The 56,307-nt window shown below is 71.6% G+C and carries 50 protein-coding genes, 1 tRNA gene and 1 pseudogene; 26 read left to right on the top strand and 26 right to left on the bottom strand.

The annotated features are described in order from the left end of the window. Positions 1 to 242: 242 nt before the first annotated feature. The 3 genes from ACT2CW_RS23510 to ACT2CW_RS23500 all read left to right on the top strand — a co-directional run bounded on the left by ACT2CW_RS23510 (position 243) and on the right by ACT2CW_RS23500 (position 5,143). Entirely contained in the window at positions 243 to 2,063 is a 1,821-nt protein-coding gene (locus ACT2CW_RS23510) for an ABC-F family ATP-binding cassette domain-containing protein (protein ID WP_445518163.1), read from the top strand. A 285-nt stretch (positions 2,064 to 2,348) separates the two neighbouring features. Next, the gene (locus tag ACT2CW_RS23505) at positions 2,349 to 4,133 is read left to right on the top strand and encodes a hypothetical protein (RefSeq protein ID WP_445518162.1); all 1,785 of its coding nucleotides are present in this window, start codon (positions 2,349 to 2,351) and stop codon (positions 4,131 to 4,133) included. A 281-nt stretch (positions 4,134 to 4,414) separates the two neighbouring features. Further along, entirely contained in the window at positions 4,415 to 5,143 is a 729-nt protein-coding gene (locus ACT2CW_RS23500) for a helix-turn-helix transcriptional regulator (RefSeq protein WP_445518161.1), read from the top strand. Between the two features lie 287 nt (positions 5,144 to 5,430). Here ACT2CW_RS23500 and ACT2CW_RS23495 read toward each other — a convergent pair. Together ACT2CW_RS23495 and ACT2CW_RS23490 are read right to left on the bottom strand one after the other, a co-directional pair. Continuing rightward, a pseudogene (locus ACT2CW_RS23495) lies at positions 5,431 to 5,745 on the bottom strand (hypothetical protein); the annotation flags it as partial. A gap of 27 nt (positions 5,746 to 5,772) precedes the next feature. Continuing rightward, complete coding sequence (locus ACT2CW_RS23490) at positions 5,773 to 7,443, bottom strand: sodium:solute symporter family protein (protein WP_182471666.1); 1,671 nt, start codon at positions 7,441 to 7,443, stop codon at positions 5,773 to 5,775. Between the two features lie 162 nt (positions 7,444 to 7,605). On the opposite strand from ACT2CW_RS23490, the gene galT reads away from it, so the two are divergent. From galT to ACT2CW_RS23470, 4 genes are all read left to right on the top strand, one after another. Beyond that, positions 7,606 to 8,649 carry a galactose-1-phosphate uridylyltransferase gene (gene galT, locus ACT2CW_RS23485; RefSeq protein ID WP_164436692.1) on the top strand — a complete coding sequence of 348 codons (1,044 nt, stop codon included), beginning with the start codon at positions 7,606 to 7,608 and terminating at the stop codon, positions 8,647 to 8,649. Beyond that, positions 8,646 to 9,623: a UDP-glucose 4-epimerase GalE gene (galE, locus tag ACT2CW_RS23480; RefSeq protein ID WP_445518160.1), complete on the top strand. Its 978-nt coding sequence runs from the start codon at positions 8,646 to 8,648 to the stop codon at positions 9,621 to 9,623. The genes galT and galE overlap by 4 nt, the downstream gene beginning before the upstream one ends. Continuing rightward, on the top strand, positions 9,620 to 10,846 hold the full coding sequence (gene galK / locus ACT2CW_RS23475; protein WP_445518159.1) for a galactokinase: 1,227 nt from the start codon (positions 9,620 to 9,622) through the stop codon (positions 10,844 to 10,846). The genes galE and galK overlap by 4 nt, the downstream gene beginning before the upstream one ends. A 319-nt stretch (positions 10,847 to 11,165) precedes the next feature. After that, positions 11,166 to 12,068 carry a response regulator transcription factor gene (locus ACT2CW_RS23470; RefSeq protein ID WP_138914147.1) on the top strand — a complete coding sequence of 301 codons (903 nt, stop codon included), beginning with the start codon at positions 11,166 to 11,168 and terminating at the stop codon, positions 12,066 to 12,068. Here the strand turns inward: ACT2CW_RS23470 and ACT2CW_RS23465 are convergent. Beyond that, positions 12,027 to 12,524, bottom strand: a complete 498-nt coding sequence (locus ACT2CW_RS23465; protein ID WP_014054422.1) for a MarR family winged helix-turn-helix transcriptional regulator — start codon at positions 12,522 to 12,524, stop codon at positions 12,027 to 12,029. The genes ACT2CW_RS23470 and ACT2CW_RS23465 overlap by 42 nt on opposite strands. 134 nt (positions 12,525 to 12,658) lie before the next feature. On the opposite strand from ACT2CW_RS23465, the gene ACT2CW_RS23460 reads away from it, so the two are divergent. Both ACT2CW_RS23460 and ACT2CW_RS23455 read left to right on the top strand, forming a co-directional pair. After that, the gene (locus ACT2CW_RS23460; RefSeq protein ID WP_445518158.1) at positions 12,659 to 13,483 is read left to right on the top strand and encodes a trans-aconitate 2-methyltransferase; all 825 of its coding nucleotides are present in this window, start codon (positions 12,659 to 12,661) and stop codon (positions 13,481 to 13,483) included. Next, positions 13,480 to 13,860 carry a VOC family protein gene (locus ACT2CW_RS23455; protein ID WP_445518157.1) on the top strand — a complete coding sequence of 127 codons (381 nt, stop codon included), beginning with the start codon at positions 13,480 to 13,482 and terminating at the stop codon, positions 13,858 to 13,860. The genes ACT2CW_RS23460 and ACT2CW_RS23455 overlap by 4 nt, the downstream gene beginning before the upstream one ends. A gap of 72 nt (positions 13,861 to 13,932) precedes the next feature. Here the strand turns inward: ACT2CW_RS23455 and ACT2CW_RS23450 are convergent, their stop codons facing one another. Continuing rightward, positions 13,933 to 14,643 carry a TetR/AcrR family transcriptional regulator gene (locus ACT2CW_RS23450; protein WP_166484450.1) on the bottom strand — a complete coding sequence of 237 codons (711 nt, stop codon included), beginning with the start codon at positions 14,641 to 14,643 and terminating at the stop codon, positions 13,933 to 13,935. Further along, positions 14,640 to 15,620: an acyl-CoA desaturase gene (locus ACT2CW_RS23445; protein ID WP_445518156.1), complete on the bottom strand. Its 981-nt coding sequence runs from the start codon at positions 15,618 to 15,620 to the stop codon at positions 14,640 to 14,642. Before ACT2CW_RS23445 ends, ACT2CW_RS23450 begins: the two co-directional genes overlap by 4 nt. Before the next feature lie 247 nt (positions 15,621 to 15,867). Between ACT2CW_RS23445 and ppc the strand changes: the two genes are divergently transcribed. Both ppc and ACT2CW_RS23435 read left to right on the top strand, forming a co-directional pair. Continuing rightward, a complete protein-coding gene (gene ppc / locus ACT2CW_RS23440) occupies positions 15,868 to 18,588 on the top strand; it encodes a phosphoenolpyruvate carboxylase (RefSeq protein ID WP_445518155.1) in 2,721 nt (906 codons plus the stop codon). A gap of 187 nt (positions 18,589 to 18,775) precedes the next feature. Continuing rightward, positions 18,776 to 19,609, top strand: coding sequence for a PIG-L family deacetylase (locus tag ACT2CW_RS23435; protein WP_445518154.1), 834 nt, complete (start codon positions 18,776 to 18,778; stop codon positions 19,607 to 19,609). A gap of 39 nt (positions 19,610 to 19,648) precedes the next feature. Here ACT2CW_RS23435 and ACT2CW_RS23430 read toward each other — a convergent pair whose 3' ends face one another. The 6 genes from ACT2CW_RS23430 to ACT2CW_RS23405 all read right to left on the bottom strand — a co-directional run bounded on the left by ACT2CW_RS23430 (position 19,649) and on the right by ACT2CW_RS23405 (position 24,434). Then, on the bottom strand, positions 19,649 to 20,167 hold the full coding sequence (locus ACT2CW_RS23430; RefSeq protein WP_164436676.1) for a hypothetical protein: 519 nt from the start codon (positions 20,165 to 20,167) through the stop codon (positions 19,649 to 19,651). Between the two features lie 69 nt (positions 20,168 to 20,236). Further along, positions 20,237 to 20,827: an aminoacyl-tRNA hydrolase gene (pth, locus tag ACT2CW_RS23425; protein ID WP_037950921.1), complete on the bottom strand. Its 591-nt coding sequence runs from the start codon at positions 20,825 to 20,827 to the stop codon at positions 20,237 to 20,239. 88 nt (positions 20,828 to 20,915) lie between these two features. Then, positions 20,916 to 21,515, bottom strand: coding sequence for a 50S ribosomal protein L25/general stress protein Ctc (locus ACT2CW_RS23420; protein ID WP_445518153.1), 600 nt, complete (start codon positions 21,513 to 21,515; stop codon positions 20,916 to 20,918). 199 nt (positions 21,516 to 21,714) lie between these two features. After that, the gene (locus ACT2CW_RS23415) at positions 21,715 to 22,692 is read right to left on the bottom strand and encodes a ribose-phosphate diphosphokinase (protein ID WP_164436674.1); all 978 of its coding nucleotides are present in this window, start codon (positions 22,690 to 22,692) and stop codon (positions 21,715 to 21,717) included. A gap of 71 nt (positions 22,693 to 22,763) precedes the next feature. Then, the gene (gene glmU, locus ACT2CW_RS23410; RefSeq protein ID WP_445518152.1) at positions 22,764 to 24,221 is read right to left on the bottom strand and encodes a bifunctional UDP-N-acetylglucosamine diphosphorylase/glucosamine-1-phosphate N-acetyltransferase GlmU; all 1,458 of its coding nucleotides are present in this window, start codon (positions 24,219 to 24,221) and stop codon (positions 22,764 to 22,766) included. Positions 24,222 to 24,362: 141 nt separating this feature from the next. Further along, positions 24,363 to 24,434, bottom strand: a tRNA-Gln gene (locus ACT2CW_RS23405). Positions 24,435 to 24,668: 234 nt separating this feature from the next. Here ACT2CW_RS23405 and ACT2CW_RS23400 point away from each other — a divergent pair. After that, a complete protein-coding gene (locus ACT2CW_RS23400; RefSeq protein WP_445518151.1) occupies positions 24,669 to 26,288 on the top strand; it encodes a sensor histidine kinase in 1,620 nt (539 codons plus the stop codon). A gap of 291 nt (positions 26,289 to 26,579) precedes the next feature. On the opposite strand, the gene ACT2CW_RS23395 is transcribed toward ACT2CW_RS23400, so the two are convergent. Both ACT2CW_RS23395 and ACT2CW_RS23390 read right to left on the bottom strand, forming a co-directional pair. Then, positions 26,580 to 27,068 carry an SUKH-3 domain-containing protein gene (locus ACT2CW_RS23395; protein WP_164436696.1) on the bottom strand — a complete coding sequence of 163 codons (489 nt, stop codon included), beginning with the start codon at positions 27,066 to 27,068 and terminating at the stop codon, positions 26,580 to 26,582. A gap of 92 nt (positions 27,069 to 27,160) precedes the next feature. After that, entirely contained in the window at positions 27,161 to 27,682 is a 522-nt protein-coding gene (locus ACT2CW_RS23390) for a YwqJ-related putative deaminase (RefSeq protein ID WP_164436668.1), read from the bottom strand. A gap of 196 nt (positions 27,683 to 27,878) precedes the next feature. Here ACT2CW_RS23390 and ACT2CW_RS23385 point away from each other — a divergent pair, with 196 nt between their 5' ends. From ACT2CW_RS23385 to ACT2CW_RS23375, 3 genes are all read left to right on the top strand, one after another. Next, on the top strand, positions 27,879 to 28,856 hold the full coding sequence (locus tag ACT2CW_RS23385) for an HNH endonuclease (protein ID WP_037950910.1): 978 nt from the start codon (positions 27,879 to 27,881) through the stop codon (positions 28,854 to 28,856). 5 nt (positions 28,857 to 28,861) lie between these two features. Next, a complete protein-coding gene (locus tag ACT2CW_RS23380; protein WP_445518150.1) occupies positions 28,862 to 32,101 on the top strand; it encodes an SUKH-4 family immunity protein in 3,240 nt (1,079 codons plus the stop codon). 264 nt (positions 32,102 to 32,365) lie between these two features. Then, complete coding sequence (locus ACT2CW_RS23375) at positions 32,366 to 33,286, top strand: hypothetical protein (protein ID WP_051572952.1); 921 nt, start codon at positions 32,366 to 32,368, stop codon at positions 33,284 to 33,286. 34 nt (positions 33,287 to 33,320) lie between these two features. Here the strand turns inward: ACT2CW_RS23375 and ACT2CW_RS23370 are convergent, their stop codons facing one another. Further along, the gene (locus ACT2CW_RS23370) at positions 33,321 to 34,895 is read right to left on the bottom strand and encodes an MFS transporter (protein WP_445518407.1); all 1,575 of its coding nucleotides are present in this window, start codon (positions 34,893 to 34,895) and stop codon (positions 33,321 to 33,323) included. A gap of 470 nt (positions 34,896 to 35,365) precedes the next feature. Between ACT2CW_RS23370 and ACT2CW_RS23365 the strand changes: the two genes are divergently transcribed. The 4 genes from ACT2CW_RS23365 (at position 35,366) to ACT2CW_RS23350 (ending at position 40,882) form a co-directional block, all read left to right on the top strand. Beyond that, complete coding sequence (locus tag ACT2CW_RS23365; protein ID WP_182471651.1) at positions 35,366 to 36,154, top strand: ABC transporter ATP-binding protein; 789 nt, start codon at positions 35,366 to 35,368, stop codon at positions 36,152 to 36,154. Further along, entirely contained in the window at positions 36,151 to 38,721 is a 2,571-nt protein-coding gene (locus tag ACT2CW_RS23360) for an ABC transporter permease (RefSeq protein ID WP_445518149.1), read from the top strand. Before ACT2CW_RS23365 ends, ACT2CW_RS23360 begins: the two co-directional genes overlap by 4 nt. Before the next feature lie 703 nt (positions 38,722 to 39,424). Beyond that, positions 39,425 to 40,411, top strand: a complete 987-nt coding sequence (locus ACT2CW_RS23355; protein WP_445518148.1) for an aldo/keto reductase — start codon at positions 39,425 to 39,427, stop codon at positions 40,409 to 40,411. Positions 40,412 to 40,483: 72 nt separating this feature from the next. Then, a complete protein-coding gene (locus ACT2CW_RS23350) occupies positions 40,484 to 40,882 on the top strand; it encodes a VOC family protein (RefSeq protein WP_164428499.1) in 399 nt (132 codons plus the stop codon). A gap of 76 nt (positions 40,883 to 40,958) precedes the next feature. On the opposite strand, the gene ACT2CW_RS23345 is transcribed toward ACT2CW_RS23350, so the two are convergent. Further along, a complete protein-coding gene (locus ACT2CW_RS23345) occupies positions 40,959 to 41,330 on the bottom strand; it encodes a VOC family protein (protein WP_445518147.1) in 372 nt (123 codons plus the stop codon). 95 nt (positions 41,331 to 41,425) lie between these two features. On the opposite strand from ACT2CW_RS23345, the gene ACT2CW_RS23340 reads away from it, so the two are divergent. After that, positions 41,426 to 41,887: a MarR family winged helix-turn-helix transcriptional regulator gene (locus ACT2CW_RS23340; RefSeq protein WP_445518146.1), complete on the top strand. Its 462-nt coding sequence runs from the start codon at positions 41,426 to 41,428 to the stop codon at positions 41,885 to 41,887. A gap of 12 nt (positions 41,888 to 41,899) precedes the next feature. Here the strand turns inward: ACT2CW_RS23340 and ACT2CW_RS23335 are convergent, their stop codons facing one another. From ACT2CW_RS23335 to ACT2CW_RS23300, 8 genes are all read right to left on the bottom strand, one after another. Further along, entirely contained in the window at positions 41,900 to 42,196 is a 297-nt protein-coding gene (locus ACT2CW_RS23335) for a gas vesicle protein K (protein WP_445518145.1), read from the bottom strand. Beyond that, positions 42,193 to 42,378 carry a gas vesicle protein gene (locus ACT2CW_RS23330; protein WP_044581510.1) on the bottom strand — a complete coding sequence of 62 codons (186 nt, stop codon included), beginning with the start codon at positions 42,376 to 42,378 and terminating at the stop codon, positions 42,193 to 42,195. Before ACT2CW_RS23330 ends, ACT2CW_RS23335 begins: the two co-directional genes overlap by 4 nt. A gap of 125 nt (positions 42,379 to 42,503) precedes the next feature. After that, positions 42,504 to 43,322, bottom strand: a complete 819-nt coding sequence (locus ACT2CW_RS23325) for a GvpL/GvpF family gas vesicle protein (RefSeq protein WP_445518144.1) — start codon at positions 43,320 to 43,322, stop codon at positions 42,504 to 42,506. Next, positions 43,319 to 43,699 (bottom strand): gas vesicle protein, encoded by a 381-nt coding sequence (locus ACT2CW_RS23320; protein WP_445518143.1) that lies wholly within the window; start codon positions 43,697 to 43,699, stop codon positions 43,319 to 43,321. The genes ACT2CW_RS23325 and ACT2CW_RS23320 overlap by 4 nt, the downstream gene beginning before the upstream one ends. Continuing rightward, a complete protein-coding gene (locus ACT2CW_RS23315; RefSeq protein ID WP_445518142.1) occupies positions 43,696 to 44,001 on the bottom strand; it encodes a gas vesicle protein GvpG in 306 nt (101 codons plus the stop codon). The genes ACT2CW_RS23320 and ACT2CW_RS23315 overlap by 4 nt, the downstream gene beginning before the upstream one ends. Position 44,002: 1 nt before the next feature. After that, on the bottom strand, positions 44,003 to 44,761 hold the full coding sequence (locus tag ACT2CW_RS23310) for a GvpL/GvpF family gas vesicle protein (protein ID WP_445518141.1): 759 nt from the start codon (positions 44,759 to 44,761) through the stop codon (positions 44,003 to 44,005). A 3-nt stretch (positions 44,762 to 44,764) separates the two neighbouring features. Continuing rightward, positions 44,765 to 45,256, bottom strand: coding sequence for a gas vesicle protein GvpJ (gene gvpJ, locus ACT2CW_RS23305; RefSeq protein WP_445518140.1), 492 nt, complete (start codon positions 45,254 to 45,256; stop codon positions 44,765 to 44,767). A gap of 26 nt (positions 45,257 to 45,282) precedes the next feature. After that, a complete protein-coding gene (locus ACT2CW_RS23300) occupies positions 45,283 to 45,594 on the bottom strand; it encodes a gas vesicle protein GvpO (RefSeq protein ID WP_445518139.1) in 312 nt (103 codons plus the stop codon). 373 nt (positions 45,595 to 45,967) lie between these two features. Here ACT2CW_RS23300 and ACT2CW_RS23295 point away from each other — a divergent pair, with 373 nt between their 5' ends. From ACT2CW_RS23295 to ACT2CW_RS23280, 4 genes are all read left to right on the top strand, one after another. Then, the gene (locus ACT2CW_RS23295) at positions 45,968 to 46,369 is read left to right on the top strand and encodes a hypothetical protein (protein WP_164428515.1); all 402 of its coding nucleotides are present in this window, start codon (positions 45,968 to 45,970) and stop codon (positions 46,367 to 46,369) included. Positions 46,370 to 46,529: 160 nt separating this feature from the next. Beyond that, on the top strand, positions 46,530 to 50,066 hold the full coding sequence (gene mfd / locus ACT2CW_RS23290) for a transcription-repair coupling factor (protein ID WP_445518138.1): 3,537 nt from the start codon (positions 46,530 to 46,532) through the stop codon (positions 50,064 to 50,066). A 91-nt stretch (positions 50,067 to 50,157) separates the two neighbouring features. After that, positions 50,158 to 50,436, top strand: coding sequence for a hypothetical protein (locus tag ACT2CW_RS23285; RefSeq protein WP_445518137.1), 279 nt, complete (start codon positions 50,158 to 50,160; stop codon positions 50,434 to 50,436). Further along, a complete protein-coding gene (locus ACT2CW_RS23280) occupies positions 50,433 to 50,825 on the top strand; it encodes a type II toxin-antitoxin system VapC family toxin (protein ID WP_445518136.1) in 393 nt (130 codons plus the stop codon). Before ACT2CW_RS23285 ends, ACT2CW_RS23280 begins: the two co-directional genes overlap by 4 nt. Positions 50,826 to 51,162: 337 nt before the next feature. Here ACT2CW_RS23280 and ACT2CW_RS23275 read toward each other — a convergent pair whose 3' ends face one another. After that, positions 51,163 to 52,707, bottom strand: a complete 1,545-nt coding sequence (locus ACT2CW_RS23275) for a PucR family transcriptional regulator (protein WP_445518135.1) — start codon at positions 52,705 to 52,707, stop codon at positions 51,163 to 51,165. A gap of 117 nt (positions 52,708 to 52,824) precedes the next feature. Next, complete coding sequence (locus tag ACT2CW_RS23270) at positions 52,825 to 54,495, bottom strand: hypothetical protein (protein ID WP_445518134.1); 1,671 nt, start codon at positions 54,493 to 54,495, stop codon at positions 52,825 to 52,827. Positions 54,496 to 54,663: 168 nt separating this feature from the next. On the opposite strand from ACT2CW_RS23270, the gene ACT2CW_RS23265 reads away from it, so the two are divergent. Further along, a complete protein-coding gene (locus ACT2CW_RS23265) occupies positions 54,664 to 55,026 on the top strand; it encodes a DUF1330 domain-containing protein (protein ID WP_164428526.1) in 363 nt (120 codons plus the stop codon). Positions 55,027 to 55,079: 53 nt separating this feature from the next. Next, positions 55,080 to 55,310: an e9imm peptide gene (locus ACT2CW_RS23260; RefSeq protein WP_445516656.1), complete on the top strand. Its 231-nt coding sequence runs from the start codon at positions 55,080 to 55,082 to the stop codon at positions 55,308 to 55,310. Positions 55,311 to 55,319: 9 nt separating this feature from the next. On the opposite strand, the gene ACT2CW_RS23255 is transcribed toward ACT2CW_RS23260, so the two are convergent. Then, positions 55,320 to 56,251 (bottom strand): IS5 family transposase gene (locus tag ACT2CW_RS23255; RefSeq protein ID WP_445516655.1). Its coding sequence is split into 2 segments (ribosomal slippage): positions 55,320 to 55,871 and positions 55,874 to 56,251, totalling 930 coding nucleotides; the frame shifts between segments, so codons are not numbered across the junction. Positions 56,252 to 56,307: the final 56 nt, after the last annotated feature.

Raw genomic sequence — 56,307 nt, 5'->3', positions numbered from 1 at the left:
TTCGGGCAGCGCCCCGAAGGGGCGCGGGGCTGTGTCGATGTGCGGCTCCGCCGCGGCTGTGTCGATATGCGGCTCCGCCGCGTGGGCGACCAGCCACGATGCGGCCGCAGACGCACGACGGCATCTCGTGGCACTTCCCGCGGAGCGCTTAGCGGCCGGCCGACGCCTGACTGAGCGCCTGAGCGAGGCGCCCCGCGTGGCGACTACCCTGGGATGCCGATCGATCCGCGTAATGGAGTGTGATGGCGACCAACCTGGTCAACGTTGAATCCGTCGGCAAGGTGTACGGCACCCGTGCCCTGCTGGACGGCGTCTCCCTCGGAGTGAACGAGGGCGACCGCATCGGTGTCGTCGGCCGCAACGGCGACGGCAAGACCACGCTCATCCGGATCCTCGCCAAGCTGGAGCCCGCCGACGACGGCCGCGTCACCCACGCCGGTGATCTGCGGCTCGGCGTGCTCACCCAGCACGACTCGCTCGACCCCGCGGCCACCATCCGCCATGAGGTGATCGGCGACCTCGCCGACCACGAGTGGGCCGGTGACGCCAAGATCCGGGACGTGCTCACCGGGCTGTTCGGCGGGCTGGACCTGCCCGGCTTCCCGCAGGGCCTCGACACGGTCATCGGCCCGCTGTCCGGCGGTGAGCGCCGCCGTATCGCGCTCGCCCAGCTGCTGATCGCCGAGCAGGACCTGATCGTCCTCGACGAGCCCACCAACCACCTCGACGTCGAGGGCATCTCCTGGCTGGCCGGGCATCTGCGCGCGCGCCGCTCGGGCCTGGTGGTGGTCACCCACGACCGCTGGTTCCTCGACCAGGTCTGCACCCGGATGTGGGACGTCCAGCGCGGCGCCGTCCACGAGTACGAGGGCGGCTACAGCGACTACGTCTTCGCCCGCGCCGAGCGCGAGCGCATCGCCGCCAGCGAGGAGGCCAAGCGGCAGAACATGATGCGCAAGGAGCTCGCCTGGCTGCGCCGCGGCGCCCCCGCCCGCACCAGCAAGCCCCGCTTCCGCATCGAGGCGGCCAACGCGCTGATCGCCGACGTTCCGCCGCCCCGCGACAGCGCCGAGCTGATGAAGTTCGCCAACTCCCGGCTCGGCAAGACCGTCTTCGACCTGGAGGACGTGACCGTCACCGCCGGGCCCAAGGTGCTGCTCAAGCATCTGACCTGGCAGCTGGGGCCCGGTGACCGGATCGGTCTGGTGGGGGTGAACGGCGCGGGCAAGACCTCGCTGCTGCGCGCCCTTACCGAGGCCGCCCGCAGCGAGGGCGAACAGCAGCCCGCCGGGGGCCGGATCGTGGTCGGCAAGACCGTGAAGCTCGCGTATCTGTCCCAGGAGGTCGCCGAACTCGACCGGAACCTGCGGGTCCTGGAGGCCGTCGAGCAGATCCGGCAGCGCGTCGACCTCGGCAAGGGCCGGGAGATGACCGCCTCCCAGCTGTGCGAGAAGTTCGGCTTCACCAAGGAGAAGCAGTGGACCCCGGTCGGCGATCTCTCCGGCGGTGAGCGGCGCCGGCTCCAGATCCTGCGGCTGCTGATGGACGAGCCCAATGTGCTCTTCCTGGACGAGCCCACCAACGACCTGGACATCGAGACCCTGACCCAGCTGGAGGACCTGCTCGACGGCTGGCCCGGCTCGCTCGTGGTCATCAGCCACGACCGCTACTTCATCGAGCGCACCACCGACCGGGTGCTCGCCCTGCTGGGCGACGCCACCCTGCGGATGCTGCCGCGCGGCGTGGACGAGTACCTGGAGCGGCGGCAGCGCGCCCTGGCCGCGGCCACCCCGGCCGCCGCCTCGCCCGCCAAGCAGAAGACCGGCGAACAGGCCGCCCGGCAGCGGTCGGCGGCCGATCAGCGCGCCGCCAAGAAGGAGCTTCAGCGCATCGAGCGGCGGCTGGACCGGATCAGCGAGCAGGAGTCCGGGCTGCACGCGCAGATCGCCGAGCATGCCACGGACTTCGCCAAGGTCGCCGAGCTCGATACGAAGCTGCGCGAGCTGACGGGGGAGCGGGACGAGCTGGAGACCCGCTGGCTGGAGCTGGCCGACGACGCGTGAGTCGACGGCGCATGATGTGAGTGGCCTGAAAGCATCGTGTGAAGAGGTTGTGCGGCGATGGCGCGCGCCCTGGCAACGGTCGCGTCACAGGCCGGTCTCAGCTGATCGATGACCTGGACACTGGTCCCTATTGCGCCCCTTACGGGTGATACAAAGAACTCCCGCCTGCCTTCCGCTCAATGGCGGGGTGCCCTGTCCGATTCGCTCCTTCCCGGGGGTCTTCGACCCACCGGGATCGCGGGGGAGGCCGGTCGGACGACGGGTCCCGCATCTGAAGGAATTCGCATGTCACAGCCGCCTCCGCCGCCGAACCAGCCGCCGCAGGGCGGTTTCGGCGCGCCGCAGGAACCTGGTTACGGCTACCCACAGCAGCCGCCCACGCCGCCGCCTCCGCCGCCGTCGGCACCGCCGGCGCCGCCGCAGACGCCCCCGCAGGGCGCCGGCGGCTACGGCTACCCGGATCAGCCGGTGCACGGCCAGCCGACCCAGGGCGGCCCGTCGCCGTACGGATCCGGCCAACAGCCTTACGGCCAGCCGCAGTACGGCCAGCAGCCTTACGGACAGCCGCAATTCGGTCAGCCGCAGTACGGCCAGCCGCCGCAGGCCCAGTACCCCGGCGGCCCCGGTCCGGGCGGCCCCGGTGGCTCCGGCCAGTCCAAGCAGCGTATGGCGATCATCGTCAGCGCCGTGGTCGCGGTGGCGCTGATCATCGGCGGCGGCATCTGGTTCGCCACCAAGGACGACGGCGGCGGCAGCGAGGCCAAGGGCAAGGACAAGCAGTCCAGCCAGGGCGCCTCCAGCGGCACCACCGGTGGCGGGGACAAGCCCGCCAAGACGGTGGACGCCAAGCTGCTCAACAAGGTCCCGATGCCCAAGGTCTCCGACCAGGTCACCGTCGAGGGCATGTGGACCACCGACGACACCTTCGTGAAGGCCGGTGTCTACAAGATCGTCGGCTATCCGCTGAGCGGCGGCGCCGCCAAGTGGACGATCCCGCTGGACGGCGCGGTCTGCTGGTCCTCGGACCACCTCACCAAGGACGGGCTGACCACGGTCCTCTACCAGGAGGCCAAGCCGTCGGCCGAGGACAAGTACCCCAGCTGCACCGAGGTCGGGCTGCTGGACCTCAAGAACGGCAAGATGCTGTGGCACCGGAACGTCAAGGAGGGTGACGAGAAGGTCCGCTTCGACGAGGTCACCATCGGCGGCGGCACCGTGGCCGCGGGCGGCACCAGCGGCGGCGCCGCCTGGTCCACCTCCGGCCAGTCCCTGTGGAAGCCCAAGGCGGGCGAGCAGTGCTCGGACGACGGCTACGCGGGCGGTGAGGACAAGCTGGTCGCGGTGCGCCGCTGCGGCGACTACGACAACCCGCAGATCCAGGTCCAGACGCTGAACCCGAAGACGGGCGCGGTGAAGTCGGCCTACAAGGTCTCGCAGGGCATCGACTACGTCCATGTCGCCTCCACCGATCCGCTGGTGATCGGCCTGGACGCCGGTGACTCCACCGGCTCGGCGGTCTCGGACTTCCTGTCCATCGACGACAGCGCCAAGACCGGCAAGGTGCTCGGCAAGATCGGCACCGAGAACGGCAAGTACGACGCCAAGTGCGACTCGACCAACGTCGAGGGCTGCCGGAAGCTCGCCGTCTCCAAGTCGGCGAACGCCCTCTTCCTCGGCTCCGAGGACCGCACCGACTCCAGCGCGGCGACGGCCAACGAGGTCGTGGCCTTCGACCTGAAGACCGGTAAGCCGATCGGGAAGACCGACGGGGTCAAGGGCGCCGCCCTCACCCCGCTCGGGCTGGACAAGGACGGCTCCGTCCTCGCCTACCAGGAGAGCACCTGGGAGACCGGCGGAGCGGTCTGGCGGATCGACCCCAAGTCGTACGCCAAGACCAAGCTGTTGCAGAACCCCGTCGCCAGCCATGAGATGGAGCAGAAGTTCAGCCCCAGCTACTCGGAGATCATCTATTCCGGGGAGCACCTCTACATGAGCGACGTCTACGCCGACAAGCCCTCGGGCACCTACGACCGGGACGACCCGCTGGCGATCATCTTCGGCGCGAGCTGAGGTTTCCGGCGCGAGCTGACGTTCCGGCGTCCGCCCGACCGACCCCACGGCGGCCCCGCCCGTACGAACCGTACGGGCGGGGCCGCCGCTGTGTGCGCCGGCGGAGCGCCGGGGTGCACGCCCCCGGGAACCGGCCGCATCGATCGAATTGGGACGTCAACCGGACCTCAAGTAGGCACGAATGGCCGGGATTTCGGCATTCCGGGGGGCTTCTGCCCGGTAAGGGGCGCGCAACGTCGAACAAGCGTGTAGCTTCCCCCCTGAGCGAATGGGGGGAGCTCATGGGCGTGCGACTCATGGTGGTCGACGATCACCGTCTGCTCGCGGAGGCGCTCGCCTCGGCGCTGAAGCTGCGCGGGCATCGGGTGCTCGCCGCGGCGGCGCCGAGCGCGGGCGCGGCGGACCTGGTGGTGAGCCGGGCACCTGAGGTGTGCCTGCTGGGCACGGCGGCACCCGCCGAGCCGGGGGTGTTCGACCCGGTGGTGCGGATCAAGAAGGAGCGGCCGCAGGTCGCGGTCGTGGTGCTCGGCCCGGTGCCGAGCCCGCGCGGCATCGCCGCCGCCTTCGCCGCCGGGGCGTCCGGCTATGTGCGCCACGACGAGCGGATCGAGGGCGTCGAACGCGCCATGATGAAGGCGCGCGCGGGCGAGGCGGCCGTGGCGCCCCAGCTGCTCCAGGGGGCGTTCGCGGAGCTGCTCAACCCCGCGGCCCAGCCCGACGACGAGGGCGCCCGGCTGCTGCGGATGCTGACCCCGCGCGAGGTGGAGGTGCTGGTGCGGGTCGCCGAGGGCGAGGACACCCGGCTGATCGCGGCGGGCATGGGGATCGCCCCCAGCACGGCCCGCACCCATGTGCAGCGGGTGCTGATGAAGCTCGGGGTGGGCTCGCGGCTGGAGGCGGCGGCCCTGGCGGCGCGTACGGGGCTGCTGGACCGGGCGGCGACGCGCCGGACCACGCCGACCCCGCCCCAGCAGCCGCCCGCGCCGCAGCCGCCTGCGTCGGCGCCGTAGGCCTCGGGCCGTACGGGACGTAGGCCTCAGGCCGCGCCGTGCGGTGACGGGCCGTGCGGTGCCCTGCCGTGCCTGGGCCCCTGCCGTGCCTGGGCCCCTGCCGTGCCCGGGCCCCTACGGTGCCCTGCCGAGCCCTGCCGGGCGCGGTGGCCGGTTGCCCGCGTCGCTCAGCCCGCTCCGGACCCGGGCTCTCGGCCACCGGGCTCTCGACCACCAGGCTCTCCGGCCCGCGGCCCGGCCCCAGGCCCGCCCTCGGACCCGGCCCCAGGCCCGCCCTCGGACCCGGCCCCAGGCCCGCCCCCGGGCCGAGTGGGCTCCGGCTTGGGCCCGGCGCCGGGCGCGGACAGCGGCCTGAGCTTCATCCAGAGCAGGAAGAGCAGGCCGACCGCGAGCATGCACGACCCCGTCCAGAGGTTGATGTTGATGCCCGACGCCTTCTTCACATCCGCGTCCGACGCGGTGAACCCGGCGATGAGGACGATGATCCCGTAGATCACGAACAGCCCGCCGATGATCCGCCGCACATCGAACAGCCGGGCCGCGGTCGCCGACTTCTGCTCCAGGTCCTCGACCTCGTGCCGGTATTCGTACTCCTCACTCATGGCGCACGCTCCTTAATCCCGGAAGGGTCACAGCGAGAACGGGATGTAGCACAGGGCCGCGAGGATCAGCGCGCCCCAGCCCAGCACCGCCGGACGGCGGTACCACGCCTCGTCGCCCGGCGCCGGCGGCTCGGCCACCCCGGGCGCGGTGGTGCCGTAGACCAGACCGGCCAGCGACTCCACCGGCTTGGGCTTGGTGAACGGGGTCACCGCGACCATCACCACCCCGCCGACCACGAACGCCACGATGGCCGAGACGAAGTTGGCGCCCTGGTCGCTGGGGATGGAGATGACGTCCTCCCGGTAGAGCCAGAAGTAGTTGATCATCGCGGCCACCGTGCCGCACAGCAGCCCCCAGAACCCGGCCGGGGCGGTGGCCCGCTTCCAGAACATCCCGATGATGAAGACGCAGAACAGCGGCACGTTGAAGAACGAGAACAGGGTCTGGAGGTAGTTCATGATGTTGCTGAACGAGGAGGCGATGAACGCCGTCCCCATGCCGGCCAGCACCCCGATCGCCGTCACCACCCGCCCGGTCAGCAGGTAGTACCCGTCCGGCCGGCCCTTCCTGACGTACGCCCGCCAGATGTCGTTGGTGAAGACCGTGTTGAACGACGACACATTGGCCGCCATGCCCGCCATGAAGGCGGCCAGCAGCCCGGTCACCGCGAGCCCCAGCACCCCGTTCGGCAGCAACTCGCTCATCAGCAGCGGAATCGCGTCGTTGTACTGGAGACCGCTCGTCTTCGCGCCGATGTCCGGCTCCATGACCAGGGCGATCAGCCCGGGGACCACCACGATCAGCGGGATGAACATCTTGGGGAACGCGGCGATCAGCGGAGTGCGCTGGGCGGCCGAGAGGTTCCTGGCCGACAGGGCGCGCTGCACCTCGGCGAAGTTGGTCGTCCAGTAGCCGAAGCTCAGACAGAAGCCGAGGCCCAGCACGATGGTCAGCCAGTTCGCCCCCAGCGGGTTGGACGAGCCGATGCCGGTACCGCCCCAGGCGGAGACGAAATTGGGGCCGTGGGAGTCCGTGAGCGAGTCCTTGAGCCCGCCGAAGCCGCCGATCCGCCGGAGGCCGACGACGGTGAGCGGGATCAGGGCGGCCAGGATCACGAAGAACTGAAGCACCTCGTTGTAGATCGCCGAGGAGAGTCCGCCGAGGGTGATGTACGCGAGCACGAAGAGCCCCGCGACCACGATGGCCACCCACTGCGGCCAGCCCAGCAGCGCCTCCACCACGATCGCCATCGCGTAGAGGTTCACCCCCGCGATCAGCACGGACGCGACCGAGAAGATGATCGAGCTGAGCAGATGCGAGGACGGTCCATAGCGGTGCAGCAGGAACTCGGGGACGGACCGTACCTTGGAACCGTAGTAGAACGGCATCATCACCAGGCCGAGGAAGACCATGGCCGGAATCGCCCCGACCCAGTACCAGTGCACCGTGTACACCCCGTACTGCGCGCCGTTGGCGGCCATCCCCAGGATCTCCAGGGCGCCCAGATTCGCGGCGACGAAGGCCAGACCGGTGACCCACGCGGGCAGCGACCGGCCGGAGAGAAAGAAGTCGAGGCTGGTCTTGACGCTCGCTCTGGCGGCGAATCCCACGCCGAGGACGACGACGAAATAGAGGATCAGGATCGTGTAGTCGAGCACGTTGGTGGGGAGCCGTAGCCCTTCGGCCAGATAGTGCATGGTCTCGCCTCATCGCCTGAACGGAATGCACCAGAAACGTTCGGTGAACGTATCCGAATTCTTGTGGTTTGTCCGCGCACCTACACCGCGCATTGACGGCACTGTTGGCTTGTGGTTCATTATGTTGAGTTGTGTTGGGTGCACCTGACAGGAGCTGGCGGAGTGAAGAAGACGGCGACGCGGCTCGCGGACGGACGCGAGCTGATCTATTACGACGCACGCGACGACGCGGTGCGCGACGCCGTCGACCAGCGGCCGCTCGACCCCATCGCGACCCACTCGGAGATCCGGCACGACCGGCTGCTCGGCGACCGGGTGGCGATCGCCTCCCACCGGCAGGCCCGCACCTATCACCCGCCGGCCGACGAATGTCCGCTGTGCCCCTCCCGCGAGGGGCGGCACAGCGAGATCCCCGCCTCCGACTACGACGTCGTGGTCTTCGAGAACCGCTTCCCGTCGCTGGCCGGTGACTCGGGCCGATGCGAGGTCGTGTGCTTCACCTCCGACCATGACGCCTCCTTCGCCGACCTCGACGCCGAACAGGCCGCTCTGGTGCTCGACGCCTGGACCGACCGCACCGCCGAGCTGGCCCAACACCCCGCCGTCGAGCAGGTCTTCTGCTTCGAGAACCGCGGCAAGGAGATCGGCGTCACCCTCGGCCATCCGCACGGCCAGATCTACGGGTATCCCTTTGTGACGCCTCGTACACGGCTGATGCTCCGTTCGCTCGGTGAGCACCGTGTGGCCACCGGTCGGAATCTGTTCGATGATGTGGTCGCCGATGAGCTGGCCGACGGGCGCCGGGTGGTGCTCGACGGCGAGCACTGGGTCGCGTTCGTGCCGTACGCCGCCCACTGGCCCTACGAGGTGCACCTCTACCCGAAGCGGCGGGTCCCGGACCTGCCGGCGCTGGACGAGGCGGCGCGCACAGAGTTTCCACAGATGTATCTGGAACTCTTGAAGCGCTTCGACCGGATTTTCGGCGAGGGTGAGCCGCCCACGCCCTACATCTCCGCCTGGCACCAGGCGCCGTACCGCATGACCGACCGCGGTGAATTCGCACTTCACCTCGAGCTTTTCACCATCCGCCGCACTTCCGGCAAGCTGAAGTTTCTCGCGGGTTCCGAATCCGGCATGAATGTGTTCATCAACGATGTGCCGCCGGAGGCCGCGGCCGAGCGACTGCGAGAGGTAGCGAGCAAGTGAACACTGCGCAGCAGAAGAAGTACCTGGTCACCGGCGGTGCCGGCTATGTCGGCAGCGTGGTCGCGGCGCATCTGCTCGAAGCCGGGCACCGGGTGACGGTGCTGGACGACCTCTCCACCGGCCACCGCGCCGGGGTCCCCGAGGGCGCGGAGTTCATCGAGGGCCGCATCCAGGACGCCGCCAAGTGGCTCGACCCCACCTACGACGGCGTGCTGCACTTCGCGGCGTTCTCCCAGGTGGGCGAGTCCGTCGTCAACCCCGAGAAGTACTGGGTCAACAATGTGGGCGGCACCACCGAGCTGCTCGCCGCGATGCGCGACGCCGGGGTGCGCACCCTCGTCTTCTCCTCCACCGCCGCCACCTACGGCGAGCCCGACCAGGTCCCGATCACCGAGGACCTCCCGACCGCGCCCACCAACCCCTACGGGGCCAGCAAGCTCGCCGTCGACCACATGATCAGCGGTGAGTGCGCCGCCCACGGCCTGGCCGCGGTCTCCCTGCGGTACTTCAACGTCGCGGGCGCCTACGGGGCGTACGGCGAGCGCCATGACCCCGAGTCCCACCTCATCCCCCTGGTGCTCCAGGTCGCCCAGGGCCGCCGGGAGGCCATCTCCGTCTTCGGCGACGACTACGCCACCCCCGACGGCACCTGCGTCCGCGACTACATCCACGTCGCCGACCTCGCCGACGCCCATCTGCTCGCCCTCGGCGCGGCGGCCTCCGGCGAGCATCTGATCTGCAACCTCGGCAATGGGAACGGCTTCTCCGTCCGCGAGGTGATCGAGACGGTGCGCCAGGTCACCGGCCACCCCATCCCGGAGATCGCCGCCCCGCGCCGCGGCGGCGACCCGGCGGTCCTGGTGGCCTCCGCCGAGCGTGCCAAGGAGCGCCTGGGCTGGCGCCCGACCCGCGCCGACCTGGCCGGAATCGTCGCGGACGCATGGGCGTTCGCGCAGCGGAGGGAGAGTCAGTGACGGACGAGCACGGCCCCGGGCGGGTCACGGCGGAGTTCCGCGAGGTCTATGGCACCGAGCCCGGCGGCGTCTGGGCGGCGCCGGGCCGGGTCAATCTGATCGGCGAGCACACCGACTACAACGACGGCTTCGTGATGCCGCTCGCCCTGCCCCACACCTGCCTGGCCGCCGCCTCGCCGCGCACCGACGGGGTGCTGCGGCTGCACTCGGGCGATGTGCCGGGCGGGGCCGTCGAGCTGCGGGTCGAGGAGCTTTCGCCGGTCGCGGGCGGCGCCAGCGGCGGTGACCGCGGCGGCTGGGCGGCCTATCCGGCCGGAGTGGTCTGGGCGCTGCGCGAGGCGGGGCTGCTGACGGGCGGGGCCGGTGGTGCGGATCTGCACTTCGAGTCCACCGTGCCCACCGGCGCCGGGCTGTCCTCGTCCGCCGCGCTGGAGGTGGTCACGGCCACCGCGCTCGACGATCTGTACGGGCTGGGGCTCACCCCGCCGCGCATCGCCCAGCTGTGCCAGCGCGCGGAGAACGCGTTCGTGGGCGTGCCCTGCGGGATCATGGACCAGATGGCGTCGGCGTGCTGCACCGAGGGGCACGCCCTCTTCCTCGACGCCCGTGATCTCACCCAGCGCCAGGTGCCGTTCGACCTGGCGGCCGAGGGGCTGCGGCTGCTGGTCGTGGACACCCGGGTCAAGCACGAGCTGGGCGACGGCGCGTACGCGAGCCGGCGCGCCGCGTGCGAGGCGGCCGCGCGGGCGCTCGGGGTGCGGGCGCTGCGGGATGTGCCCTTCGAGGGGCTGGACGCGACGCTCGCCGAGCTGGAGCGGCTGGGCTGCGACGTGGCCACCCGGCGGCGGGTGCGCCATGTGGTGACCGAGGACCGGCGGGTGGAGGAGGTCATCCAGCGGCTCGACGCGGGGGACACCCGGTCCATCGGGCCGGTGCTGACCGCCGGGCACGCCTCCTGCCGCGATGACTTCGAGATCTCCTGCGCGGAGCTCGACCTGGTCGTGGAGACGGCCAACGCGGCGGGGGCGCTCGGGGCGCGGATGACCGGCGGCGGCTTCGGCGGCTCGGCCATCGTGCTGGTGGCGGAGGCGGACGCGGACGCGGTGAGCAAGGCGGTGACCGAGGCGTTCGGCGCGGCCGGGCACCGGGCGCCGCGGATCTTCCCGGCGGTGCCCAGTGCGGGGGCGCGGCGGCTCCAGGGGGCCGTACCCACCGGCTCTTGATTGCCGCTCGGTAAATTTTCGCCGCTCGTGGATCTCGTACTCCCCAAGAGCGAACAAGAAACCCACAGTGAACAGCCGAGAACAGTCAGTTTCGCTAATCCGCTTCCTATATGAGACCACGGCCTTACTCTGAGTACAGCGTCGGTGGGGGCCGACGCGTATCAGGGGGCGAGACAGTCAGGTACGACGCCCGGGGCGGGGTAGCAATCACTGCACGGCGGCGGCCGTGCGGGTTGCGGTGACCTTGCGCCGGGCGCCGTACCCGGCACTGTTTCTCGGTGTTCCGGGATCTTTCATCCGGTGACGTGGGGGGTTGTCCGTGGCACGTATTCGGGTTCTCGTGGTCGACGACCATCGTATTTTCGCCGAGTCCTTAGCGGCCGCCCTCGCGGCGGAGCAGGACGTGGACGTGGCGGCGGCCGGAAGCGGTCCGGCGGCGCTGCGCTGTCTGGAGCGCGCGGCGGCGGAGGGGCGCCGCTTCGATGTCCTGCTGGTCGACGCCGATTTGGGCACGGCCGCCGACGGTGTGGGGCCACCGCTTCCGGTGCCGGCCGAGCTGCCGTACGGCGGGGCGAACGGCACGGCGCACAGCGGTATCCAGGGCGGGCGGCACGGCGGGACGCATGTCGGCGCGCACGGTGGGGCTCATGGCGGGCCGCACGGTGGGGCCCATGGCGGGCCGGCCCGGGCGGTGAACGGCCGGGCGGCCGACGGGATATCGCTCGTCGGCGCGGTCCGCTCCGCCCAGCCGGGGGTGCGCACCGTGGTGCTGGCCGAGCGCGACGATCCGCGCCGCGCGGCGGCGGCGCTCCAGGCCGGGGCGTCCGGCTGGGTCGCCAAGGACTGCTCACTGGTCCGGCTGCTCGCGGTCATCCGGGGGGTGCTGCGGGAGGAGACCCATCTGCCGCCCGCTCTGCTCACCGGCGTTCTGCGGGAGTTGACGGCCGCCCGTAAGCACCGCACCGAAAGCGAGCGTCTGGTCGAGTCGCTGACGCCGCGTGAGCGGGAGGTGCTGCGCTGCATGGTGGCCGGGCTCGGCCGTAAGGCCGTCGCCGAGCGGCTCTTCCTCTCCCCGCACACCGTCCGCACCCATATGCAGAATGTGCTGGGCAAGCTGGGTGTGCACTCCACGCTCGCGGCCGTGGCGCTGGCCCGCCGGGCCGGTGTGGGCCCGGTCGACCTAGCCGGGGAGATTGTCGAACGGGGCGGTCAGCTGGCGTAGCAGCGCGGCCAGTTCGGCGCGCTGGGCCTGGGAGAGCTCGGCCAGGATGGCGTGCTCATGGTCCAGCAGCCCGGCCAGTGCCTGATCGGCGCGGTCACGCCCTTCGGCGGTCAGCCGGACCAGCACACCGCGCCGGTCACTGGGGTCGGGCCCCCGCTCGACCAGGCCCTTCTTGGCGAGCCGGTCGATGCGGTTGGTCATGGTGCCCGAGGTGACCAGAGTCTGGGTCAGCAGCTGCCCGGGGGAGAGCTGATACGGGGGCCCGGCCCGGCGCAGCGAGGTCAGGACGTCGAACTCCCAGGGCTCCAGATTGTGCTCGGCGAAGGCGATCCGGCGTGCCCGGTCGAGATGGCGGGCGAGCCGGCTGACCCGGCTGAGCACTTCGAGCGGTTCCACATCGAGGTCGGGGCGTTCCCGCCGCCACGCCGCGACCAGCCGATCGACCTCGTCCTCCATGGCGATCAGTGTAGTGGGTCTGTCGACATGAAGTCTCTTGACATCAAGAGATAACGTGGAGCACGGTAAGGCGCCGGGACGCGCAGCAGCGACCACGGCGACTCGTACCGACCGTACCCGCAGGGGGACCGACCATGACCACCGCGCCCAACTGGGACCCTCGGCAGTATCTCCGCCACGCCGGCCACCGCACCCGTCCCTTCCTGGACCTGCTGGCCCACGTCCCCGAGCTGCCCACCGACCCCGGCCGCCCGCCCCGCATCGCCGACCTCGGCTGCGGCCCCGGCAACGTCACCGCCCTGCTCTTCGACCGCTGGCCCGACGCCCGGGTCACCGGCCTGGACAACTCCGCCGAGATGCTCGCCGAGGCCCAGCCCCTCGCGGGCCCCACCACCGGCGGCGGCCGCCTCGACCTCCGGCAGGCCGATGTGCGGAACTGGGTGCCGGACGAGCCCTACGACCTGATCGTCTCCAACGCCGCCCTCCAGTGGATCCCCGGCCACCCCGACGCCTTCCCCACCTGGCTGGCCGGACTGCGCCCCGGCGGCACCTTCGCCTTCCAGGTCCCCGGCAACTTCACCGCCCCCAGCCACACCCTGCTGCGCGATCTGTGCAACGCACCCGAATGGCGCGACCGCCTCGCCACCCACCTCCGCGACCCGGCCACCGTCCTGGAGCCCACCGAGTACCTGGAGCGCCTGGCCGCCCTCGGCTGCGAAGTCGACGCCTGGGAGACCACCTATGTGCAGATCCTGACCGGCCCCGACCCCGTCCTCGACTGGGTCAAGGGCACCGCCCTGCGCCCGGTCCTGACCGCCCTCGCCGACGACCCACCCGCCCGCGACCGCTTCCTCGCCACCTACGCCGCCCTCCTCCGCGACGCCTACCCCGCCACCCCCCACGGCACGGCCTTCCCCTTCCGCCGCATCTTCATCGTCGCCCGCCAGGCCCTCCGATGATCACGTCCCTCGACCACGTACAACTCGCCGCGCCACCCGGCAGCGAGCCCGCCCTGCGCACCTACTACGGCGAGGTGCTCGGCATGACCGAGACCCCCAAACCGCCCACCCTCGCCGCCAACGGCGGCCTGTGGTTCGCCCGCGGCCCGGTCCAGCTGCACCTGGGCATCGACCCGGACTTCCACCCCTCCCCCAAGGCCCACCCGGGTCTCAGGGTCGTCGGCATAGCAGCCTTCGCCTCCCGCCTCGCCGAGCACGGTGCCAAGGTCGTCTGGGACGAGAAACTGCCGGGGCACCGCCGCTTCTACTCCGAGGACCCGGTCGGCAACCGGCTGGAGTTCCTGGAGCCGATCGGGTGGTTCCACCCGATCGGATGATCGGTTCGATGTTTGCTGTGATCGGCCCTCGCGGACGCATAGCGTCACACGGGCCCCGGCGGGGCCCCGTCGTCAGTTCTTGCGGTGGCCTATCAGGCGGGGCTTCTGCTCCAGGCCGTCCAAGCCGTGCCAGGCCAGGTTCACCAGGTGGGCCGCGACCTCGGCCTTTTTGGGTTTGCGGACGTCCAGCCACCACTGGCCGGTCAGGGCGACCATGCCCACCAGGGCCTGGGCGTAGAGGGGGGCCAGTTTGGGGTCGAAGCCGCGGGCCTTGAATTCCAGGCCCAGGATGTCCTCCACCTGGGTGGCGATATCGCTGATCAGGGAGGCGAAGGTGCCCGTGGACTGGGCGACGGGGGAGTCGCGGACGAGGATGCGGAAGCCGTCCGTGTACTCCTCGATGTAGTCCAGGAGGGCGAAGGTGGCCTGCTCGCACAGCTCGCGCGGATGGCCCGCGGTGAGGGATGTGGTCACCATGTCGAGCATCCGCCGCATCTCGCGGTCCACCACCACCGCGTACAGCCCCTCCTTGCCGCCGAAGTGCTCGTAGACCACCGGCTTGGAGACCCCGGCCTTCGCCGCGATCTCCTCCACCGAGGTGCCCTCGAAGCCGCGCTCGGCGAAGAGCGTGCGACCGATGTCCAGCAGCTGCTCCCGGCGCTCCTTGCCGGTCATCCGGACCCGGCGGGGCCGCCGGGCTCCGGATCCGGAGGGCCGGCCGGCCCGGCGCGGCCGGTCCTTTTCACCGCTGGTATTACTGTCGGTCGCCACGCCCTCTATCATGCCGCTCCGGCGGTCTCCTTCTGACGGCGGGCATCGATACGGTCCTGGCTCGGCCACCGGACGTCATATGCCCAGCCCGCCTTCTCGAACCAGCGGATGATCCGGGCGCTGGAGTCCAGCTGCCCCCGCATCACCCCGTGCCGGGCGCAGGTCGGGTCCGCGTGGTGCAGGTTGTGCCAGGACTCGCCGCACGAGAGCACCGCGAGCCACCACACATTGCCGGAGCGGTCCCGCGACTTGAACGGGCGCTTGCCCACCGCGTGGCAGATCGAGTTGATCGACCAGGTCACATGGTGCAGCAATGCCACCCGGACGAGTGACCCCCAGAAGAAGGCGGTCACCGCGCCCTGCCAGGACCAGGTCACCAGCCCGCCGATCACCGGCGGCACCATCAGGGAGACCACGGTCCAGATCACGAACTGCCGGGAGATCGCCCGGATGGTGCCGTCCTTGACCAGATCCGGTGCGTATTTGGACTGCGGCGTCTGCTCCTCGTCGAACATCCAGGCGATATGTGCCCACCACAACCCCTTCAGCAGGGCCGGCACGGTCTCGCCGTACCGCCACGGGGAGTGCGGGTCACCCTCCGCATCGGAGAACTTGTGGTGCTTGCGGTGATCGGCCACCCAGCGGACCAGGGGTCCCTCCACGGCCAGCGACCCCGCGATCGCCAGCGCGATCCGCAGCGGCCGCTTCGCCTTGAACGAGCCATGGGTGAAGTAGCGGTGGAAGCCGATCGTGATGCCGTGGCAGCCGATGTAGTACATCGACACCAGAAGCGCCAGATCCAGCCAGCTGACCCCCCAGCCCCAGGCCAGGGGAACCGCCGCGACCAGCGCGACGAAGGGGACGGTGATGAACAGGAGAAGGGTGATCTGTTCGATGGAGCGCTTGCTGTCCCCGCCGAGCGTGGCGGAGGGAAGCGGGGCCTCCTGGGCCTTCGGCGTGTCGTGGACCACGTCGGGGCTTGCAGTCATGGGATCCCTCGTGGGGCTCGGGGGCATGGCTACGGATGCGTAACCTACGGCGTCGTAAGTATGGCAGGGCCGGGAAGCGGGGCAATAGGGCTCTGGTCTCACCCAGGGTCGTGCCGCCTATCCTGGTGAGCGTCGGACAGCGCGGTCCGCACATGGCCGAAAGCACCGGGTCAGCAGCCCGCGGCGCCCGCCGCGCACGCTTTGATGCCGCGCTTCGAACCCCGTTCACTGCAAGGAGCCCGCACCTGTGAGCAGTGCCGACCACACCAACGCCGCCCTGCGTGCCGACATCCGCCGTCTGGGTGACCTGCTCGGTGAGACCCTCGTCCGACAGGAGGGCCCCGACCTCCTCGAGCTCGTCGAGCGCGTCCGTGCCCTCACCCGCAGTGACGGCGAGGCCGCGGCCGACCTGCTCGGCTCCACCGACCTCGAGACCGCCGCCAAGCTGGTCCGCGCCTTCTCCACCTACTTCCACCTGGCCAACGTCACCGAGCAGGTGCACCGCGGCCGCGAGCTGCGCGCCCGCCGCGCCGCCGAGGGCGGCATCCTCGCCCGCACCGCCGATCAGCTCAAGGACGCCGACCCCGAGCACCTCCGGGAGACCGTCGCCAACCTCGGCGTGCGCCCCGTCTTCACCGCCCACCCCACCGAGGCCGCCCGCCGCACCGTCCTCACCAAGCTCCGACGCATCGCCGAGCTGCTCGACACCCTCGCCGTCGGCGGCGACGCCCGCCGCGCCGACCTGCGGCTCGCCGAGAGCATCGATCTGCTCTGGCAGACCGACGAGCTGCGCGTCGCCCGCCCCGAGCCCGCGGACGAGGCCCGCAACGCCATCTACTACCTCGACGAGCTACACGCCGGTGCCGTCGGCGACGTCCTCGAAGACCTCACCGCGGAGCTCGAGCGCGTGGGCGTCGAGCTGCCCGCCACCACCCGCCCGCTCACCTTCGGCACCTGGATCGGCGGCGACCGCGACGGCAACCCCAACGTCACCCCCGAGGTCACCCGGGACGTCCTGATCCTCCAGCACGAGCACGGCATCACCGACGCGCTGGAGATCATCGACGAGCTGCGCGCCGCGCTCTCCAGCTCCATCCGCAACACCGGCGCCTCCGAGGAGCTCCTCGCCTCCCTCCAGCGCGACCTCGAACTGCTGCCCGAGATCAGCCCGCGCTACAAGCGGCTCAACGCCGAGGAGCCCTACCGGCTCAAGGCCACCTGTATGCGGCAGAAGCTCGTCAACACCCGCGAGCGGCTCGCCGGGGACACCCCCCACCAGCCCGGCCGCGACTACCTCGGCTCCGGCGAGCTCCTCGCCGACCTCCACCTCGTCCAGGACTCCCTGCGCGCCCACCGCGGCCAGCTCATCGCCGACGGCCGGCTCGAACGGTCCATCCGCACCCTCGCCGCCTTCGGCCTCCAGCTCGCCACCATGGACGTCCGCGAGCACGCCGACGCCCACCACCACGCCCTCGGCCAGCTCTTCGACCGGCTCGGCGAGGAGTCCTGGCGCTACGCCGACATGCCGCGCGACTACCGGCGCAAGCTGCTCGCCAAGGAGCTGCGCTCCCGGCGCCCGCTCGCCCCGACCCCGGCGCCGCTGGACGCCGCCGGTGCCAAGACCCTCGGCGTCTTCCACACCATCCGCGAGTCCTTCGAGCGCTTCGGCCCCGAGGTCGTCGAGTCGTACATCATCTCCATGTGCCAGGGCTCCGACGACGTCTTCGCCGCCGCGGTCCTCGCCCGCGAGGCCGGGCTGATCGACCTCCACGCGGGCTGGGCCAAGATCGGCATCGTTCCGCTGCTGGAGACCACCGAAGAGCTGAAGATCGCCGACAAGCTCCTCGACGAGATGCTCGCCGACCCCTCCTACCGGCGGCTCGTCGCCCTCCGCGGCGACGTCCAGGAGGTCATGCTCGGCTACTCCGACTCCTCCAAGTTCGGCGGCATCACCACCTCCCAGTGGGAGATCCACCGCGCCCAGCGGCTGCTGCGCGACGTCGCCCACCGGCACGGCGTACGGCTGCGGCTCTTCCACGGCCGCGGCGGCACCGTCGGCCGCGGCGGCGGCCCCACCCATGACGCGATCCTCGCGCAGCCGTGGGGCACCCTCGAGGGCGAGATCAAGGTGACCGAACAGGGCGAGGTCATCTCCGACAAGTACCTCGTGCCCTCGCTGGCCCGGGAGAACCTGGAGCTGACGGTGGCCGCCACGTTGCAGGCGTCCGCCCTGCACACCGCCCCGCGCCAGTCCGACGAGGCGCTCGCCCGCTGGGACGCGGCGATGGAAACCGTGTCCGAGGCCGCGCACGGCGCCTACCGCGGGCTCGTCGACGACCCCGACCTGCCCGCGTACTTCTTCGCCTCCACCCCGGTGGACCAGCTCGCCGAGCTCCACCTCGGCTCCCGGCCCTCCCGCCGCCCCGACTCCGGCGCCGGTCTCGACGGGCTGCGGGCCATCCCGTGGGTCTTCGGCTGGACCCAGTCCCGGCAGATCGTCCCCGGCTGGTTCGGCGTCGGCTCCGGCCTCAAGGCGGCCCGCGAGGCCGGGCTCGACAGCGTCCTCGACGAAATGCACGAGCACTGGCACTTCTTCCGCAACTTCCTGTCCAACGTCGAGATGACGCTGGCCAAGACGGATCTGCGGATCGCCAGGCACTACGTGGACACGCTGGTGCCTGATGAGCTGAAGCATGTCTTCGACGTGATCCAGGAGGAGCACGAGCTGACGGTGCGGGAGGTGCTGCGGATCACCGGTGGACGGGAGCTCCTCGACTCCAACCCGGTGCTGAAGCAGACGTTCCACGTCCGGGACGCCTACCTCGACCCGATCTCGTATCTCCAGGTGACCCTGCTCCACCGCCAGCGCACCGCGGCCGAGCGGGGTGAGGACCCCGACCCCCTGCTCGCCCGGGCCCTTCTCCTCACGGTCAACGGCGTGGCGGCGGGCCTCCGCAACACGGGCTGACGACGGCGTGACACGGGTCCGGGGCCCGCTCCCAACGGGGGCGGGCCCCGGACATGCTGGTCGCGCCCGTACCTCGCTCGCGTTGAAACGCCGGCGTATGGAAGGCCGAGCGGCCGCGCCGGGAACAGCCGGTCCAGTCGGCGCGGTTGCATCGATCGACGACATATTTCTCCAGGAGGACTGTTTCATGACCGACCGGCCCTTGACGCTGATGGCAGTGCACGCCCACCCCGACGACGAGGCCACCGGGACCGGAGGGGTCCTCGCGCGATACGCGGCGGAAGGCATCCGTACGGTTCTCGTGACGTGTACCGACGGCGGTTGCGGTGACGGACCGGGGGGTGTCAAGCCGGGCGATCCCGGGCACGATCCGGCGGCGGTCGCCTTGATGCGCCGTCAGGAGCTCGAGGCGAGCTGTGAGGTCCTGAAGATCAGCGATCTGGAGATGCTGGACTATGCCGACTCCGGGATGACGGGCTGGCCGAGCAACGACGCCCCCGGATCCTTCTGGCAGACCCCCGTGGAGGAGGGCGCGGCCCGGCTCGCGGAACTCATGCGGCACTACCGGCCCGATGTGGTCGTCACCTATGACGAGAACGGCTTCTACGGCCACCCTGACCACATCCAGGCCCACCGCATCACGATGGCGGCGCTGGAGATGACCGAGCTGACCCCGAAGGTGTACTGGACCACGATGCCCCACTCGGGGATGCGGCGGTTCGGCGAGATCATGCGCGAGTTCCATGAGGACATGCCGGAGCCGGATCCCGCCGAGGCCGCCGCGATGGCGAAGATCGGCCTCCCCGACGATGAGATCACCACGTGGGTGGACACCACCGCGTTCAGCGGCCAGAAGTTCGACGCGCTGGCCGCGCACGCCAGTCAGGGCGAGAACATCTTCTTCCTCAAGATGGGCAAGGAGCGGTTCGGCGAGTTGATGGGCATGGAGACCTTCCTCCGTGTCCAGGACGCCACCGGCGCGGCCGTACCCGAGAACGATCTCTTCGCCGGACTGCGCTGAGCCCGCGTAGGTCCGCCGGGTCGGTCAGGCCGGTGAGCACTACAGCGTCAGCGTGGCGAAGGACGCGCCCAGCAGCGCCGCGCCCAGCAGGCCCATGGCCCAGCCCGTGCGGCGCAGGCCGAGGCCGCCCGCCACGATCAGGGAGGTGAGGAGGAGGGAGCCGCCGAAGGGGACCCAGGCGTGGAGGATGCCGGCGGCGCCGGTGCGGACGGCGTGGTCCGTGCCGGGTTTGAGGGCCACCGGCACCCGGTCGCCCGTTCCGTTCGTGACGGCCTCGTCGATCCGTACCCGGCCGCGGGACTTGCCGCCCTCGCGGGCCGGGGTGAAGGAGCCGGTGCACCATTCGTCGCCGCAGTCGGAGACCGTGACGGTGCCCCGCTCAAGCCCCTTGGTCAGCATCGACGGCTTGGCGTCGCCCCAGGACGACCACACCCCGGCGACCAGGATCAGCAGTGCGACAAGCGTCATTGCCACGTTCTTCGCCAGCAACAGAAACCCGTACGCGCTCTCGCCCGCCCGCCGCGTACGGCTGCGCTTGGTCACACCGGTGGAAGCCATGGCGGCGATCCTCGCCATCCCGGGGCCGTCGGTCAACCTTCCGTCGAACAAACGGGCGAACGGCGTTTTTCAGGAGTTGTACGTCCCCTGCGCGCGCTCCAGCCCGTCCGCGATGAGCGTCTCCACCGCGTCCGCCGCGCGGTCCACGAAATAGTCCAACTCCCGGCGCTCGGCGGCGGAAAAGTCCTTGAGGACGAACGCGGCGACATCCATCCGGCCCGGCGGACGGCCGATTCCGAAGCGCACCCGGCAGTAGTCCGCGCCCAGCGACTTGGTGATCGACTTCAGCCCATTGTGGCCATTGTCACCACCGCCGATCTTCAACCGCAGTGCCCCGTAATCGATGTCCAATTCGTCATGGACGGCCACGACATGACCGACCGGCACCTTGTAGAAGTCGCGCAGCGCGGTCACCGGACCGCCCGAGAGGTTCATGAAGGACATCGGCTTGGCGATCACGACACGGCGGCTCGCCGGTCCGGGCGGACCCACCCGGCCCTCGACGACCTGGGCCCGCGACTTGTGCGCCTTGAAACGGGCACCCATCCGCTCGGCCAGCAGATCGGCCACCATGAAGCCGACGTTGTGGCGGTTGCCCGCGTACTCGCCACCGGGGTTGCCGAGGCCCACCACAAGCCAGGGGCTCGTGTCGTCCGTCATCTGGATGTCTCTCCTTGAGGACGGCCGCCGCCCCGCACCCCGGGGGGCGGGACGGCGGCCGGAGCAGCGAAAAGGGAGCAGGCGCAGATTACGCCTCGGCGCCCTCGGCCTCGCCCTCGGCGCCCTCCTCGGAGGGGGCCTCGGCCTGGGCGGCGACGACCTGAAGCACGGCCGCGTCCTCCTCGACGGCCAGCGTGGTGCCGGCCGGGAGGGTGATGTCCTTGGCGTGGATGGTGGCACCCGCGTCCAGGCCCGCGATGGAGACGGTGACCGACTCCGGGATGTGGGTCGCCTCGGTCTCCACCGGCAGGGCGTTCAGCAGGTGCTCGAGCAGGTTGCCGCCCGGGGCCAGGTCGCCCTCGGTGAGGATCGGCACCTCGACGGTGACCTTCTCGCCCTTCTTCACCAGCAGCAGGTCGATGTGCTCCAGCACGCCGATCTTGATGGGGTGACGCTGTACGGCCTTCGGGATGACCAGCTCGTCCTTGCCGCCCTCGACGTTCAGACGGATCAGCACGTTCGGGGTCTTCAGCGCCATCAGCAGGTCGTGCGCCGGCAGCGTGACGTGCAGCGGGTCGACGCCGTGGCCGTAGACCACGCCGGGGACGCGGTCGGCGGCACGGGTGCGGCGGGCGGCGCCCTTGCCGAACTCGGTGCGGGGCTTGGCTGCGATCTTGACCTCGGCCATGGGGCACTCCTCGTAGATCGTTTACGGTGTGTGGGCGTCACCCGGCCCACGACAGACCTGCTACGAAGAGCGCGTCGATAACGGACAGCCGCTGTGAGAAGCGGCCTCCCTCGCCGAGCAACTCCACGATTCTACCAATGGCTGAGGCCACTCCCTGACGGGAGTGGCCTCTACGTCCGGTCCGGGGAGGTTAAGCCGCTCACGCTTGCTCCTCGAACAGGCTGGTCACCGAGCCGTCCTCGAAGACCTCCTGGACCGCGCGGGCGATCGTCGGCGCCATCGACAGCACGGTCACCTTGTCCAGCTCCACCTCGTTCGGAGTCGGCAGGGTGTTGGTGAAGACGAACTCACTGACCTTGGAGTTCTTCAGCCGGTCCGCGGCCGGACCCGACAGCACACCGTGGGTGGCGGTCACGATCACGTCCTCCGCGCCGTTGGCGAACAGCGCCTCCGCCGCCGCGCAGATGGTGCCACCGGTGTCGATCATGTCGTCGACCAGCACACACACCCGGCCCCGCACATCGCCGACCACCTCGTGCACCGTGACCTGGTTGGCCACGTCCGGGTCCCGCCGCTTGTGCACGATCGCCAGCGGCGCGCCCAGCCGGTCGCACCAGCGGTCCGCGACCCGGACCCGGCCGGCGTCCGGCGACACCACGGTGAGCTTGGCCTTGTCGACCTTGGCGCCCACGTAGTCGGCGAGCACCGGCAGCGCGAAGAGGTGGTCCACCGGACCGTCGAAGAAGCCCTGGATCTGGTCGGTGTGCAGATCGACCGTGAGGATCCGGTCGGCGCCCGCCGTCTTCAGCATGTCGGCGATCAGCCGGGCCGAGATCGGCTCCCGGCCGCGGTGCTTCTTGTCCTGACGGGCGTAGCCGTAGAACGGAACGATCACCGTGATCGAGCGCGCGGAGGCCCGCTTCAGCGCATCGATCATGATGAGCTGCTCCATGATCCACTTATTGATCGGAGTCGTGTGGCTCTGGATCAAAAAGCAGTCGGCACCGCGCGCCGACTCCTGGAAGCGGACGTAGATCTCGCCGTTGGCGAAGTCGAATGCCTTGGTCGGGACCAAGCTGACGCCCAGCTCATGGGCGACCTCCTCGGCCAGCTCGGGGTGGGCGCGGCCGGAGAAGAGCATCAGCTTCTTCTCGCCGGTCGTCTTGATCCCGGTCACAACAAGTCTCCTTGGATGTCGCTTTGGTGCACTTCTCACCGTACGCCCCGCACGGTGTACCTGTGCACATGTCACTGCTGGCCCTCGTCCTCCTGACGAGCGGCTTCGGCGGCTCGCGCCGCGGCGCTTCCGGGTCGCTTGCGGGCGACCCAGCCCTCGATGTTCCGCTGCTGTCCGCGTGCGACGGCGAGCGAGCCCGGGGGCACATCCTTGGTGATGACCGATCCGGCGGCGGTGTAAGCACCGTCCCCGATCGTGACGGGAGCCACAAGCATGTTGTCGGCCCCGGTCCGGCAGTGGCTGCCGATGGTGGTGTGGTGCTTGTTCACACCGTCGTAGTTCACGAAGACGCTGGCGGCGCCGATGTTGGTCTGCTCGCCGATCGTCGCGTCGCCCACGTAGGACAGATGCGGCACCTTGGTGCCGTCGCCGATCGAGGCGTTCTTCATCTCCACATACGTGCCGGCCTTGGCCTTGGCGCCCAGCCGGGTCCCGGGGCGCAGATACGTGTACGGCCCCACGTTCGCCCCCGCCCCGATCTGCGCGCCGTCCGCGACGGTGAACGAGACGACCGCGCCCCGGCCGACGGTGGTGTCGGTGAGCCGGGAGTTCGGCCCGACCTCGGCGTCCGAGGCCAGGTGGGTGGCGCCCAGCAGCTGGGTGCCGGGGTGGACCAGCGCGTCCGGCTCGAAGGTGACGGTCACGTCGATCCAGGTGGTGGCGGGGTCGACGACGGTCACCCCGCTCAGCATCGCCCGCTCCAGCAGCCGCTCGTTCAGCAGCCTGCGGGCCTCGGCGAGCTGGACACGGTTGTTGATCCCGACGATCTCGCGGTGGTCACCCGCCACGCAGGCGCCCACCCGGTGCCCGGCCTCGCGCAGGATGCCGAGCACATCGGTGAGGTACTCCTCACCCTGGCTGTTGTCGGTGCGCACCTTGCCGAGGGCGTCGGTGAGCAGCTGGGCGTCGAAGGCGAAGACCCCGGAGTTGATCTCGCGGATCGCGCGCTGCGCGTCGGTGGCGTCCTTGTGCTCCACGATCGCGGTGACGGCGCCGGTCGCGTCCTCCCGCACGATCCGGCCGTAGCCGGTGGCGTCGGGGACCTCGGCGGACAGCACGGTCACGGCGTTGCCGTCGGCGTCGTGGGCCGCGGCGAGCCGCTGGAGCGTCTCGCCGGTCAGCAGCGGGGTGTCCCCGCAGACGACGATCACGGTGCCGTCGAGGGCGACCCCGCTGTCGGACAGCTCCTCCAGGCCCATCCGGACGGCGTGCCCGGTGCCGTTCTGCTCGTGCTGGACGGCGGTGCGCACCTCGGCGTCGGTCTCGGCCAGATGCGCGGAGACCTGCTCCCGGGCGTGGCCGACCACGACCACGAGGTGCTCGGGGGAGAGCTCACGGGAGGCGGCGACGACGTGCCCGACGAGGGAGCGGCCGCAGAGGGCGTGCAGAACCTTCGGGGTCGCCGATTTCATGCGGGTGCCCTCACCCGCTGCGAGGACGACGACGGCTGCCGGGCGGTTGGCGCTCACGGGTGTGCCCTTCGGCTTCGGGGGTGGACACCCGCAGGATACCGAGAGGTTTCCGGGCGGAAAGGAAGGAGGGTCCCGAGCCGGGAGGTCAGGCCCCCGGGAAGGCGGAACGCGAGGCGGGATCGAAGGCGGAAGATGAAGCTCCCCCGCCAGGACTCGAACCCGGACAAATGGCACCAAAAGCCACTGTGCTGCCAATTACACCACGGGGGATCGCGCGGGCCATCTGACCGGAATTCGATCAGACCGCCGTTGCGGCGCCCTCCACTATGCCGTACCAGGAGCCTTCCGTGCGACGGTGTGTGCCAGCTCGGCGTCGGCCCGGCGCCAGCCCTGTGTCAGCCCGGTGCGGGCCCGGTGCCGGTCCGCCGGGGGCGCGGACGGCGCGACGGGCGCGCCGCCGTGTCACCGGGAAAAGCGCTGGCGCCCGGCCGTAGGCTGGTCGCTATGAGTTCGACGGGGGAAGAGACCGCGGGCGCGCGGGGCGCGCCCGCGGGGCCGTGGTGGTGGGCGCGGCGGCGGAGCATGGGGCTCGATGTCCTGCTCGCCGTGGCGTCGTCGATCGAGTGCGCGGCGGAGGGTGTCGGATTCGCCCACGATGCCCGGATTCCGGTGGCCGCCGGGGTGCTGATCGGGGTGCTCGTCGGCGCCACGCTGGTGCTGCGGCGCCGCTGGGCGATCGCCGTGGTGCTGATATCGATCGCGGTCACCCCCGCCGAAATGGGTCTGCTGCTCGGCGTCGTGGGGCTCTACACCCTCGCCTCGTCCGAGGTGCCGCGCCGGATCACGGCGGTGCTGGCCGGGATGGCGGCGGTGGGCAGCTTCCTCGTCACGGTGATCGGCCTCCGCCAGGACAATCCGCAGAGCGGTCTGGGGACCTCCGTGTGGGAGGCCCCGATGTTCGCCATGGTGCTCACCCTGGGGCTGACCGGCCCGCCCGTGCTGCTGGGGCTGTACGTCCGGGCGCGGCGACGGCTGGTGGAGAGCCTGCGCGAGCGGGCGGACGGTCTGGAACGGGAGCTCTCGCTGCTCGCGGATCGCGCGGAGGAACGGGCCGAGTGGGCCCGTAACGAGGAGCGGACCCGGATCGCGCGGGAGATGCACGACGTGGTGGCGCACCGGGTGAGCCTGATGGTGGTGCACGCGGCGGCCCTTCAGGCGGTGGCGCTCAAGGATCCGGAGAAGGCCTCGAAGAACGCGGCGCTGGTGGGCGACATGGGGCGGCAGGCGCTGACCGAGTTGCGGCAGATGCTGGGGGTGTTGCGGTCCGAGGACGGTCTGCGGGGGGCGGCGTTCGCCGCCGGGTCCTCGTCTTCCGTTGCTGGGTCGTCGTCTTCCGCCGCCGCTGCCGGGTCTTCCGCCGCCGCCTCTGGGTTCTCCTCCGCTGGGTCCTCCTCTGCCGGGTCTTCCTCTCCCGGCGCCTCCGATGCTGCCGGGGCCTCCGTCGAGGAGAGGCCGCTGGCGGGGGTGGCGGCCGCGGCCTCTGCCGCCGCGGAGGCCGCGGGGGCCGCGGAGGCCGCGGGAGCGGCCGGGAGGGGCGTTGAGGTGGTCGGGGGGCCGCGGCTGGCGGAGCTGGAGGCGCTGGTCGGGCAGTCCCGGGCGGCGGGGATGGCCGTCGAGCTCTCGGTCGAGGGCGAGGAGCGGCGGTACGCGGCTCCGGTGGAGCAGACGGCCTACCGGGTGGTCCAGGAGGCGCTGACCAACGTCCACAAGCACGCCCCGGGCGCGAGCGCCCGGGTCCGGGTGGCGCACCGCACCGCCGAGATCGCGGTCCTGGTCGAGAACGGGCCCTCGGAGCGCGGCGCGGCGGACGCGGGGCTGCCGAGCGGGGGGAACGGCCTGGTCGGGATGCGGGAGCGGGTCTCGACGCTCGGCGGGGGCTTTGTGTCGGGCGCCACGGAGGCGGGGGGCTTCCGGGTGTCGGCGGTCATCCCGGATGGGTCGGATGGGCCGGACGGCCCCGGCGGTACGGGTCGCCAGGGTGACACGGATCACGCGGACGGGGCGTCTCCTACGGCTCAGCCCGCGGACCGCCCCGGGGGCGTTGAGCGGGCGAAGAGCGCCTAAGGGGGCGTCCGACGGAGCTTGGCGCCTGCGGCGGGCTTTCCCCTACCCGCCCCTTCCCGACACCTGACGATATGCGGCTCCGCCGCGTGGGGGGCTCCGCCCCAGACCCCGGGGGCCAGGGGCGGAGCCCCTGCCACGCGGCGGGGGTGAGCGGGCCAAGAGCGCCTGAGCGTTTTGCGGATGTGCCCTGAGTTGCCGTCGTTCGACTGCCGCGGCGTCGTGGCTGGTCGCGCAGTTCCCCGCGCCCCTTCGGCCTCCGCCGGGGCTCGACCAGCCCGGTCGGGTCGCGCCTTACGCACGGGTCAGCCTCGGCGGGAGTGCGCCCGTGATCAGGGTGTTGAGGGCGGCGTCCAGGGTGGGGCCGAGGTACCAGTCCCCGGTGTGGTCGAGGCTGTAGATCCGCCCCTCCGCGTCGATGGTCAACACCGCCTGCCCGTCCGCCTCCTCGCCCAGCGGGCTCATCTCGGTCTCCAGGGCCCGGCCCAGATCGCCCAGGGTGCGGGCGAGGTGGAGGCCGAGCAGGGGGTCGATGCGGAACGGGGTCGGGGCGATCTCGCGGCCCGCGCCGGGCGGCTGGATGTGCAGCCCGCCGAACTCCGCCCATGCCTCGACCGCCGCCGGGAAGACCGCGTGCCGGTGGCCGGCCGGGGAGGTGTGGGCGCGCAGAGTGTCGGCCCAGACCTCGGCACGTTGCATGTCCCAGCGGCCGGGCTGCCAGCCCGCCTCGCGCAGGGCGGCGTCGACGGCGACGGAGAAGCGGGTGACGTCCAAGCGGTCGATCGGCTGCCGCGCCGGGCGTGTCGGCTGCCGTGTCGGGGCTCCCCGCGGGGCCTGGGCCGTCCGTGGTGCTTGTGGTGCCTGATGTGCCTGACTCACGTGCTCTCACCCACCACCCGTACGCCGAAATGGGCCAGCAGCGCGGCGCAGGACAGACAGGGCGGGGCGTAGCTGCCGTGCTGCGGGTCGCCCGCCTCCCGGATCCGGCGAGTGGTGAGTTTGGCCTGTTTGAGGGAGCGGCGGGCCTCACCCTGGGTGAGCGGTTTGCGGGAGGCGCGCTTGGAGCGGCCGGCCTCGACGTTCGCCAGGTGGCGGGAGAGCAGGATCACTTCGGGGCAGCGCCCGGTGAATCGTTCACGCTGGCCGCTGGCGAGCGCGTCGAGGAATTCCCGCACCAGCGGATGGAGCGTCGGCGGCTGGTCGGCTTTGCCCCCGGTGCAGGTCAGCGTATCGCCGCGAACGGACAGCGCGGCCGCGACGGCGGGCAGGATGCCGTCGCGGCGGCGGTGCAGCGGCGGTGGGCCGGCGTCGGGGTCGACGCTGCTCCATCTCAGCCGGGGGTCGCCGGCCGCGGGGGTGGCGCCGTCGCCGCCTCCGTTGCTCTGCGTGATGTGCATGTGGTGGATCCCTCCCTGTGCAATCCCCCGGTTGCAATGATCAGATTGCCAAATCCCGCGGGCGCTGCGGTAGTCCGGGCCTGAACGACCTGGTGGGGACGGAGGCCGTCGTGAGGGGGGATGGCCGCCCGGTTCGGACGGTTGCGTCACCGCATAGGCTGTGCCCAGTAGCCAGCATCAGCAGGGGGCAACCGCCATGACGACAGGTCGGCTCGGGCAGCATGCCGCGCCACCGAACACGGCCTACGCCGGGCAGGTCGTGCACTTCCCGGATCCGGTCCGGGCCGCGCGCCACCCCAAGGGTGTCCGCGTGGATGAAAACGGCTTTCCGGACTTCTCGCCGTATGCGCGCGCGGCCGCCGAAATCGCCGAGCCCCCGGAGGGGTTCGGCGTCGACGAACTCCGGCTGACGGACTACGTCTCGGCGAACGCGGCGCTGCACGCCACCGGGCACGAGCTGTGGAACGGGGCGTCGGCGGTGGCCACCCCGCACGGCTGGACCTGGCACCACGTCGTCGGCACCCGGCGCATGGAGCTGATCCCGGTCGAGGTCAAGGCGCTGCTGCGGCACCACGGCGGGCTCGCCACGGCGCAGGTGGACCAGGAGAAGCGGGGCACCCGTCCGCTTCAGGAGACCCGGCCGATGCATGTGGGCCTGCCGCTGCGGGGCATCTCGGTCACCGAGGAGCAGGTGCTCGGCGTCGAGGAGGACCTCGGCTACCGGCTGCCCGACGCGTACCGCGCCTTTCTCAAGGCGGCGGGCGGCTGCGCGCCGGTCGGCACGGCGCTCGACCCGGAGCTGGGGCTGCTGATCGACCAGCCCTTCTTCACGGTGCGCGACGAGGCCGCGGTCAATGACCTCGTCTATGTCAACAAGTGTCTGCGCGACCACTTCACCAAGGACTATCTGGGCGTCGGCTTCGTCCAGGGCGGGGTGATCGCGGTCAAGGTGAAGGGTGACGCGATCGGCTCGGTGTGGTTCTGTGCGTATGACGACGCACGGGACCGTGACGGCTGGACGGTCCAGGAGCGGGTGGAGCGGCTGTTGCTGCCCTGCGGCGACGACTTCGACGCCTTCCTGCTCCGGCTGGCGGGCAATCCGCCGGAGCTGGAGACCGTGGCGAACCTGATGGTGGACGGTGGATTCGCGTACGCCGTCCCGGTGGAGGGGTGAGCGCGATGGTGACCTTCGCACAGGCGCAGGAGCGCGCGGAACTCTGGATCAACGGCGATGTGCCGGCCTATCAGCAGCGCGAGGCGCGGGTCCGGGAGTTCGACCTGGGCTTCGTGGTCTGGGCCGAGGACCGCCCGGACGGCCCGGTCTCGGGCAGCGGTGCCGAGGGCACGCGGATGGTGATCGCCCGCGACAGCGGCGAGACCACGCTGTGGCCGGGGCTGCCGGTGGGCGAGGTGATCCGCCGTTACGAGGAGCGGTACGGCACGACCGACGGCTCCCGCGACGAGTCCACCACCGGGCGGCAGCAGCGCATCGATCTGAACGCGACGTCCTTCCTGCTCACTCCGCCCGAGTGGTTGCAGGAGGCGGCGGACGCGATGAGCAGCCGGTCCGAGGGGCGGCTGGACATGCCCGAGCAGCGGGCGGGGGCGGAGCCGGATGCCGCCGCCGCGGCTGACGGTTCCCCTTCGGTTCCGGGTCCTTCGGCGGCTTCTGGTCCTCCCGCTCCGCCTGCTCCTTCGGCCGCGGGGTCCGCTTCACCTCCCTTGCCGCCGGAGGACAACTGGCCGCCGGCCGGTGGGCCGGGGGCCGGGGCCGCCGGGCCCGGGGCGGCGGGACACAGGTCCTCGGGCATGGACGACTGGCCGTCGGACGGCGGGGCGCGGAGCGCCGGTCCTGACGCGCCGTACAGCGCGCCGGGCGCGCCGCCCGCTCCGCCCGCGCCCGTGCCGGGTGCGCCCCGGGACCGGGACGGGGCGGTGGACGACTGGCCGTCCGACGGTGTCGCGCGCCCGCTCGCGGGCGACCGGCCGCAGGACGGCCCGCCCGCGCCGGGTGCCCCGTCCGGGCCCGGCGCCCCGTCCGGGCCCGGCGCCCCGTCCGGGCCGGGCGCCCCGTCCGCGCCCGGTGCCCCGCCCGGCGGTGAGGGCTGGCGGAACGCGCCGCCTCCGCCCCCGCCCGGTGGCGGCAGCCCGTGGGCCCCGCCCACGCCGGGCGCCGGTACGCCCTCCTCGGGTGGTCAGGCCGACAACGCGGCCACACCCGGCGGCAGTACGCCGTGGGCCGGTACGGACATCAAGGGCGACGATGACGACGACCGCTCGGTCGCCCCGCCCGCCACGGTCTTCGCCCCGCCGCTCGCGGGCTCCGACGACGAGGACACCCCGGCGCCGGGCATACGGCCGGACGCCAAGACCGAGTTGATGTCCGGCGGCAGCGCGCTGCCGCCCACGGCCATCGCCCCGTCCCTCGACTTCCCCGGGCAACAGGGCGGCCCCGGCGCCGGTCCCGGTGCCGGTCCGGGTGCCAATCCCAACGCGAGCGACATCGCGGACGCCGCCACCCGTAAGGCGGGCGGCGGGCCGACGCCTCCGCCGCCCGGTGCTCCGGGGACCCCGGGTGCGCCCGGTACCCCCGGCGCCCGGCCGGGTGCGGACTCCGCGCCTCCGCCGCCCGCGCCGTCCGGTCCCGGTGCCCCCGGCGCTCCGGCCGGGGGGTACGTACCGACGCAGCTGGTCTCGCAGCTCGACTCCGACAGCCTCGGCGGCGCCCCGCGGCCGCCTGGTGCGCCTGGTGCGCCGGGTGCTCCTGGCACCCCCGGTGGTCCGGGCACGCCCGGCCAGACCCCGCCCCCGGGCACCCCGCAGCCTCCCGGCCCGCCCGGTGCCCCCGGTGGTCAGGGTGGTGGGCAGACGCCGCCTCCGCCCGGTGCTCCGGGTGCGCCCGGTGGCGGTGTGCATGCCGCCGCGACGATGCTCGCCGGTGGTCCGGGTACGCCCGGTCAGACCCCGCCCCCGGGCACCCCACAGCCTCCCGGTCCCCCTGGCCCTCCCGGCGCCCCTGGCGCCGCCGGTGGTCAGGGTGGTGGGCAGACGCCGCCTCCGCCCGGTGCTCCGGGTGCGCCCGGTGGCGGTGTGCATGCCGCCGCGACGATGCTCGCCGGTGGTCCGGGCACGCCCGGCCAGGCCCCGCCCCCCGGCACCCCGCACCCGCCCGGCGCGCCCGGCGCGCCGGGCCAGGGTGCCCCGTCCGGCCCGCAGCCGCCCGGCCCACCCGGTGTCCCCGGTGCGGGTGGTCCGCACACGCCGGGCGCGGCCGGGCCGCCGTACCCGGGCGGACCGGGCGCCCCTGGCGCGCCCGGCGCCCCCGGTATGCCCCCGCCCGCCGGCGCTCCCGCGCCGGGGCTGGCGCCGCCTCCGGGCGCGCCCGCGCCGGGGATGGCGCCGCAGCCCGGCTATGCGTATCCGCCGCCGCCCCCCGGTCAGCCGACCGTGGGCCCGGGCTATATGGCGGTGCTGCGCTACCGCGCGCAGGACGGCTCGGAGCAGCAGCTGATCCGCCGTTCGGCGCCCGGCACCCCGCATCCGGAGTGGCAGATCCTGCATGAGCTGCGGGCGATGAACGTCCCGCCGCAGCAGGTGCTGGAGCTCCACACCGAGCTGGAGTCCTGCGATCTGCCCGGCGGCTACTGCGCCCGGATGATCCGGGAGAGCTGGCCGCAGGTGCGGATCAGCCACACCGCCGCGTACGGACGCGATCACGCCACCCGGCAGCAGGGCGTACGGCATCTGCTGGAGCACCAGGGCGAGCTGCACCAGGTGGCGGACGGCCCGGCCCGTCCGGCGCCGAACCGGGTGCCGCTGCCGCACCCCAGCCAGGTGCAGCCGATTCCGCCGGTGCCGCCGGAGGGGCTGGCGCATGAGCTGGGCCAGGCGTTCGGGCCGCAGGGCATCGTCCGCTTCGACCAGCGGGCGGTGTCGCGGATGGGCGTTCCGGAAGTGGTGGCGCAGACGCTGGTGTGGGCGGGGCTGCCGCTGGACTTCGGTCCGTTCTTCTGGGCGCAGGCCCAGGCGGGCCGCCCGGTGCCGACGCTGGCGGAGCTGGCGGCGGAGCGCGGGGTGCAGTCCGCGCCGGACGCGGGTTCGTACCTGGTCATGGGCAATGACTTCGGCCGTCAGCTGTGTGTGCAGTACGGCACGGCGAACATCGTGGCGGTGCCGCTGGAGGCGACGCCCCAGCCGACCCCGCCGCAGTTCGTGAACACCGGGCTGCCGGAGTTCGTGCGGTGCATGGCGCTGCTGGGCCGGATGTGGCGGCTGCGGTACGGGCTGACGCCGGACCAGGCGGGCCGTTGGACCGTGGACTTCCAGGCGCAGCTCGCGGGTCTGGACCCGGCGGCGCTGTCCACGCCGGACAACTGGTGGGCCGTGCTGCTCGAGCAGATGTGGGACGGCCTGCTGTAAGCCCGTTGTGCGTCCGCCCGCGCGGCCCTGACCGCGCGCCACCGGACGCACCGCGCGACCGAGGAACGCGCACCGCGCGACCGAAGAACGAATGGCGATCGAGGCGCCCGACCCCCGTGACGGGGGCGGGCGCCTCGTCGTTGTTGTCACCGGCGGCGCTCCCGGCCGCGGATATGGGCGGAGTGTCGCGTTATGGGGATGAGAGGCCATCTATAAAGATGTGCGCCGAAGCGCGTTGCATACCGGACAAAAGGGGTTCCAAGGATGGGCGCATCGGTGTCACGTCATGGCTTCACCATCGTCGGCGGACGGGGCCGTGGCTACCGTCCCGCGCAGGTCGAGCGCTATGTGGCCGACCTGTCCGAAGCGCGGGACGCGGCGTGGGAGCGCGCCGCGCGCCTCACCGTACTGGCTAACGAGCTGACCGCCGAGGCTGAGCGGCTGCGCGAGGTGATCTCCCAACTGGCCCCCCAGACCTATGAGTCCCTCGGTGACCGGGCCCAGCTGATCCTGATGGCCGCCGAGGAGGAGGTCGTCTGTCTGCGGGCGGCGGCCGAGGCGACGGCGCAGGAGGAGTGGGAAGCCGCGCAGGCCGTGGCCCGAAGGGTGCGGGACGCCGCCCGCGACGAGGCCGAGCTGGTCCGCGAGGCCGCCGAGGTGGCGGCGCGCGCCACCTTGGAGTCGGCCCAGGTGGATGTGGACGAGCTGCGGGCCGTCTCGCGCCAGGACGCCAAGGAGTGGCGGGCCCAGGCGCTCGCGGAGCTGAAGGAGATGCGGCAGCGCACCGCCGGGATCCTGGCCGAGCAGGAGCGGGAGCACGCCGAGCGGTGGGAGGCGGCGGGCCGCGAACTGGCCGAGCGGGACAACGCGATGACGGCCCGGCTGGCCCAGCTGGAGGAGTACGCCCGGGCCGGGCTCGCCGACGCCAAGCGGGAGTACGGGATGGCCGAGCAGGCCGCGCGGCTGCGGCAGGAGGACGCGCAGGCGCAGGCGGCGGAGATCATCGCCCAGGCGCGGGCCCGGGAGGAGCGGCTGGCGCGGGAGACGGAGCGGACGCTGCGCGAGCACGTGGAGCGGCGCGAGGAGCTCAAGGCGCATCTGGAGCATGTGCGCGGCAGCCTGGCGGCCCTGACCGGCAAGCCGGTGGCGGAGGACGCGACGGCGGCCCCGCACCACGAGTCCTGAGCCCGCCGCCCGGCCTCAAGGACCGGGCCGCCATTCACGCGTCCGCCCCTGCCCCCGCCTCCGCCTCCGCCTCCGTACGGACCGGGAAGCGGCGCGGGGCGAGGAACACCAGGGCCAGCAGCGCCAGCAGCGCGGCGGTCGCCGAGCCCAGATAGACGTGGTCGACGGCGGTGTCCACGGCCCGCCGCAGATAGTCGGCCGCTTGGTCGGTGAGGGTGCCGGGGTGCTCCAGGGCGCGCGAGACCGAGTCCAGGTCGTCGGGCAGCCCCGGCCGGATGGCGTCGGGCGCCTCGGTCAACCGCGAGGCCAGCGTCGCGTTGGCCACGGCGCCGAAGAGCGCCGCCCCGACGCTCTGGCCGACCTGGCGGCAGAAGAGGATCGAGGCGGTGGCGGTGCCGCGCTCGGCCCATCCGACGGACGACTGCACCCCGATGATCAGCGGCAGCTGGAACAGCCCGAGCGCGCCCCCGAGCAGCAGCATGATCAGCGCGGGCTGCCAGGCGGCGCCCGGATAGGGCAGGAGCGGGAAGGCGGCCAGGATCAGCGTGGCGGCCGTCATCCCCGTGATGGCGCAGCGCCGGAAGCCGACGCGGTTGTAGACGCGGCTGCTGAGCGCGGCCGCGATCGGCCAGCTCAGCGTCATCGTGGACAGCACGAACCCGGCCGGTATCGGTCCGAGCCCCAGCACCGACTGGGCGTAGGTGGGCAGAAAGACGGTCGGGGCGATCATCAGCAGACCGAGCGCGGCGAAGGCGATGTTCACCGCCGAGATGGTGCGGCGGTGCCAGACCCACCCGGGGATGATCGGTTCGGCGGCGCGCCGTTCGATCCACACGGTGGCCGCGGCGCACACCGCGGCGCCGCCGAGCATGGTGAGCGAGGGCGCGGACAGCCAGCTCCAGGCCACTCCGCCCTGGACGAGCGCGGTCAGCAGCAGCCCGCCGCTGAGGAACACCCCGAGCGCCCCGGCCCAGTCGACCCGGGGGCGGCTCTCCCGGTGCCGTCGCGGTTCGTGCAGATGGCGGGTGATCAGGGTGAACGCCAGGGCGCCGACCGGCAGATTGATGAGGAAGATCCACCGCCAGTCGGCGTATCCGGCGAGCACTCCGCCGATCGCGGGGCCCGCCACGGAGGACAGCGCCCACACCGAGGAGAGCCTGGCCTGGATCTTCGGGCGCTCCTCGAGCGGGTAGAGGTCGGCGGCGACGACCTGGATGGTGCCCTGGAGCGCTCCGCCGCCCAGCCCCTGGACGACCCGGAAGGCGATGAGGGAGGCCATGTTCCAGGCCCCGGCGCACAGCAGCGAGCCGATCACGAAGAGCACGACGCCCGCGAGCAGGATGGGCTTGCGCCCGAAGGTGTCGGAGAGCTTTCCGTACAGCGGCAGGGAGACCGTGACGGCGAGCAGATAGCCGGAGAAGAGCCAGGAGAAGACGGAGAAACCGCCGAGGTCGCCGACGATCTGCGGGACGGCGGTGGAGATGACGGTCGAGTCCAGCGCGGCCAGCGACATGCCGAGCATCAGGGCGGCGACGACGGGGCGGCGGCCGCTGGGGGCGGGGGTCTCGGAGTGGGGCTGGGGTGCGGGGGGCCTGGGGTCCGCGTCCATCGGCCGTCGTGCGGTGCCGCCCACGGTGGCGCGCTCCCTTCGCCGGTCCGCGCCGGCACGTGTCCCTGTTGTTCGTACGCCGGACTCGCGTGCGCACGATTCTTGTACGACCCACGATTCCATGCCGGAGCAGGCTCGCGGAAGAACGCATCCGGGCTGTCCAGAGGGCCCGGTTTGAGCCTGACGTGGCGGGAGGGTGCACCATCGACCCCGAGTCCGGGGTCAGACCCAGGACTCACTCCCCTAGGGGATGCCCACCCTGTACTCCTACTCCCGGTTCGTCCGGGCGGATGAGGAGCCTGTCGTCCCCACTTCATAAGGTTGCTACGGGCTGCGCGACGCAGGGGGTGGGGCTAGCCCTACCGCTAAGAGGGAGTCATTCCCCATCGCGGAGGTTCCCGGATCGCGGCAATCTTGATGCGGCGATCGGGGAACAGAGATCACCGATCGGACACCGAAGGAGAAAGACCGTGACAACGGCTGTATCGATTCCCAGGACCGGGGGCAGCGGAGGACATACGGCCGTCGCCGCCCGAGCACGTCAGGTCGTCAAGGCGTACGGCTCCGGGGAGACCCGGGTGGTCGCCCTGGACCATGTGGACGTGGACATCGCGCGGGGGCAGTACACCGCGATCATGGGCCCGTCCGGCTCCGGCAAGTCGACCCTGATGCACTGCCTGGCCGGTCTGGACACCGTCAGCTCCGGGCAGATCTTCATCGACGAGACCGAGATCACCAAGCTGAAGGACAAGAAGCTCACCAAGCTGCGCCGGGACCGGATCGGCTTCATCTTCCAGGCGTTCAACCTGCTGCCCACGCTCAGCGCGATCGAGAACATCACGCTGCCGATGGACATCGCGGGCCGCAAGCCCGACCGGGCCTGGATGGACCGGGTGGTGGAGACCGTGGGTCTGTCCGGCCGGCTCAAGCACCGCCCGAACCAGCTCTCCGGCGGTCAGCAGCAGCGCGTCGCCGTGGCCCGCGCCCTCGCCGCCCGCCCCGAGATCATCTTCGGTGACGAGCCGACCGGAAACCTGGACTCGCGGGCCGGCGCCGAGGTGCTGGGCTTCCTCAAGCGGTCGGTGGACGAGCTGGGCCAGACCATCGTGATGGTCACCCATGACCCGGTCGCCGCCTCCTACGCCAACCGGGTGCTGTACCTGGCCGACGGCCGGATCGTCGACGAGATGTACAACCCGACGGCCGATCTGGTCCTGGAGCGGATGAAGCACTTCGACGCGCGGGGACGGGTGTCATGACCGTCCTCAAGACCTCACTGCGCAACTTCGTCGCCCACAAGGGGCGGATGGCGCTGTCCGCGATCGCCGTGCTGCTGTCGGTGGCCTTCGTCTGCGGCACGCTCGTCTTCACCGACACCACCAACGCCACGTTCGACAAGCTCTTCGCGAGCACCGCCTCCGACGTCACGGTCAGCCCCAAGGGCGCCAGCGACAAGGACACCCGGCAGGGCCGGATCCGTACCCTGCCCGGTTCGGAGCTGGCGCGGCTGAAGCAGGTGGACGGCGTCAAGTCGGTGCTCGGCGACGCCACCAGCCAGTCGGTCACCGCCGCCGACCGCAACGACAACAGCATCGGCTCGGACACCGGCGCCCCGACCATCGGCACCAACTGGGACCCGACCGAGAAGCGCTCGGTCGAGATCACCTCGGGCCACGCACCGCGCGGCCCGACCGAGGTGATGGTCGACGCCGACACCGCCAAGAGCAAGAAGCTGAAGCTGGGCGACGAGGTGCGGATCATCGCCATCCCGGGCGAGTTCCGCGCGAAGATCGTCGGCATCGCCACGTTCCAGGTGACCAACCCCGGCGCCACGCTGATCTACATGGACACCGACACCGCGCAGCGCAAGCTGCTCGGCGCCCCCGGGGTCTACTCCAGCTACTCGCTCACCGCCAAGGCGGGCGTCAGCCACGACCAGCTGAAGAAGAACGTCGTCGCCGACCTCGGCACCGGGGTCAAGGTGCAGACGAAGGCCGAGTCCAGCAAGGAGGCCGAGGACGACATCGGCTCGTTCCTGGACGTGATGAAGTACGCGATGCTCGGCTTCGCCGGGATCGCCGTCCTGGTCGGCATCTTCCTGATCGTCAACACCTTCTCGATGCTGGTCGCCCAGCGCACCCGTGAGATCGGCCTGATGCGGGCCATCGGCTCCAGCCGGAAGCAGATCAACCGGTCGGTGCTGATCGAGGCGCTGCTGCTCGGCGTCGTCGGCTCGATCCTCGGTGTCCTCGGCGGCGTCGGCCTCGCGGTCGGCCTGATGAAGATCATGGGCAGCGCGGGGCTCCACCTGAGCACCGACCAGCTGACCGTGAAGGCCACCACGCCCATCGTGGGCATCGGCATCGGCGTCGTCGTCACCGTCATCGCGGCGTACATCCCCGCCCGCCGGGCCGGGAAGATCTCCCCGATGGCGGCCCTGCGCGACGCGGGCACCCCGGCGGACAGCAAGGCCGGATGGATCCGCGGCGCGATCGGCACCCTGCTCACCGCGGGCGGCGCGGCCTCCCTGGTGGTCGCGGGGAACGCGGACAAGGCGGTCGACGGCTCGATGTTCCTGGGCCTCGGCGTGGTGCTGACGCTCATCGGCTTCATCGTCATCGGCCCGCTGCTGGCCGGTCTGGTGGTCCGTGTGCTGGCCACCGTCGTGCTGCGGATCTTCGGCCCGGTCGGCCGGCTGGCCGAGCGCAACGCGCTGCGCAACCCGCGGCGCACCGGCGCCACCGGCGCGGCCCTGATGATCGGCCTGGCGCTGGTCGCCTGTCTGTCGGTGGTGGGCTCCTCGATGGTCGCCTCGGCCACCGACGAGCTGGACAAGTCGGTGGGCGCGGACTTCATCGTCCAGTCCGACACCGGCCAGCCGATCACCAAGGGGATCGCGGACGCGGTGCGCCAGGCCAAGGGCCTGAAGCACATCAGCGAGGCCAAGGACATCGAGGGCACCAAGCTCACCCTGCCGGACGGCAAGACGGTCACCAAGGACCTCTCGGCCGCCAGCCCGACGTACGCCGAGGACCTGCGCACCCCGGTCGTCGAGGGCGACCTGTCCGCCGCGTACGGCAAGGACGCCATGTCGGTGCCGGAGGGCTTCGCCAAGGACCACAAGGTGAAGAAGGGCGACACCCTCACCGTCGCCTTCAAGGAGGGCCGCACCGCCAAGCTGACCGTCGCCGCGATCACCTCGGACGACGTCAGCCTCGACAAGGGCGCGATGTACCTCAACATCGCCACCGTCGAGCGTTACGTCCCCGCCAAGCTGATCCCGGCGGACGTCATGATGCTGGCGCAGGCCAAGGACGGCCAGGAGAAGCAGGCGTACGACTCCCTCAAGTCCCAGCTGCACCACTACCCGTCGGTGAAGGTGCGCGACCAGACCGACTACAAGAAGGAGGTCAAGGACCAGGTCGGTCAGCTGCTCAACCTGGTCTACGGCCTGCTGGCGCTCGCGATCATCGTCGCCGTCCTCGGCGTGGTGAACACCCTGGCCCTCTCGGTCGTCGAGCGGACCCGTGAGATCGGCCTGATGCGCGCCATCGGTGTCTCCCGCCGCCAGATGCGCCGCATGATCCGCCTGGAGTCCGTGGTCATCGCCCTATTCGGTGCCCTGCTGGGCCTCGGGCTCGGCATGGGCTGGGGCACCACGGCCCAGAAGCTGCTGGCGCTCGAGGGTCTGAAGACCCTGGAGATCCCGTGGCCGACGATCATCACGGTCTTCATCGGCTCCGCCGTCGTGGGCCTGATCGCGGCCCTGGTCCCGGCCTTCCGGGCGGCGCGGATGAACGTCCTGAACGCGATCGCCACGGAGTAATCGCCACGGAGTGGCCGACACGGAATGGCCAACGGGGGAAATGAGGCCCGCTGCCCTCCATGGGGGGCAGGGCAGCCGGCCCACCGACCGGCCCGGTGCGCGACGGGGGAGCGCACCGGGCCGGTCGGGTGTTCCGATGTGAAACTGCGAGAATCGAGGCCGACTTCGTGGAGACAGGCGCTCGGGTCAGCCTATCGGGTCAGTGATCTGCGCGGTGTCCCTTGTGCCGTCGGGGTTGGTCCACTGACAGATCGCCCCGACGACATTGATCGGGATGACTATGCCTCCGGAGGCCCGGCATTCGGCCTTGGTGAGCGGAGGGCGCGGGGCGGCCTGGGCCGTTCCCCCGATTCCCAGTGTGAGGGCGAGGGCCCCGAGGGTGGTTGCCGCGGCTAACGCAAGGCGACGAGAGCGCATATCGGTACACTCCGATCCGGTGGACTTTCCACCTCAGCGAGAAAGCTAGCCGGACGAACTCGAGGAATTCACTAAAGCTGTGACCGAGCGGTTCGGGTGAGGAGGCGTCGGCGTATTTCGGCACGGCAAAACCGCCGCCCAGGTGGGCCCGCAGAATTCCGGCGCAATGTCAATGCATTCGTCGCTGATGGCCGATTCTCTGCCGCACAGCTACTGGTCCCGTGGTTTGACTTGGAGTGCGCTCCAACTCCTAGCGTGATCGTCACGACCACGAAGGAGGTACCCGATGTCCGAACTGCCCACCCGCCGCCTGGGCGCCCTGACCGTCGCGGCCCAGGGCCTGGGCTGCATGGGGATGAGCCATGGCTACGGCGCCTCGGACGACGCCCAGTCGATCGCCACGCTCCACCGCGCCCTCGACCTCGGCGTCACGCTGCTGGACACCTCCGACTTCTACGGCGCCGGGCACAACGAGGAGCTGCTCGGCCGGGCCCTGGCCGGGCGGCGGGAGCAGGCGGTGCTGGCCACCAAGTTCGGGTTCGCCAACCGGCTGGGGGAGCCGACCGCGATCCGGGGGGACGCCGCGTATGTCCGCCAGGCGTGCGACGCCTCGCTGCGGCGGCTCGGCGTCGATCACATCGACCTCTACTACCAGCACCGCGTCGACCCCGACGTCCCCATCGAGGAGACCGTCGGCGCGATGGCCGAGCTGGTCCGGGCGGGCAAGGTGCGCCATCTCGGCCTGTCCGAGGCGGGCGCGGAGACCATCCGCCGGGCCCACGCGGTGCACCCCATCGCGGCCCTCCAGAGCGAATGGTCGCTGTGGACGCGGGACCTGGAGCACGAGATCGCCCCGGTCTGCCGTGAGCTCGGCATCGGCCTCGTCCCCTTCTCCCCGCTCGGCCGCGGCTTCCTGACCGGCCGCTACACCTCGACCGACGGCCTGCCGGAGAGCGACGTGCGCCGCACCCAGCCCCGGTTCGCCGACGGCAACCTGGAGAAGAACCTGGCCATCGTGGAGAAGCTGGACGAGCTGGCCGCCGCGAAGGGTGTCACCGCCGGTCAGCTCGCCCTCGCCTGGGTGCAGCACCGCGGCGACGACGTGGTCCCCATCCCGGGCACCCGGCGCCGGAAGTACCTGGAGGAGAACCTGACCGCCGCCACCCTCGAGCTGACCCCCGAGGAGCTGTCCGCGATCGACGCCGCCGCCCCGGCCGACCAGATAGCCGGCACCCGCTACGACGAGAAGAACCTCACCTTCGTGAACCGCTGATCGGGGGACCGATGAGTTTCGGGGCGGCCCGGGGTCTTTGGAGGTGGACGCATCACTCCGAGGGAGATCACCATGACCGAGACCGCGAAGGGCGCCCGTTTCACCGAGGTGGGCCGGGTCGCCGTCACCGTCGCCGATCAGGACCGGGCGCTGGAGTTCTATGTCGGCACGCTCGGCTTCGAGAAGCGTGCCGACATCCCCTTCGGCGACGGTCACCGCTGGATCGAGGTGGCCCCGGCGGGCGCCCCGACCGGGATCGCGCTGGTCCTGCCGCGCGAGGGCGGGCAGGGGCCGGGCTACGAGACCGGCATCATCCTCACCTCCGAGGACATCGACGCCGACCACGCGGCGCTGCGCGAGCGCGGCGTCGACACCGACCCGGAGGTCCAGCGCTGGGGCGCCCCGGTGCCGCCGATGTTCAGCTTCCGGGACGCGGACGGCAACGCGGTGATGGTCGTCGAGAACGGCTGACCCCGGCTCTTCGGTGGGGTTACGACGCGGGGTCGCCGATGTGCGCGGCGCGGACGCGGGACGACGGCGGTCACGGTCAGCCTCCGTGCGCGGTGAGGGCGTAGCCCTCCGGGCCGATGAAGGTGAACGTGCGGCCGAAGGGGCTGTCCTGGGGCGGGCTGACGATGGGCACCCCGGCGGCGGCGAGCTGGTCGTGCAGCGCCTGGGCGTCCGAGGTGCGGAACCACAGGGCCACCCCGAGACCGGGCCGTGCGGCGTCGTCGAGATCCACGCCCGGCAGCGGCTCGCGGACGGCGAACGCGATCGGCTCGGTGGCGAACACTACCGCACCGGGCGGCGAGGCCGGTGCGCGCCGCAGGCCGAGGTGGGTTTCGCAGAAGGCGGCCGCCGCCTCGACATCGCGTACCTGGAGGGCGATGAAGTCGGGGCCGTCGATGGTGGTGGGCATGGGTCCTCCCCGGTTGTCGGCTGAGCTGTTTCGATGTCAGGACTTTGACATGACGGGACTGTACGCACGGCCGTTCCCTATGTCAAAATCCTGACATGGAAGATCGGACGCCCGTGGCCCCGCCGCACCCCGCCGGCGACATCACCGAGCATGTGGGCTACCGCCTCAAACGCGCCGCCGCGGCGCTGCGCGGCGCCATGGACAAGGCGCTGCGCGAGCACGGGCTGACGGTGCCGCAGTACGCCTGCCTCGAACTCCTCGACGAGCGGCCCGGCCTGTCCAACGCCGAGCTCGCCCGCTCCACCTTCGTCACCCGGCAGTCCATGAACGTCGTGCTCCGCGGCCTCCAGGACGCGGACCTGATCTCCCGGCCCGCCACCACCGACCACGGCCGCGCGCTCCCCGCCCATCTCACCGGCCACGGCCGCGAACGGCTCGACGCGGCCCGTTCCGCCGTCTACGCCATCGAACGGACGATGGTCGACGCCCTCCCGCAGCGGCGCCTGGCCGCCCTCCTCGCCGACCTCGACCGCATGGCGGAGGCCCTCGGCGGCTGACCGGCCCCTGCCTCAGTCGCGGGGGAGCAGGGTGCCCAGGGGGCCGAGGTCCAGGTTGAGGTCGTCCGGGGTCAGGCCGTGCTGGTCGCACAGCTCCGTCATGCGCTGGTCGAGCAGCATCAGCGTGGTGCCGATGCGCTCGATCTGGTCGTCGGTGAGGCCGCCCGCGTCGATGCGGCGGATGGCCTGGCGCTCCATCAGATGCCGGAGGAGTTCGACGACCGTCAGCACCAGGGCCACCAGGTCGCGGCCGACCGAGTCGCGGTCGATGTCGACGCGGGACGGGGTGGAGGGGACCGGCGTGCTCATAGCGGGCCGCTGTCGGTCCACGGGGCCCGCACCCGTTCGTTGACCGAGGAGAGCAGGGCGTGCAGGGAGAGGCGGACGAGGGGGACCTCGGCGATCGCGATGACCAGGTCGCCGCTGATGACGACGCCGGTGGCGAGCACCCGGTCGAGGAGGTCCACGAGAGGGACGCCGAGCGGGCCCAGGGTCTCGGCGGGGGTGGTTCCCCACTCGGGGGCTTCCCGGCGGGCGGTGGCGGCGGGGTTCGCCTCCCACAGCGCCCGGGCCGGAGCGGCATCCGAGGTGGGCCCGGTCATGGGGGTCATGGGGGTCATGGGGTCGCCCCCGCGTCCGTGATTCCTCCGTCGGCGAAGGAGTACGGCACCCACGGCCCGGAGAGTTCGATCCGTACGTCCTTCTCGTCGTGGCGCAACGACGCGAGCGCGGCGCGCAGTTCGCGCTCCCGGCCCAGGTCGAGCAGGTAGGCCGCGTTCAGCACATGGATGCGGTGCTTCCCGGTCACCTCGACGCCGTGCGGGCGCAGCCGGCGCGCGGCCACGGCGAGGCCCCGGACGACGGTGTCCACCCGCTCGGCGGCCCGCAGCGCCAGGGTGTGGCGCTGTTCGCGCCCGCGCTGCCGGGTGCGGACGCGGTCCAGATAGGCGCGGCCGCTCCCGGGGCCGTCCGATGGGGCGGGGGCCGCTTCGGGCGGCGGCCCCGTGGGGGCGTAGACCTTGACGCCCCATTCGACCCGGCCCGCGATCCGGTCCAGGGCGGTCAGGAAGGACGTCCGCCGGTCGTCCAGGGCCTCGCGGACGCGGCCGTCGTTGAGATAGACCGTGGCCAGGGGCAGCGGAACGGCCGGGGCCAGCGCCGACGCCGCCGTGATCACCGCGTGGTGGGCGCGGGCGCAGCGCTCCAGCTCGGCGCCGTCGGACAGCCGCCGGCGCAGCGCCTCCTCGCCGTACCCGGCCGCGGGCACGTCCTGGACCACGGCGGTGAGCGGGCCCGCCGCGAGCGTACGGACCGGGGCGCCGGTGCCTAGCCCGGGGAGTTCCGCCAACGGTTCCGCCGGGGCGGTGAGGTTCTCGCCCCGGCAGACCGCGAAGGCGTAGGTGAGGGTGGGGGTGGGGGGTTCGGCGCGGGTCATGGGCGCCCCTCCTCCTCGGCCGCGCCGACCGTGCTCAGCTCCTCCGTGCTCAGCTCCTCCGGGCCGATCCGTGACTCAAGGGCCTGGAGCCGCGTCCGCAGTTCCGCGTTCTCCTGGGCCAGGGTGTCCCGCGCGGCGCGCGACGAGAGCGCGGGATCGGTTTCCCACCAGTCGATGCCGGCCTTACGGGCGGTGTCCACGGAGGAGATGAACAACCGCAGCCGGATGGTGAGCAGTTCGATGTCCAGCAGGTCGATCTTGATGTCCCCGGCGATCACGATGCCCTTGTCCAGGACGCGTTCCAGGATCTCGGCGAGGTCGGAGGGGTGCCGCTCGGTGGTCACGGACGGCGGGTAGGCCAGGTCGCGTTCGGTCATGGCGTCCGCACCCCCGCCCTTCCTCCCCGGCCTCCCGAGCCTCCCGAGCCTCCCGGGCCGCCCGAGCCTCCCGGGCCGCCCGAGCGCTCCAGCAGATCCAGCAGCCGGTCCTCCTCCCGGTCGAACTTCTCCGGGCCGATCGCCCCCGACTCCAGCGCCTCGTTCAGCGCGGCGAGCCGGGCGCGCAGCACCGACGGATGGCACATCTCCTCCTCCGCCATGTCCCGCACGCGCTCCGCGATCCACACCACCCCGCGCACCGGCGCCAGTGGGAAGAGGACGACCTGGCTCAGTACGCCCATCTCAGGCCCGGCCTTCCGTGAAGCTGTAGCAGGGCAGCGGGCCGGTGAGCCGCAGTTCGGCCCGGTCGCGGTGGGCCGCCGCGAGGCGTTCCACGGCGCCCTCGAACCGTCGCTGCTCGCGCCGGTCCAGCAGGAACGAGGCGTTGAGCACGCACCCCTCGACCTCCGGGCCGTGCACCGTGGCGTCCGCCACGGCCGACAGCTCCGCGAGCACCGTCGCCGCGGCGGCCGCCGCCCTGCGCCGCAGCCCGCGCGCCACGGCCTCGCCGAGCCGCACGCTGGCCTCGTACCCCGGGGCCCGGCGCGCGGCGGTGCGCAACCGGCTCACCTCGGGATCCTCCCGTACCAGCGCGCCCAGGTCGGCCTCGGTGGGCAGCGCCTTGAGGTTCATCTCCACGCGTCCCTCGACGCGTTCCAGCGCGGCCAGGCAGTCGTGCTGTGTGCACAGCAGCTGCCGCCGCACCGACTCCTCGTCGGGGGCGACCATGCCGAAGCGCATCGGCAGCACCGGCCCGTCCCGCCCCAGCGTCAGGGCGAGGTCCTGGTGGGCGAGGAGGTCGCGGCGCTTGGCGCGCAGCCGGGCCGGAGCGTCGCTGATCACCGCGGCCAGCGCGCCGGCCCGGACGGTACGGACCGGGGCGGGCCGCTCGCCCACTCCGGTGCGGCCGGGCGGCACCGCGTGGGAGGCGCGGACGACGCCGTAGACGTACACGCTCCGAGACGCGGGCGTGGGCGTGGGCGTCGACGCGGGCGCGGTCATGGATCAGTCCTCCTCGGACGGCTCGGAGGCGGAAGCGGAACGGCGGCGGGTGGGGGCGGTGCGCCGCCGGGGGCGGCTCTCCCGCTCCTCCCGCTCCCCTTCTTCCCCCTCCTCGTCATCGGCCCCGACGGCCCGTTTGACCTTCTCGCCCACGCCCGCCACCGCCTTCTTGGCCTTCTTCTTGGCGAGCCCGGTGGCCATGCCCCCGGCCGGACTCCCGCCGCCGCCCGCCACCCCGCCCAGCAGTTCCGGAACGGTCTTGCTGCGGTCGAATTCGAGGTCCAGACGGTTGCAGGCCTCGGCGAAGCGGAGGTACGTGTCCACGCTGGCGACCACGATCCGGGCGTCGATCTTCAGGATCTCGATGCCGACGAGGGAGACCCGGATGAAGACGTCGATCACCATGCCCCGGTCGAGGATGAGTTCCAGGCAGTCGTAGAGGGTGCCGGTCCGCTGGATGCAGACGACCTCTTCCGTGTAAGTGCCAGTGGGCATCTCGGGGCGTCCTTTCGGCTGTCGTCTCAGCAGTCGTCGGCCGCACCGCGCCGGTAGCGGCGGACCCTCCGGTATTCCTGGAGCTCGCCCCGCTCGTCGATGCGCACCTCGTACGTGGCCAGCAGGCTGGTGGTGTCGGGGATCCGGGCGACCTCGAGGACGTCCACGCTGACGAGCCAGCCGCCCTCGTGGCGGGCCACGCCGCTGACGCCCTCGGGCTCATGGACGATCAGTGAGGCGAGCTGCTCGCACGCGTGCCGGGCGGCCTCGGCCGGCTTGGGGGCTCGGGGCCGGGTACTCGTCCTGGTGGGCGATGGGCGCGGGTCTCGCTCTGCCATGTGCATCAGTGTGATCACAGGGCGTGCCCGGCCGCCCGTCGTGATGGGCCGGACGGGCTGGCCACCCAGTCCAACAGTTTCGGGCCGATCGCGATGTTCCAGCTCAAGTGGGCAGGCTGCACGCGCGCAGGTTGTGAGCTCGACGCCACAGCCAAAGCACCGGGCGGGGGCAAGGATCATGCAGGCTTCTCATGCCTCGTCCACCTTGAAGGCCCACTTATCTCCGGTGCAGTCGAACTGATCCGGAAAGGGGCAGGAATCGCTGGTTCCGCAGCGGAACACATGTGAAGATGACTCGCGGCCGGTTGCCCATGATGGATAACCGGCTATGGGTGGAAAATACCGTTGGGGAATAATGTGTACACATAAGGCCGTGGCCGGCCTGGCCATCATGGTAGCCCTGCTGGCGGGCTGCTCCGACGATGGCGACAAGGGCAAAGCCGAGGACGGCGGCATGGTGACTGTCGAATTCAAGGTGACGGGGGATTCGCCCGCGAGCGTATATATCCCCGGCATCAATTCGAGTCTGTATACCGATGCCAAGAAGAGCAGCGGGGACGCCGACCTGGATCTCGAAGACGTCAAGACGCCGTGGTCGAAGAAGTTCAAGGTGAAGCCCGGAAGGTCGCTGTCGTTGCAGGCGGGTTCCGCGGAGCCGAAGAAGGAAATCGGCTGCCAGATATTCGTCGACGGGAAGCTCAAGGACGAGGAGACGCGGAAGAACAAGCCCGGCAGCACCCTCACGGCTGGGTGCTCGAGCGTGACCCCGGGCTGATCGGAGGCGCGATCCACAATCGGGGCGCGATCCGCGGGGGCTAGGGCGGGCGACGGACCGGCGGAGATTGTCGGCGGGTGGCCGTACTCTGGAAGACCCCCGGCCCGTGACACGTGTCGGGTCATTCGCGTTGTCCGCCTCCGGGATGGAATACCCCTTTATGAGCCTCACCGGTCTGCTCGACGCCGTCGTAAGGGACCCCGCGCTCGCCGAGGCGGTGCGCGGCGCCGCCGACGGCCATCGCCCCCATGTCGATCTGGTCGGCCCGCCCGCCGCCCGTCCGTTCGCCATCGCCGCGCTGGCGCGCTCCGCGGGCCGTCCCGTGCTCGCGGTGACGGCCACCGGCCGGGAGGCGGAGGACCTCGCGGCGGCGCTGCGCTCGCTGCTGCCGCCGGACGGGGTGGTGGAGTACCCGTCCTGGGAGACGCTGCCGCACGAGCGGCTCTCCCCGCGCTCGGACACGGTCGGGCGGCGGCTGGCGGTACTGCGGCGGCTGGCCCACCCCAGCCCGGACGACCCGGCGGCCGGTCCGGTCTCGGTCGTGGTCGCGCCCGTACGGTCCGTACTCCAGCCGCAGGTCAAGGGGCTCGGTGACCTGGAGCCGGTGAGCCTGCGGGCCGGGCAGACCGCCGATCTGGAGGAGATCGTGGACGGGCTCGGGGCCGCCGCGTACTCCCGGGTCGAACTGGTCGAGAAGCGCGGTGAGTTCGCCGTGCGCGGCGGCATCCTGGACGTCTTCCCGCCGACCGAGGAGCATCCGCTCCGGATCGAGTTCTGGGGCGACGACATCGAGGAGATCCGCTACTTCAAGGTGGCCGATCAGCGGTCCCTGGAGGTCGCCGAGCACGGGCTGTGGGCCCCGCCCTGCCGGGAGCTGCTGCTGACCGACGACGTACGGGAGCGGGCCGCGGCCCTCGCCGAGGCCCATCCCGAGCTGGGCGAGCTGCTCGGCAAGATCGCCGAGGGGATCGCGGTCGAGGGCATGGAGTCCCTGGCCCCCGTCCTGGTGGACGACATGGAGCTGCTGCTCGACGTCCTCCCGGCGGGCAGCATGACGGTGGTCTGCGAGCCGGAGCGGGTGCGCACCCGGGCGGCGGACCTGGTGGCCACCAGCCAGGAGTTCCTCCAGGCGTCCTGGGCGGCCACGGCCGGGGGAGGGGAAGCCCCGATCGACGTCGGCGCGGCCTCCCTGTGGAGCATCGCGGACGTCCGCGACCGCGCCCGTGAGCTGGGCATGATGTGGTGGTCGGTGAGCCCCTTCGCGGCCGACGAGGAGCTGGACGCGGACACCATCAAGCTCGGCATGCACGCCACCGAGAGCTACCGCGGCGACACCGCCCGGGCGCTGGCCGACACCAAGGGCTGGCTCGCCGACGGCTGGCGCACGGTCTATGTGACCGAGGGCCACGGCCCCGCCTCCCGCACCGTCGAGGTGCTCGGCGGCGAGGGGATCGCGGCCCGGCTGGACGGCGACCTCACCGAGATCAAGCCGTCCGTGGTGCATGTGGCCTGCGGCTCGATCGACTACGGCTTCATCGACCCGGCCCTGAAGCTGGCCGTGCTGACCGAGACCGATCTGTCCGGGCAGAAGGCCGCGGGCAAGGACGGGGCGCGGATGCCCGCGCGCCGCCGCAAGACCATCGATCCGCTCACCCTCGAGGCGGGCGACTTCATCGTCCACGAGCAGCACGGCGTGGGCCGCTACATCGAGATGGTGCAGCGCACCGTCCAGGGCGCCACCCGTGAGTATCTGGTGGTGGAGTACGCCCCGGCCAAGCGCGGCCAGCCCGGCGACCGGCTCTTCGTCCCCACCGACCAGCTGGAGCAGGTCACCAAGTACGTGGGTGGCGAGGCGCCGACCCTGCACCGGCTCGGCGGCGCCGACTGGACCAAGACCAAGGCGCGCGCCAAGAAGGCCGTCAAGGAGATCGCCGCCGACCTGATCAAGCTCTACTCGGCCCGGATGGCGGCGCCCGGCCATGCCTTCGGCGCGGACACCCCCTGGCAGCGCGAGCTGGAGGACGCGTTCCCGTACGCGGAGACCCCCGACCAGCTCACCACCATCGCCGAGGTCAAGGAGGACATGGAGAAGTCGGTTCCGATGGACCGGCTGATCTGCGGCGACGTCGGCTACGGCAAGACCGAGATCGCGGTCCGCGCGGCCTTCAAGGCGGTCCAGGACGGCAAGCAGGTGGCGGTGCTGGTGCCCACGACGCTGCTGGTGCAGCAGCACTTCGGCACCTTCGGCGAGCGGTACGGCCAGTTCCCCGTCAACGTCAGGGCGCTCTCCCGCTTCCAGACCGACACCGAGGCCAAGGCGGTGCTGGAGGGGCTGCGGGACGGCTCGGTCGACATCGTCATCGGCACCCACCGGCTCTTCTCCTCCGAAACCACGTTCAAGGACTTGGGCCTGGTCATCGTGGACGAGGAGCAGCGCTTCGGCGTCGAGCACAAGGAGCAGCTGAAGAAGCTCCGCGCCAATGTGGACGTGCTGACCATGTCCGCCACGCCCATCCCGCGCACCCTGGAGATGGCGGTCACCGGCATCCGCGAGATGTCCACGATCACCACCCCGCCGGAGGAGCGCCATCCGGTGCTGACCTTCGTCGGTCCGTACGAGCAGAAGCAGATCGGCGCGGCGATCCGGCGCGAGCTGCTCCGCGAGGGCCAGGTCTTCTACATCCACAACCGGGTGGAGTCCATCGACCGGGCCGCCGCCCGGCTGCGCGAGATCGTCCCCGAGGCGCGGATCGCCACCGCCCACGGGCAGATGTCGGAGAGCGCGCTGGAGCAGGTCGTGGTCGACTTCTGGGAGAAGAAGTTCGACGTCCTGGTCTCCACGACCATCGTCGAGTCCGGGATCGACATCTCCAACGCCAACACCCTGATCGTCGAGCGCGGCGACAACTTCGGCCTCTCCCAGCTGCACCAGCTGCGCGGCCGGGTCGGCCGAGGGCGCGAGCGCGGTTACGCGTACTTCCTCTACCCGCCTGAGAAGCCGCTCACCGAGACCGCCCATGAGCGGCTGGCCACGATCGCCCAGCACACCGAGATGGGCGCGGGCATGTATGTGGCGATGAAGGACCTGGAGATCCGCGGCGCGGGCAATCTGCTCGGCGGCGAGCAGTCCGGCCATATCGCGGGCGTCGGCTTCGACCTCTACGTCCGGATGGTCGGCGAGGCCGTCGCCGACTACCGCGCCTCGATCGAGACGGGAGAGGGCGAGCCCGTGGAGGCGCCGCTGGAGGTCAAGATCGAGCTTCCGGTCGACGCGCACGTCCCGCACGACTACGCCCCCGGCGAGCGGCTGCGCCTCCAGGCGTACCGGGCGATCGCCTCCGCGAACAGCGAGGACGACATCCGCGCCGTCCGCGAGGAGCTCACCGACCGCTACGGCAAGCTCCCCGAGCCGGTGGAGAACCTCCTCCTGGTCGCCGGACTGCGCCTGCTGGCCCGCGCCTGCGGCGTCACGGACATCACCCTCCAGGGCTCCAACATCCGCTTCTCCCCGGTGGAGCTCCGCGAATCCCAGGAGCTGCGCCTCAAGCGCCTCTACCAGCGCTCGGTCATCAAGCCCGCCACCAAGCAGGTCCTGGTGCCCCGCCCCGCCACCGCCCGCATCGGCGGAAAGCCGCTGGTGGGACGGGAGCTGCTGGCATGGACCGGGGAGTTCCTGACGTCGATCCTGGGGTCGTGAGGGGGATCCTGGGGCATGAACGGGCGGCCGTCCCGGGCGGTTGCCCTGAACCGGCTTGCCTGCGCGGCCACCGTGCATGGAAAATGCATGCATGGTGGCTCTTCAGATTCGGGATGTGCCGGACGAGGTGCGCGACATACTGGCCGAACGGGCGAGGCAGCTGGGCCAGTCCCTCCAGGGGTATCTGCTGGACCTGGTCAAGAACGAGGCCGAGCGCGCGGGCAACGTCGCGCTGTTGCAGTGGTTCGAGGGCCGATCGGACGGCGCCGAGACCGCCATGAGCGAGACCGTGCGCGAACTCGACGCCGACCGTGCGGCGCGCGCCGCCGGACCCGGCCTCTCACCGGGGGAGCCGGGGGCGCCCGCGTGATCATCGTGGACGCGAGCGTCCTCACCGAAGCGCTTACCGGGGACGCCGCCGGGAAGGCGGCCCGTGCGCGCCTCGCTCAGGACCCGCATTGGGCGGCGCCCGGCCATCTCGTCGTCGAAACCTTCCACGCGGTACGCGGCCGGCTCCTCGGAGGGAAGATCACCCAAGCCCGCGCCGAGGACGCCGTGGCCGCGCTGACCAGGGCATCGATCGAGGCGATCGCCATCCAGCCGCTCCTGATGCGCATGTGGGAGCTGCGGGGGCAGGTCACGGGCTACGACGCGGCGTACATCGCGGCGGCGGAGGTGTACCGGGCTCCGCTGATCACCGGTGATGCCCGGCTGAGTCGCTGCACCATGGCGCGCTGCGTGATCGAAGTCCTCGGCTGATCGCCTGGGCGAGGGGGACAGGGGCGGGCCGCGCGCGACACCCCCGTCGTCGCGCGGCGGCCGGCCCCGGCTCATGAGCCCGGCGGGGTGGCCGGGTGCGGTGCCGTGCGGGTGGGGGGAGTGCGCACTCAGCCCTCGGCGAGAGGCGGGGCTCGGCGCGGCCCGTCGTGGCTTGTCCAGGACAATAGGCGCCCGCGGCATCCCCGGCGAGGAACGATGTGCACAGTGAGCCCGCCGGCCGGTTCCCCTTCGAACGGTGAGTGCTCTGGTGAACGGTGAGTACGACGGCGAACGGTGAGCACGCCGGAGAGCGACCCCGGTGCGCGGTCGCCCCGTCTCAGAGCGAGCCCAGAGCCCGCATCGCGAGCCACAGTTCGTACTTCGCGCTCGGCGCGGTCAGCAGGGAGCGGCCCAGGGCCTCCTCCGCCCTGGTCAGGCGCTTGCGGGCGCCCGGGAGGGAGATGCCAAGGGCGGTGGCCGCGGCGGGGAGGCGGGCGTCGGCGCGCAGCCAGGTGCGTATGGTCTCCAGGCCGGCCGTCGGACCGGCCTGCTCCAGGGGGCGCAGCTGGGCCCGGGCCCAGGCCCCGGCGGCGGGGGTGCCCAGCACCGCGTCCAGCGTGGCGGTGTGCCCCGGCGGGGCCTGGGCCCGGGCCGCCGCGGCCTGGGGCGCCGTATGCAGCCGCAGCGCCAGCCACGCGGCCGACTGCGCGGCCAGGCTGCGGCTGACCTCCACGCCCAGCAGCTCGTCCAGATGGCGCATCCGCGCCGCGAGCGTATTGCGGTGGATCTTCAGATGGCGGCTGGCCGCCCCGCCGAAGCTGAGCCACGACCCGAGCGTGCCCAGCAGCTCCTGCGGGCCCGGGTCGGCGCGGCGGGCCGGTGCGTACCGCAGACAGGGCGCCAGGAGTTCGCTCGCCCACACATAGCCCTCCGGGCCCGCCAGGACGGTCACATCCACATCGCCGCCGAAGCCCGCGCGGCGCCCGGGCGCGTTACGGGCCACCGCCAGCGCGTGGATGGCCTGCTCGTACGCGGTCGGCGTGTCCCGCAGCGGGACCGCCGCGCTCACCCCGACCCGGCATTCGGGCTCCAGCCGGACGATCAGCAGGTCCAGCGGCGCCGGGCCGCCGCGCGGGCCGCCGCGCACCGCCGCCGCACCCGGGCCCGGCTCGGGCGGTACGAGCGCGAGCACGTGGTTCGGGCGCACCGGACACGGCACGATCCACGCCCCGCCCCCGGCCTCGCGGTCGATCCGCCGGGCGATCTCCCGCCGCCGGGCCTGTGGGCACTCGATGACGTACATCTGGACCATCGCGGGCAGCGCCGGCCGCAGCGCCCCGGCGATCCGCTGCGCGGCGGGCACGCTGCCCACCATCAGCAGATGCAGCACCGCCTCCCGGCTGTACTCCTCGGCCGACTCGATCCGCCGCCGCGCCCGCTCGGACTGCTCCAGCCGCCAGCACAGGGCGAGGGTGCGGGCGGCGTCGGCGAGCAGCGTTCCGCAGTGCGGATCGTCCGGCCCGACGACGGCGAGATACGTCCTGGGGCCGGTGTCGAGCGCGATCAGATGCACCGGGGGCCCCTCGCCCCCGCCCAGCACGGCGGAGGCCGCCCCGCGCCGGTGCAGCTCGACAGTGGCCTCGGCGGCGGCGCCGACGGCGATCCGCGCCACCGCCGGGTCATGCTCCCCACCCGGCCCGGCCAGCACCCGCCCCGTCTCCCCGACCAGCACGGCCGACCCCCCGGTCCGCCGGGCCAGCCAGCCGAGCATCTCCCGCACCGCCCCACGCTTGGTGGCCAGCCGGGCGAGGGCGAGAACGTCATCGGCACGGTCGGGGCGGTCGGCGCGGTCGGCGCGCACGTCGGAGGGCGGGGTGTGCATGAAACAGCACATTAGTTCTGATCGCCTGGCTTCCGGAAAGGGCCCGACCCCGCCTGTGGAAAACCTGTGGAAACGGCGGAGACGTGGCCGGTTCCTCCGAGGGCTTCGGGACCACTGTCATCCTGTGGTCCGCGGATCCGCGACCAGGCCGGGCAGGGCAAAAAGAGTCCGGCCCTGCGCCATGCTGGTGTGCTCGATCCAGCCGCCCGGCAGGGCCAGCGTGTGGCGGCGTAGGCGGCAGCCAGTGGTGCGCATAACGGGGGAGAGATGGCAGGGGTCGAGTTCCTCGATCAGTAGGCTCGGGGCGCTGGTGGCTGGGTTCTTCTTTCCTGTGACGGCGAGTGGCAGGCGCCCGGTAGGCGCAAGGGGCAGAGGTGTCATCCGCCAGATCGGTCCGCGGAGGGCGGACAGGCTGGCCCGGCCGAAGTCGCGTTCCTCCAGCGGGGTCATTGGTTCGCCGTTGGTGCCGGTCAGGCCGCGGAACAGTTTCTCGGCGCGGCCCTGGTTGACGATCTGTCCGGTGTCGATGGTGAAGGTCCGGGAGAAGAACATGCGCGGCGGGTAGCCGGCCCGCTCAAGCGCCGCCGCGTACGCGGCGACCTGGGGATGGATCTGCTCGCACAGATGGGCCGCCGCGGCACGGTCGATGGGTTGCAATGCGTCGGCCTGGGCGGTGAGCGCCCGAAGAACGGTGGCCACGTCCGCACCAGTGGCATGGGCGAACTCGTCCCGGCGGCCTAGCCCGTGGGCCCGCTTGTGGGCCAGCAAAGTGTTGAGCAGGGGCCTGGTTGCGTCGGTGTAGCCGGAGTTCGGGCGCACGGCGGTGGCCGGATAGAGGTGCAGGGCGGTGAAGGTGCCGTCGGGGTGGAGGTTGGGATCGGCCGCGAAGTACGGGCCGTCGGCGTTGGAGAAGCGGTGCAGCCGTACCGTCCGGGCCCGGTGCGGCACCGAGAGGGTGCCGGCGAGCGCAGCCCGCACCGTGGCGGCCGTCGGCGGTGCGGTGTCGGAAGTGATGTGCAGGTAGGGAACACCGAGTTCGGAGTAGCGCGGCTCGTCCAGGCTCTCGATCACGGTCTCGGGCAGCTCACCGTCGGTCCGTTCATGGGAGATGAGCAGGTGGGGGCCGGTGGCGAGGACGTGGTGGCCGTCGATGCGGGCGTCGGTCAGGTCGCCGATCCCGACGAGCGGGGCGAAGCGGAGCTCGCACGCGGCGGTGGTGGCGCCATGCCCGAGCACGTCCAGTAGTGGACGGTATGTCCGCAGGGCAGCGGCCAGATCCTCGATATACGCCTGGCGGTCGACACCGAAGCGGCCGGTGAAGCCGAGGGTGTAGGGGGTGATGGAGAAACGGATGCCGTCGAAGACGCCGGTGAACTCCTTCACCAGGTGCTGGTGCATAGCGGCCAGTCGCGCGGAGCGGCGGGAGTAGCCGACGGTGGAGATCCGCAGCTTCACACCCAGGACATCACGGGCAAGCTGGGCATAGTGGTCGAGGTGGGGGTAGGAGCCGATGTCGTTGTCCAGATAGGGGAAGACCACGCCGGGGCGGTGGATACGGCCCGAGGCGATGTCCAGGCTCCGCTCGGCGGCGACCTCCGCGAGTGCGGTGAACAGGCCGGTCAGCCCCTTTTGGGTCAGGCTCCAGATGTCGCGGCCGGCACCTTGCGAGCACATGGCGCATCCGTTGAAGCAGCCCACCTGCGGGGCCAGGTATTGCAGGCGGGTGAAGGCGTCGTCGGGCATGTGCCGCAACTGCTCCAGCAGCCCGGGTACGACGGTGGTGGTCATGACGGTGTCACCTCGCTGGAAGTCGGTGGTGAGTAAGCCCCGAGGTCACGCCCGGTCTCAAATGAGGCCCGGGGCCGGGGCCATGACCTCGGGGGTAATCGACGCTCCCGGCGGGGCGCGGCAGGCTGATCCGTGTCCGCCGATCCGCCTGGAGCACTTGGAGGAGCCATGCCCGCCGCCTACGCGCTCGCGCATCTGCACGGCCGCAGCCCGCACCCCGACGTCATCGAGTACCTGGAGCGGATCCAGTCCACCCTCGACCCCTTCCACGGCCGGTTCCTCATCCACGGCGACACGTTCGAGGTGGTCGAGGGGGAGTGGCCGGGCAGTGTGGTGCTGATCGAGTTCCCGGGCGGGGTGGCGGACGCCCGCGAGTGGTACGCGTCGGCCGCCTACCAGGACATCCTGGCGCTGCGCACCGATCACATCGAGGGCGATGTGATCCTGGCCCAGGGCGTCGGCCCCGGCTACGACCCGCTGAAGCGGGCCGAGAAGCTGCGGTCCGCCGATCCCAGTGGGTACGCCCACTAGGAGCTGTCCGGGCGATCACGCGTCCCGCTAGGGTGACCCGGTGGAGGGACTTGATGAGTGCTGTGGAGATGAGTCGCGTGGAGGCGGTCGCGCTCGTGCAGCGGATCATGCAAGCGGACTACGCCTCGGACGACGAGGTGGACGGCTGGCTGGATCGGCTCGACAGAGCGCTGGCATGCCCGTCCGGTCATGTCAGCGGCTTGATCTTCTGGCCACGGGAGCCGGAGCTTTCTGCTGATGAAGTAGTCGATCAGGCCCTGGCGTATCGGCCGATCGCTTTGTGAGGTCGCTGGTCAACTCCGAAGCCAGATAAGCAGAGCCGCGCTGGTTGTAGTGCCGAGGAAGACGTAGCCGCGCTTGTCATAGCGGGTGGCCACGGCTCGGTACTGCTTCAGTCTGTTGATCGCTCGTTCGACGGTGTTGCGCTTCTTGTAGCGCTCTTCGTCGAAACCGGGTGGCCGTCCGCCATGTGAGCCTTTGCCCAGGCGGGCGGACCGGCTGTCGGTCTTCTCCGGGATCGTGTGCCGGATGCCTCGGCGCCGCAGGTATGCGCGGCACGGGCCGTTGCTGTATCCCTTGTCGGCCGCAATGCTGTCGGGCTTCGTGCGGGGCCGGCCCGGACCGACCCGCGGAACGCGGATCTTTGCCAGCACCGTCTGGAACTGGGTGCAGTCCGCCCGTTGCCCCGGCGTGATGAACAGGGACAATGGACGGCACCGGCCGTCGGCGCTCAGGTGGAGTTTGCTGGTGAACCCGCCCCGCGAGCGGCCCAGTCCCTCACCTCCTGCACCACCTCCGCCAGCCGGGCGAGCAGGCTCTGCCACGGCGTTTCGCCCTGGTGTTCTGCCGTCTCGGCCCCCTTTGATGCAAGTGTCGGCGGCGGTTCGGTCCGGGCACCGGCCGCGTGCTGGTGGGCCCGCACGATGGTGGAGTCCACCGAAATGTCCCAGTCGATCTCGCCCGCGGCATCGGCAGCGGCCTGGACCTGTTGCAGCAGGCGCTCCCACGTGCCGTCGGCCGACCACAGCCGGTGGCGTTCATAGACGGTCTTCCACGGCCCGAAACGCTCGGGAAGATCCCGCCAGTGCACCCCGGTCCGCACCCGGTGCAGAATCCCGTCGATCACCTGCCGGTGATCCCGCCACCGGCCACAACGCCTATTGCTCACCGGCAGGAACGGCCGCAACCGTTCCCACTCCGCATCCGTCAGATCACCCCGCCCCATGCACACAACAACGACTCAGGCACAGGGCAGTCACATGATCGCCCGGACAGCTCCTA

Source organism: Streptomyces sp. NEAU-174 (genome assembly GCF_052665095.1).
Note: the sequence above shows the minus strand (reverse complement) of the source record. Positions and strands in the feature narration are given on the sequence as shown.

Bases quoted from the DNA above. Each gene is read 5' to 3' on its own strand.
- ACT2CW_RS23445 (WP_445518156.1), bottom strand. From the start codon at position 15,620: ATGACTGCAAGCCCCGACGTGGTCCACGACACGCCGAAGGCCCAGGAG.
- pth (WP_037950921.1), bottom strand. From the start codon at position 20,827: ATGACGGACGACACGAGCCCCTGGCTTGTGGTGGGCCTCGGCAACCCC.
- ACT2CW_RS23435 (WP_445518154.1), top strand. From the start codon at position 18,776: ATGACCGACCGGCCCTTGACGCTGATGGCAGTGCACGCCCACCCCGAC.
- ACT2CW_RS23360 (WP_445518149.1), top strand. From the start codon at position 36,151: ATGACCGTCCTCAAGACCTCACTGCGCAACTTCGTCGCCCACAAGGGG.
- ACT2CW_RS23260 (WP_445516656.1), top strand. From the start codon at position 55,080: ATGAGTGCTGTGGAGATGAGTCGCGTGGAGGCGGTCGCGCTCGTGCAG.
- ACT2CW_RS23385 (WP_037950910.1), top strand. From the start codon at position 27,879: ATGACGACAGGTCGGCTCGGGCAGCATGCCGCGCCACCGAACACGGCC.
- ACT2CW_RS23350 (WP_164428499.1), top strand. From the start codon at position 40,484: ATGACCGAGACCGCGAAGGGCGCCCGTTTCACCGAGGTGGGCCGGGTC.
- ACT2CW_RS23335 (WP_445518145.1), bottom strand. From the start codon at position 42,196: ATGAGCACGCCGGTCCCCTCCACCCCGTCCCGCGTCGACATCGACCGC.
- ACT2CW_RS23375 (WP_051572952.1), top strand. From the start codon at position 32,366: ATGGGCGCATCGGTGTCACGTCATGGCTTCACCATCGTCGGCGGACGG.
- ACT2CW_RS23510 (WP_445518163.1), top strand. From the start codon at position 243: ATGGCGACCAACCTGGTCAACGTTGAATCCGTCGGCAAGGTGTACGGC.
- ACT2CW_RS23465 (WP_014054422.1), bottom strand. From the start codon at position 12,524: ATGGAGGACGAGGTCGATCGGCTGGTCGCGGCGTGGCGGCGGGAACGC.
- ACT2CW_RS23265 (WP_164428526.1), top strand. From the start codon at position 54,664: ATGCCCGCCGCCTACGCGCTCGCGCATCTGCACGGCCGCAGCCCGCAC.
- ACT2CW_RS23380 (WP_445518150.1), top strand. From the start codon at position 28,862: ATGGTGACCTTCGCACAGGCGCAGGAGCGCGCGGAACTCTGGATCAAC.
- ACT2CW_RS23320 (WP_445518143.1), bottom strand. From the start codon at position 43,699: ATGACCGAACGCGACCTGGCCTACCCGCCGTCCGTGACCACCGAGCGG.
- ACT2CW_RS23340 (WP_445518146.1), top strand. From the start codon at position 41,426: ATGGAAGATCGGACGCCCGTGGCCCCGCCGCACCCCGCCGGCGACATC.
- ACT2CW_RS23300 (WP_445518139.1), bottom strand. From the start codon at position 45,594: ATGGCAGAGCGAGACCCGCGCCCATCGCCCACCAGGACGAGTACCCGG.
- ACT2CW_RS23500 (WP_445518161.1), top strand. From the start codon at position 4,415: ATGGGCGTGCGACTCATGGTGGTCGACGATCACCGTCTGCTCGCGGAG.
- ACT2CW_RS23455 (WP_445518157.1), top strand. From the start codon at position 13,480: ATGATCACGTCCCTCGACCACGTACAACTCGCCGCGCCACCCGGCAGC.
- ACT2CW_RS23355 (WP_445518148.1), top strand. From the start codon at position 39,425: ATGTCCGAACTGCCCACCCGCCGCCTGGGCGCCCTGACCGTCGCGGCC.
- ACT2CW_RS23345 (WP_445518147.1), bottom strand. From the start codon at position 41,330: ATGCCCACCACCATCGACGGCCCCGACTTCATCGCCCTCCAGGTACGC.
- ACT2CW_RS23285 (WP_445518137.1), top strand. From the start codon at position 50,158: ATGGTGGCTCTTCAGATTCGGGATGTGCCGGACGAGGTGCGCGACATA.
- ACT2CW_RS23390 (WP_164436668.1), bottom strand. From the start codon at position 27,682: ATGCACATCACGCAGAGCAACGGAGGCGGCGACGGCGCCACCCCCGCG.
- ACT2CW_RS23490 (WP_182471666.1), bottom strand. From the start codon at position 7,443: ATGCACTATCTGGCCGAAGGGCTACGGCTCCCCACCAACGTGCTCGAC.
- ACT2CW_RS23275 (WP_445518135.1), bottom strand. From the start codon at position 52,707: ATGCACACCCCGCCCTCCGACGTGCGCGCCGACCGCGCCGACCGCCCC.
- ACT2CW_RS23400 (WP_445518151.1), top strand. From the start codon at position 24,669: ATGAGTTCGACGGGGGAAGAGACCGCGGGCGCGCGGGGCGCGCCCGCG.
- ACT2CW_RS23270 (WP_445518134.1), bottom strand. From the start codon at position 54,495: ATGACCACCACCGTCGTACCCGGGCTGCTGGAGCAGTTGCGGCACATG.
- ACT2CW_RS23310 (WP_445518141.1), bottom strand. From the start codon at position 44,761: ATGACCGCGCCCGCGTCGACGCCCACGCCCACGCCCGCGTCTCGGAGC.
- ACT2CW_RS23370 (WP_445518407.1), bottom strand. From the start codon at position 34,895: ATGGACGCGGACCCCAGGCCCCCCGCACCCCAGCCCCACTCCGAGACC.
- ACT2CW_RS23460 (WP_445518158.1), top strand. From the start codon at position 12,659: ATGACCACCGCGCCCAACTGGGACCCTCGGCAGTATCTCCGCCACGCC.
- ACT2CW_RS23325 (WP_445518144.1), bottom strand. From the start codon at position 43,322: ATGACCCGCGCCGAACCCCCCACCCCCACCCTCACCTACGCCTTCGCG.
- ACT2CW_RS23450 (WP_166484450.1), bottom strand. From the start codon at position 14,643: ATGATAGAGGGCGTGGCGACCGACAGTAATACCAGCGGTGAAAAGGAC.
- ACT2CW_RS23505 (WP_445518162.1), top strand. From the start codon at position 2,349: ATGTCACAGCCGCCTCCGCCGCCGAACCAGCCGCCGCAGGGCGGTTTC.
- ACT2CW_RS23420 (WP_445518153.1), bottom strand. From the start codon at position 21,515: ATGGCCGAGGTCAAGATCGCAGCCAAGCCCCGCACCGAGTTCGGCAAG.
- mfd (WP_445518138.1), top strand. From the start codon at position 46,530: ATGAGCCTCACCGGTCTGCTCGACGCCGTCGTAAGGGACCCCGCGCTC.
- ACT2CW_RS23430 (WP_164436676.1), bottom strand. From the start codon at position 20,167: ATGGCTTCCACCGGTGTGACCAAGCGCAGCCGTACGCGGCGGGCGGGC.
- gvpJ (WP_445518140.1), bottom strand. From the start codon at position 45,256: ATGCCCACTGGCACTTACACGGAAGAGGTCGTCTGCATCCAGCGGACC.
- ACT2CW_RS23315 (WP_445518142.1), bottom strand. From the start codon at position 44,001: ATGGGCGTACTGAGCCAGGTCGTCCTCTTCCCACTGGCGCCGGTGCGC.